Below are 54,961 nucleotides of genomic sequence, written 5' to 3'. Positions count from 1 at the left end.
TCTTGGCGCTAAACAGGTGCATCGTGCCGTCATCCAACTTCCAGCACATCACGCCGGTACATACGCCGTCATCATCCATGATCAGGTCGATGGCGAAGTATTCAATATAGAATTCCGCGTTATGCTTCAGCGATTGGCCGTAAAGCGTGTGCAAAATCGCGTGACCCGTCCGGTCAGCCGCGGCACACGTCCGCTGCACAGGGGGGCCTTCGCCAAATTCAGTTGTGTGACCACCAAAGGGGCGTTGGTAAATCTTGCCCTCTTCGGTGCGCGAAAACGGCACACCGTAATGCTCCAGCTCGTAGACCGCTTTGGGGGCCTCACGCACCAGATATTCCATCGCGTCCATGTCGCCCAGCCAGTCGGATCCCTTGACGGTATCGTACATATGCCACTGCCAATTGTCCGGCCCCATATTCGACAGCGATGCGGCAATGCCGCCCTGCGCTGCAACAGTATGGGAACGTGTCGGGAAAACCTTGGTGACGCAGGCAGTGCGCAGGCCCTGCTCGGCCATACCCAATGTAGCCCGCAAGCCAGCGCCACCAGCACCAACTACAACAACGTCATATTCGTGAGTTTCGTATTCGTAAGCAGCCATGTCTAAGGGGCCTTCCGATTAAAGAGCAATGCGGGCAATGGCGAAAAGGCCAACCCCGGCGATGGCGTAGGAGAAGCAAACCGACAAGATGACCGCGATTTCGCGTGCTGTGCCTTTGACGTAATCCTCAAGCAATGCCTGCACACCCGCCTTGAAGTGCATCATGCTGGCCAAGATGGTCAGGGCTGCAACAATGGCTGGGAACGGGCGCTCAAAATAAGCGATCACCTCTGCATAAGGCGCGCCCAAGATGCGCCCGAAGGTGAAAATGAACAGCGGCAGCAAAATCGCCATAGCAACGGCGGACACCATGATGGACCAGTGATGCTCTGTCCCTGCCCGGGCCGAACCCAAGCCAGCAGCGCGTTTACGATCGGTTAAATATGACATGTCAGCCCCCTCACAAAATGATGGCTGTAACGATCGTCAGCACAAAGCTGCCAATCACCACGCCATACGCCAGCTTCTTAGCGGCATCCAATTCAAAACCACGTCCGCTGGCCCAGTATAGGTGACGCAAGCCCGCCAGAAAGTGATACCAAACAGCCCAAAGCGAGCCGAGCAGGATCAAATCCCCAAACCAACTGGTCAGGAACCCGTTGGCTGTGTTGAAGTAATCTTCGCCGTAACTGGCGGCAAGAAACCACCAAACGATCAGCACAGAGGCCACGATCAGCGCGTTTCCCGTGATCCGTGTCAGGATCGACGTAATCGACGTCCATTGCGGGCGATAGATAGAAATGTGAGGGGAAAGAGGTCTTTTTCCCCGATTGACGTCAGCCATGGCGCGTCCTTCGTTTTTGCTACGATACGTTTGCTACGTTATTTGCCCGGTATTATTAGACAATTAACGCAGTGAGTCACGCCCCCCAAATACCGAATATTGCGGCGTTTTGCAGCAGAATCGGTGATTTTTTACCTTTGTGATCACACTTTTCCAGACTGTGATCACAAATAAACCCAAGCGTTTAACTTGGTTATTGTACCTCAAGACACAGCAACATCTCGGCACCTATCTCTTCAATATAAGGCGCCATTTCCGCGTCTAAGCCATCGCGATAGGCCACCGGAGCCTCTGGCGGCTTTGAAAGTTGTTCCAAGAAACTTATCCGCTCGAATGTCGGTGGATGGCTCACATCGACGCAATGACCCTCTGCCTTGCAGCTTGCCTCCAGCGCGGCGCGCTGCTTTGGCGCAGCCTCAATCAATTGCCGGCAAAGCTGCTCGAAATATGCGGTTCCGCTTGGAATGCGTGCCGGGGCCATCTCGCGGGCGGCTTTCTCAAGCAAGGGCGCATAGCACAGCTTTCGCAAGGTGCTTTGCCCCGCTTTGATACCCCCCGCCCGCGCGGCGATCCCATCGGCCAGATATTCCGCTCGCTGACTATCAAGAAAGCTTAGCCGGCTCAGCAGCAGCCATACCCACTCTATCCCTGTGGCTATCACCGCCATGATGCCGCCGCCAATCGCGTCCTCAATCCCGTGTTCACGGATATAATAGCCCTCGTGGTCAACAACATGGCTGTTCCCAAACAGAAAATACCACCGCTCGAGCGATTGCAGCCCCGTATGCAACACGCCCCTACGCGCTTGATCCCCGTTCACCTGATGCGACACCTCATGTGCAATAACCGCAACGCGCTCTTGTGGGCTTAGCACCAACCATAACGCCACACCCATTCCCAACACCCGCTCTCCTGCCGCATCAATTGAATACGCGTTCAGTTCAGACTTGAGCTGTACCTTGGTGATTGGCTTCCCACCTAACCGCTGTGTAATCTCATCGCATAAGGCAAACATCTCGGGCATATCTTCGCGGCCCTTAAAGGCCCCCTCAAGACGCCAGCGCCTTGGTCGCACATAAATGCCCATGCCCAGCGACATCGCCCCAAGCACTATATATAGCAGGTTTGGAAAATCGGCGGCCATGATAGCAATGCCCGCCGCCATAAGCACAAAAGGCAGCGCGACAATCACCCCCGCAAGGCCCTGTGCAATTCGCGTGCTAAACGATACCTCGCCAACCCGGCCAGCATGCATATCACGTAGCGCAGCCTCGCGTATTTTAGCGCCAACACGCTGATGCGCGCGACCGGTCCACCGTTTGATGCGTCCTGAAAGCATTATTATACTGGCATCAACGCCCAGTAATCCAAGTCCAGCAATACGCCGGGAAGGTATTTCCCATCCTCACCTTTCAGCGAGAAGGGCGCGGCTTCCGCCTTTTGTGCCACCAGCCTGAGCCGGATCGCACCAATGCCCGGCGCATCGGTTTGCGCCACGTCCAACACCTCGGACCACGCTTTGATTGTATCGCCTGCGCTGCACGGGTTCGCATGTGCGCCCGCGTTCAAGCCAGCTATGATTTGCGCATTGGCCAAGCCGTTAAACGACAGCGCACGCGCCAGCGAGATCACATGCCCGCCATAGATCAGCCGCCCACCCTCGCGCGCGGTGGCATCAAAATGCACCTTGGCCGTGTTTTGCCACATGCGGGTGGCCAACATATGCTCGGCCTCTTCAATCGTGACCGCGTCCACATGGTCAATCCGCTCGCCCACTTGGTAATCACCCAACCGGTGCGGCTCGCCTGCTTGGGCAAAGTTATACCCCTCAAAGCTCAGCCCCTCTGGCACCACCAGATCACTGGCCGCCACTGTATTTGACAACTCAGGCACCACCGTCTCAGGCGCAGGCGCGCTCGCATCGCGCTTGCGCACCATGACCCAACGCACATAGCTCAACACATCTTCATCCAAGTGATTGGTGCCCGTCGTGCGCACCCAAACCACGCCAGTTTTACCGCTGGAGTTCTGTTTCACCCCAATCACTTCCGAGCGCGCGCTGATCGTGTCGCCCACATGCACAGGCTTCAAGAACCGCCCCTCGGCATAGCCCAGATTGGCCACCGCATTCAGCGAAATATCGGGCACCGTCTTGCCAAACACCGTATGGAACGCAATCAAATCGTCCAGCGGGGCCTCATGCAGCCCACAATCACGCGCGAACTCATCGGATGAATAGAACGCGTGGCGCGCAGGGTATAGCGCGTGATACATCGCCCGCTCGCCCCCCGATAACGTGCGTGGCACGGCGTGCTCGATCACTTCGCCAACGCGGTAATCCTCAAAAAAACGTCCCGAATTTGTCTTGCTCATTATTGCGCCCCCAGCTTCATCTCGGGGCTGTATTCGCCCTCTATTTCTTTCGTCACAGCCTGCCCGCAACGCATCACGCCATTAGACGCATCAAACGCATAAGTCGGGCTGCCATGCAGCTCCCACCCCTTAGACAATGCCAGCGATACCTTATGGCAAAACGCGGATGTATCATCCTCTGTTAGCAATCGGTAAATCTTCATCACACGCCTCCAAACGGGCTAACACCCAGTACCAAATGGATACCAGCCACCACGCTAAACAGCACCAATGTAATGACAACCAACACGATTTCTTTCTTAAATGGCGCACGCTCCGGGCGGATCCATGGGCCTTGATCACGGTTGATCAAAAAGATCGAGCCTTGCGCCCAGATCAGCAACCCACCGAACAAAACAACCGAGGCCAAATCCCCGTTTGCCAACAAATGCGCCACCGCCCAGATGCTAAACCCTGCCAACTGAGGATGGCGAATTTTCGTGCCAAGCCACACCTTAGCCCCCTTCGCGGCCGAGGCCCCATAGAAGTAGAACACCAATAACATCAGCAGGTTATTGATGTGTCCGAAAAAGTTAGGTGGCGACCAAACCTCAACAAAGTCCGACTGTCGATATCCCCAAACCATCAAAATTAGCGACATAACAATCAAGACAGCAATAACGCCCTTAGACGCCTCGCCCATGCGTTGCGTCATTGCCGCGCGCAGGTTTGGCACAAGGCGTTTCAACCAATGCACAAAGGTCCACTCAAAGACCCCGATAAGTAGTAATGTCATACACCCTCCAACAAGTTGATGGCGTCCGCTTTGGCTAAAAGTCGCGTCGCTGTCTCAACATGCAGGTTTTCTACGATTTTGCCATCCACAACTGCAACGCCTTGGCCTTCAGCCTTGGCGGCGTTGTAGGCTTTGATCTGGCGGCGCGCCAAATCCAGCTCTTCTTGCGAGGGGCCAAACACCGCATTCGTCACCGCCACTTGCGCCGGGTGGATCAGGGTTTTTCCGTCAAATCCCATGTCGCGGCCTTCAACGCATTCCGCGCGCAACCCGTCCTCGTCTTTGAACGCGTTATATACGCCATCGACACAGACCAGCCCCTCGGCGCGCGCCGCCAGAAGGCACATTTGCAAACTTGTCACCATCGCCGCACGCCCACGCGAGTTCAGGTCTTTGGCCAAGTCATTCGTTCCCATCACAAAGCCCGCCATCTTCGGGGCCGCCGCTATGGCCGCCGCGTTCAAGATGCCGCGCGGGGTTTCCATCATGGCCCAGATTGTGGTCTTGCCCTTTAGGCGCGCAGCCAAGGCCGCGACCACCGCCGCGTCTTCTACCTTGGGCAGTAAAATCGCATCGGGGGCCACATCAATGAAGGCCTCCAAATCTGCCGCACCCCATTCTGTGTCGCCAGAATTTACCCGAACAATGCATTTGCGCGAACCGTAATCCGTACTCTTCAATGTCTCAGCCAGCAATTCGCGTGCCGCAGCCTTCTCGTCGGGGGCAACAGCATCCTCAAGATCAAAGATGATGGCGTCCACAGCCAAGGTTTTCGCTTTCTCCAGCGCACGGGTCTTGGACCCGGGGATATAGAGCACGGAACGGTAAGGCTGCGCGACGTTTTGCATCGAATTCAACTCCTGTTTTGTTATTTTATTACTCACCACACAGGCGCACGAGCCGCAACCGCTCTTTTGCCGCATCGCAGAAAATGAGCGCCGCACGGTGCCTTACCGGGCCTACGCACGGCTTACTTCTTAAAGTTATCTCAAGTTATCGGTAAAAAGGTTCGCCTAACCATGAGCTGCGGGCGCTGCCTTAACACAATCTTTGCCGCTTGGATCAATCCTAAGGGCGTTGCTTCGGATGATCGACTGAGCACGCAAAACATGCGTGACCTGACCAGAATGGCCAATGTTCGAGCCAACTTTAGGCAATAGCCCGGCCGCGCCCAAAAACCGCGCAGCCATTTGCAAAGGAACGTGGAAATGACAAAACATCTCTTTGGTCTCTCGCTTGGCTTCGCAGCGTTGATTTTTGCGGCTGATATGGCCGCGGCTCAGGCCCGCAACATGTGTGCAGAACGTGGCGTGGTGATGAAAAAACTCACTGCCCAATATGGCGAAACCCGCCGATCTATGGGGTTGGCCGCCAACAATGGCATCGTTGAACTACATGCCTCTGGCGACACTGGCTCTTGGACCATAACGGTCACCCATCCCAATGGCATGACCTGCCTTGTGGCGGCGGGGACCTCATTTGAGACGGTAGAAGAAGAACTGCCAGCCTCACTTGGCGCGCCGACTTAAAACTTAAGTCAGCCCGTCAAAAATCAGCTTCACCCCAGCGCCAGTGAGCAGCGTATAGGTGATCTGAAAGAATATGCGTTCCGGCAAAGCCCGGTGCGCATAGACCCCCACGGCGACACCGATCAACCCGAATGGCACCATGTATAAGTCGGCTTTGAACGTGTCCCAAGTAAACACCCCCAGAAATGCATAAGGCACCGCCTTCATCGCGTTGATCGCCCAAAAGGTGATCACGGTTGTCGCCTGATAGGCCGTTTTGCTCAGGCCTTGCGACAGCAAATGCATCGCCGCAGGTGGCCCACCCGCGTGGCTCACGAAGCTGGTGAACCCCGCAACGATCCCCGCAATAAATCCGCCCTTAAAACTTTCCCCGCGCTCTTTTACCGCCAGCAATCCGCCCGCGCGCGCCAATTGAAACGCCACAAATCCCAGCGAGATCGCCCCGATCAGCACTCGCAGCACGTCTGGGTCCGTGGCCTTATACAAAACCGCCCCCAAGATCACTCCCGGCACGCCGCCTGCAATCAAGGCCTTGGCATTGGGCCAGTCCCATTTACGCCAAAACGGCTTCAACGTGGCCAAATCTTCGACCATCAACAGCGGCAACATGATCCCCAATGCCGTGGCTGGCGGCAAGAACAGCGCGAGAATCGCTGTCGCCACAAAGGCCGCTCCTCCCCCGAATCCACCCTTCGCCACGCCGGATATAAATGCCGCCGGAAGCGCGAGTGCAAAAAATGTCGCATCAAACTCCATATCCGGCAAACTCCAAGAAAAACCGCTTAAGTTCAATAGCTAACCGAAACTCTACACCTAGCGGCAACCTCACAAATACCATTTCTGCAATGCAGCACACTTGCGCGAGGCCCCCGCAAGCGCTACCCCTCAGCCCCAACATTAACCGCACCAAGGACCATTCACATGGCCAGACCCAAAATTGCCCTTATCGGCGCCGGACAAATCGGCGGCACACTTGCTCACCTCGTAGCGCTTAAAGAATTAGGCGATGTCGTCTTGTTCGATATCGCCGACGGCACGCCACAAGGCAAAGCACTCGACATCGCAGAAGCAGGCCCCGCGGGCCCGTTTGACGCCACCATGAAAGGCACCACCGATTACGCCGACATCGCGGGCGCTGACGTGTGCATCGTAACTGCTGGTGTTCCCCGCAAGCCGGGCATGAGCCGTGATGACCTGCTGGGCATCAACCTCAAGGTTATGAAATCCGTGGGCGAGGGCATCGCCGCCCATGCACCAGACGCATTTGTGATCTGCATCACCAACCCGCTTGATGCGATGGTTTGGGCACTGCGCGAATTCTCCGGCATGCCTCACAACAAAGTTTGCGGCATGGCTGGCGTGCTAGATAGCGCGCGCTTCCGTCACTTCCTCGCGTCCGAGTTCGATGTCTCCATGAAGGACGTCACCGCGTTCGTTCTGGGTGGCCACGGCGACACCATGGTGCCTCTGACACGCTACTCCACCGTTGCAGGCATCCCATTGCCTGATCTGGTAGATATGGGCTGGACCACGCAAGAAAAACTGGACGCAATCGTTCAGCGCACCCGTGATGGCGGTGCCGAGATTGTTGGCCTGCTGGGCAATGGCTCCGCGTTCTACGCGCCTGCTACTTCCGCGATCGAGATGGCCGAAGCCTACCTGAAAGACCAAAAACGCGTGCTGCCATGCGCAGCCTATGTTGAAGGCGCCTACGGCCTCGACGGCTTTTATGTCGGCGTGCCAACCGTGATCGGTGCAGGCGGCATCGAGCGCGTGGTCAAAATCAAGCTGGCCAAAGACGAGCAAGCGATGTTCGATAAATCCGTCGACGCCGTGAAAGGCCTCGTCGCAGCCTGTAAAGAGATCGACGGCTCGCTGGCGTAAAGCCAACAAGCCGCACAAGACCGAAGGCCCGCCCATAACCGAGCGGGCCTTTTTGCGTTTCCCTAAGTAGGCTATTGAATTTAGGTTTCTAAAATCAATGTCCGCTCTGGGCCATTGTTGCAAAATGCTGCACCATCTACAAACGTCCGCTTCGCTCAATAGTATAGGTCAGCTTTGTGCAGCACGATATTGAACCCCTCATCAGGAGAAGGAGCAATAAAGTGCTTGGATATTTGCCGAAACTGTTCCTCCGTTGCAGTAAACGGATGATCGCCTTGCGCGTTGCGTGCGTGCAGTCTTGCGATGCAGACCTCATCGGGAACATCCAACATATGTAGTTTGTGAGACGCGTTTGTCTGATCCAAGATGCCCCGCATCCAGTTGCGTGCTTCAATCGTGTTCGCTTGAAAATCCAAAACAACCGAAATCCCCGCATTTAGCAATGACGCAATGTGAGGCCCTATTACCCTCCGAAGTTTCGAAGTGCATCGCACATAGTCTGACATCGAAGACATCTCTTCAGAATAGAGTGCGCTCAGCCAATCGTCTTCTGCAATCACAATTGTTCCATCTAAGCTGCCTAGTTGAGCAGTCAGTGTAGATTTTCCTGAGGCAATTTTTCCGCACAACAAGTGCAGGGTCGGCGATGTATTAGACATAAGAATAACCTTGTTCGGTGTTTAGCGCACAACTGACGTTCAGATAGGAATTACCCAGCCCAGTTTGTTAGGCTGGGACCGTAATTCGACTTCTGCGTTGAATGCCGAACTTCTGAACATAGGTTTTCATGTGCTTCAAATGACACGCGGTAGGTCCAAAGTCTATGCTGGAGCAGACATTCATCGCCAACGATCCTATGGCAGCTAAGTCCCCATGACAGACACCCCACCAAGTTTCGCAATCTACCCTAGCCCCTCAAAAAAACTCCGCCCTTTCCGCTCTCAACCACGCGTCAAATCCCGCTGCCGACAGGTCCAATTTCTCATGCGGCAGCAGCGCCGCCAGCCCGCGCATCGCATCAAACGGTATCTCCAGTAGTAAATCTTCCTCTCGAAGCGCTTCAGCCATAACACCCAGCACCTTGATCCGATCGTGCAAGGCGTTCGCGGCCACCAGACCGCCACCGCCCGCCTCAATCGCATCAATCTGTGCCTGCATCTGGTCCGTGATCGGCTGGCCCACTTGCGTGGCCCGAAACAGCGCCTTGCGCAGGCGTTTATAAACCCAATGCAGCCGCGTCATCCCGTCGAAATGCAAAACCACCGAGGAGCGAGACCGCTTCATCCCCGGAAAAGTCCAGGGGCGCTCCGTGTCATGATGCGGGCGATGGATACCCAGCACATAGTCGTATCCAGTGGGCGAGCACGCCTTGCCCTCGCTATGCCCCGTCAGCCCGAACCGTGTCAGCCCGTCACCATCAAGCGTCATCGCGGAAAAGTCGCCCTCTAGTCGCTTGGTCGAGGCCCGGAAATTTTGACTAAACATGTTGCTATCTGCTTCACCCTCCAGCCAAACCCGCTCGAGGTTGGGAATATTCAGATAATGCCCCGGCCGCATCCGCTGTAACCGCGCCAACTCGGCACCCAATGGCTCCACCTGATGGATGAATTCATCCGCATCCAAATGCACCAGAAAATCCACATCCGTATTCTGATAGGCCAACGTCGCGTTCAGCGTTTGGCGACGTTGATGCGTCTTCGGCACCTTAATATCCAACGTCGCGCGCCAATAGGCCTCGTCCGCAACGACCACATGCACCTGCTTCAAAGGTGCCAAAAGGGCGCGGGTCCGCGGGTTGTCGCGGTCCAAATAAATATGCACCGCCGAGGCCCCCGACCACAGATGATGCGCCGCATAGGCGGCAACAAGTTCCGGTGGCTCGTCCATGGTGCCAACCACGCCCCAACTAGGTACAGGCATAAAACTCACCATTTTCTGCAAAATCATTCATAATATATAAGTCCCTGTGCGCGCCAATGCCGTCAATGACTATTACGATTCGCCTCTTTTTCAATTTTTGTGATCACACTTTTTCAGAGTGTGATCACAAATGTCGCTTTTATCGGCCTCCGCGCATATTCGACGTTTGCGTAAGGTCATTCTCATGTAATTGTCGCTAAGAACCCCCTGACTCAAGGAGAGAGTTTTGAACATCCATGAATATCAGGCGAAGGCCCTTCTTCGCTCCTATGGCGCCCCGGTCTCGGATGGCCGTATCGTCCTCGCCGCCGAGAACGCAAAAACTGCTGCCGGCGAACTTGACGGCCCGCTTTGGGTCGTCAAAGCCCAAATCCACGCTGGTGGACGCGGCAAAGGCTCCTTTAAAGAAGCCGATGCAGGCGAAGCTGGCGGTGTGCGTCTTTGCAAATCCGTTGAAGAAGCCGCCAATGAAGCCAAGAAAATGCTCGGCCGCACCTTGGTCACGCATCAATCCGGCCCGGCTGGTAAACAAGTCAACCGCATCTATATTGAAGACGGCTCCGGCATCGAGACTGAATTGTACCTCGCTTTGCTGGTCGATCGTCAAACCAGCCGCGTGTCATTCGTTTGCTCGACCGAGGGCGGCATGGACATCGAAGAGGTTGCAGCATCAACCCCTGAGAAAATCCTGACATTCTCCGTTGATCCGGCCACTGGCTACCAAGCCTTCCACGGTCGCCGCATCGCGTTTGAGCTGGGCCTGAAAGGCGTGCAGATCAAACAATGCGTTGCACTGATGGGCACGCTGTACAAAATCTTCACCGACAAAGACATGGAGATGCTGGAAATCAACCCGCTGATCGTGTCCGACAAGGGTGATCTGAAATGCCTCGACGCCAAAATGGGCTTTGACGGCAACGCAATGTATCGCCACCCCGACATCGCAGAATTGCGCGACGAGTCGGAAGAAGATCCTAAAGAGCTGGCAGCGTCTAAATATGACCTGAACTACATCGCTCTGGATGGTGAAATCGGCTGCATGGTAAACGGTGCTGGCTTGGCGATGGCCACTATGGACATCATCAAACTTTATGGCGCAGAGCCTGCTAACTTCCTTGATGTTGGTGGCGGCGCGACTAAAGAAAAAGTCACCGAGGCGTTCAAGATCATCACCTCTGACCCACAGGTCAAAGGCATCTTGGTGAACATCTTTGGCGGCATCATGCGCTGCGATGTCATCGCCGAGGGCGTAGTTGCCGCGGTGAAAGAAGTGGGCCTTAAAGTTCCGCTGGTTGTGCGCCTTGAAGGGACCAATGTTGAAGAGGGCAAAGCCATCATCAACAATTCCGACGTGGACATCATCGCCGCCGACGACCTGAAAGACGGTGCCGAGAAAATCGTGAAAGCGGTTAAAGGGTAAGGCGATGACGGAACAGCAGATCCGTTGGATAATTCTTGGCTTGGTCGGTGATCGTGGTCACGTGTCCTTTGTGGAACTCTTAAACGAGTTGCCGGAGGAGCGAGGCGAATTCACGATGCATCTGCCGGGCTACGAGAGCATTGTGCTTTGGACTGGCATGTCGGAAATGCTCGCTCGCTTAGTGTCTGAAATGATCGCGGAAAAGCAAGTGCATCCTCATCCGGCCTCTCACCTAACATACATGATAGATGGTGCTGTCCCTCAAATGGACGTGGCGAAATCACTCCGCCAGTACAAGGAGCCTCGCTGGTTCCCCGTCACATTGCACCACAGCCCGTACAAGGAAAATAAATAATGGCCATTCTAATTGACGAAAACACCAAAGTGATCTGCCAGGGCTTTACCGGCTCTCAGGGCACATTCCACTCCGAGCAAGCAATTGCATACGGCACCAAAATGGTTGGCGGCGTGACACCGGGCAAAGGTGGTCAATCCCACCTGAACTTGCCTGTGTTCAACAGCTGCCACGAGGCGGTAGAGCGCACAGGCGCCAATGCCACCGTGATCTACGTGCCGCCCCCCTTCGCGGCGGACAGTATCTTGGAAGCCATCGACGCCGAGATCCCGTTCATCTGCTGCATCACCGAGGGCATTCCAGTTCTCGACATGATGAAGGTGACACGCGCGCTGGAAGGTTCCTCTTCGCGCCTGATCGGTCCTAACTGCCCGGGTGTTATCACGCCTGACGCATGCAAAATCGGCATCATGCCGGGCCACATCCACAAACGTGGCTCTGTTGGTGTTGTCTCGCGCTCCGGCACGCTGACTTATGAAGCCGTGAAACAAACCACGGATTCAGGCCTTGGCCAATCCACGGCTGTTGGCATCGGTGGCGATCCGATCAAAGGCACCGAGCATATCGATATTCTAGAGATGTTCCTCGCGGATCCTGAAACTCAGTCGATCATCATGATCGGTGAGATCGGTGGCTCTGCCGAAGAAGAAGCCGCACAGTTCCTTGCAGACGAGAAAAAAGCTGGCCGCTGGAAACCAACAGCTGGCTTCATCGCTGGTCGCACGGCCCCTCCCGGCCGCCGCATGGGCCACGCTGGTGCCATCGTTGCCGGTGGCAAAGGCGACGCAGAAAGCAAGATCGAGGCCATGAAAGCCGCAGGCATCGTGGTCGCTGAAAGCCCCGCAGGTCTGGGCGAGGCGGTTCTAGCGGCTATCGCAAAGTGATGCGTGGGGCGCTGCTGATAGGGGCCTGCATGTGGGCCGGGCAAGCTTTCGCCAGCGATGGTGAACTTGCTGTGGCCCTCACTGCCTGCGCTGGTGTTGATCGTGGTTATGACGCCGCGACCACAGACTTGCGCAACGCAGGCTGGGTTCCAGCAGATGAGGCGGCGCAAATTCGCCTCGCTTCTGCAATGCCTATCAGCAGCGTCCTGTACGACCACCTAGATGGCGATGCGCAAACCTTGCGCGCCGCCCATTCGGAAGGTGCGGCATCCTTTCTAGATACGATCCGCAAAAGCATTGAAAAAACCGAACCACCCTTCGACCAGATGATCCTATCCGTTCTTCAAAGCCCCTCAGGGCATGTCGCCGAGCTACACTGGAACGAGATAAAGCTAGACGACTACTCGAAGACCTATTTTTCCTGCCGTATTGCTCCCACTGCAGGTACCGATTTGGGCGGGCTGGCACAAAGCATCGAAGCTACATTTACCGACCCTTACCTAGAGAGACAGGACAAGTCCGGTGCCAACGGAACAAGGTCCAACTGGAACGACTACGACAATGAGCACATCTATCTGGATGCCATCCATGCAGGTGTGGTCGAGGACAGTCAATTGATCCTCATTAATACCATCGTTAGCCCCGAAAGTTGATGCCATGAGCGCCTCTTCGATCATCGGCAGACTCCCAACCTTTCGCCAACCGCGCGCCATGGTCACTTCGGTGTTTCTATCGGCGTTTGCCGCACTTCCAACCTCCGCCCTAACGCTGACCGAAATGTCCGCTTCCATCGAAGCATGCCACCTGCCCAACGCGAATGTTGACGACACCGTCACCGCTTTGGCGCAACAAGGCTGGATATTGGTGCCCGAGGGCGATCTTGCCCCAGAGGTAATCGAGCTGCTGATCTGGCCCCAAGTGGCCTTCTACGCCACGGGCGATACTGGCGGCGAGCAGATCAAATCCATCGTTGATCTACAACGCAAGACCGTCGCAGGGTTTGCGCGCAAGAAAGACATCCCCCAAAGCCAAACCCGTATCCTGCATCGCCAAATCGGCGCAAATCACGAGGCCGCTTTGGTGTTCTGGCTCCAGCCGGACCCGTCCACGACCAACATCATTTGCCGCTTCGCTTTGTCCTCGACCTCGCTGATCGGCCACACCGCCGGCGATTTCGCCGTGCCGCAAGTATTCGACAGCAGCGACGCCACCGCGACCCGCAGCTTCGCAGCCACCACCATGAACGCCGCCAGCCTGTCCGCCAAGATCGGCGCGCCCGTTACTGTGAGCGGCATCATCCAGACACAAACCAACTTCGCGGCGGGGGGCAACTGATGAAATTTGAAGGCGCCATCAAAACCTGCTTTCGCAAATACATCACCTTTTCTGGCCGCGCCTCAAAGGCCGAGTTTTGGTATTTCATCCTATTCCTGTTCCTAGGATCATTGGCCTGCATTATCCTGAACGGGCTATACTTCGGGCCAGAGGTGATGCAAAAAATTGCGATCCCGACCGAAAGCAATCCTGTCGTCGACACCACGCCTAAAACGCTTCTGAAATTTAACGGCGGGTGGCTTTCAGATATCTTCGGTATCGCAACCATTCTCCCATGGTTTGCCGTTACTTGGCGCAGACTTCACGACAGCGATAAAGCAGGCTGGCGCGCGCTGCTGCCCATTCCGTTCTTTCTACTTACTATAGGGCTAATGAACATTTTCTCGGAGCTTGTGCCCCTTGATATTTCTCATTTCCCCTCGTCCATCACCGAAACCCTGACAGAAACGCCAATGATCCAAACCCCAACCAATCTTGCGATGTATTTCGGGGGAATTCCCTTCATCTTTGGCGCAATCATCCTTGTCATTTTTTGGCTCACTCGCCCCTCCACTCCCGGCCCCAACACCTACGGTCCCAACCCCAACGAGGTCCCCACATGACGGAACATTCCACCAACGACCAGTTCCACGCATCCTCCTTCATGCAAGGCCATAATGCCGAGTATCTGGAGCAGCTTTATGCGCGCTACGCCAATGATCCCAATGCGGTGGACCAAGGCTGGCGGGACTTTTTTGAGGCCCTTGGCGACGCAAATACTGACGTCACAGCCGAGGCCGCTGGCCCATCATGGGGGCGCGCTGACTGGCCGCCACAGCCCAATGATGATCTAACCCAAGCGCTGGACGGCCAATGGGCCGAGCCTTCAAAAGCCGCCGACAAAATCAAATCCAAGGCGTCCGAGAAGGGCGTCGCCGTCTCGGAGGGTCAAATCAAGCAGGCCGTGCTCGACAGCATCCGCGCCATCATGATCATCCGCGCCTACCGCATCCGTGGCCACCTTGCCGCCGATCTTGATCCGCTTGGTATGCGCGAGATCAACGCGCACCCGGAACTGGACCCAAAGAACTACGGCTTCTCCGAGACTGACCTTGATCGCCCGATCTTCATCGACAACGTTCTGGGGCTGGAAACGGCCACCATGCGCGAGATCGTCTCGATCCTGCGTCGCACCTATTGTGGCACCTTCGCGCTGCAATATATGCACATCTCGAACCCCCAAGAAGCGGGTTGGCTGAAAGAGCGTATCGAGGGCTGGAACAAAGAAATCACCTTCACGCATCAAGGTCGCAAAGCGATCCTCAAAAAGCTGGTCGAGGCCGAAGGGTTTGAGAAATTCCTGCACGTCAAATACATGGGCACCAAGCGCTTCGGCCTTGATGGCGGCGAAAGCCTTGTGCCCGCGATGGAGCAAATCATTAAGCGCGGTGGCAGCTTGGGTGTGCGCGATATCGTCATCGGCATGCCGCACCGTGGCCGCCTATCGGTGCTTGCCAATGTGATGAGCAAACCGTTCAAAGCCATCTTTAACGAATTCCAAGGTGGCAGCTCCAAACCCGAAGATGTTGATGGCTCTGGCGATGTGAAATACCATCTTGGTGCCTCAAGTGACCGCGAATTTGACGGCAACACCGTGCACTTATCCCTGACCGCCAACCCCTCCCACCTAGAGGCGGTGAACCCGGTTGTTTTGGGCAAGGCACGCGCCAAGCAAGACCAACAAAACGATGTGGACCGCATTTCTTGCATGCCGATCTTGTTGCACGGCGATGCAGCATTTGCAGGCCAAGGCGTTGTGGCCGAGGGGTTCGGGTTGTCTGGCCTGAAAGGTCACAAGACCGGCGGCACGATGCATATCGTGGTGAATAACCAAATCGGTTTCACCACCGCACCGCATTTCTCGCGCTCCTCTCCCTACCCGACCGACATTGCACTGATGGTCGAGGCCCCGATTTTCCACGTTAACGGCGATGATCCCGAGGCCGTGGTGCACGCCGCCAAAATCGCAACCGAGTTCCGCCAAAAGTTCCACAAAGACGTGGTAATCGACATCATTTGCTACCGCCGCTTTGGTCATAACGAGGGCGACGAGCCCATGTTCACCAATCCGCTAATGTACAAGCAGATCAAAAAGCAGAAGACTACACTGACGCTTTATACAGAGCGCCTTGTGCGTGACGGCTTGATCCCCGAGGGCGAGATCGAGGATATGAAAGCCGCGTTCCAATCCTACCTGAATGAAGAATTCGAGGCGGGAAAAACGTATAAGCCACACAAGGCTGATTGGCTTGACGGCAAGTGGTCCCACCTGGATCGCCGCGACGCCGAAGACTACCAGCGCGGGCAAACGTTCATCTCTACAGAGACCTTCAAAGAGGTTGGTCGCGCGCTCTCGACCGCGCCAACCGACTTCCCGCTGCACAAAACCATCGGCCGCTTGCTGGAAACCAAAGCCAAAATGTTCGAGACCGGCGAAGGCTTTGATTGGGCCACCGGCGAGGCCTTGGCGTTCGGCTCCCTACTGACCGAGGGCTATCCCGTCCGCCTGTCGGGCCAAGATTGCACGCGCGGCACATTCAGCCACCGCCATTCCGGCCTGATCAACCAAGACAACGAGGACCGCTACTACCCTCTTAACAACATCCGCGAGGGCCAGTCCCAATACGAGGTCATCGACTCGATGCTGTCGGAATATGCAGTGCTTGGGTTTGAATATGGCTACTCGCTAGCGGAACCAAACGCGCTGACCCTATGGGAAGCCCAGTTCGGTGACTTCGCCAATGGCGCGCAGATCATGTTTGACCAATTCATCTCATCGGGTGAAAGCAAATGGTTGCGCATGTCGGGCCTCGTTTGCCTGTTGCCACACGGCTATGAGGGCCAAGGCCCCGAGCACTCATCCGCGCGCCTAGAGCGGTTCTTAACCATGTGTGGCGGCGATAACTGGATCGTGGCTAACTGCACGACCCCCGCCAACTACTTCCACATTTTACGTCGCCAATTGCACCGTGATTTCCGCAAACCGCTGATTATCATGACGCCGAAATCCTTGCTGCGCCACAAAAAGGCCGTCTCCAAGGCCGACGAATTCACCGAGGGCTCAAGCTTCCACCGCGTGTTGTGGGATGATGCTCAGCAAGGCAATTCTGATACCAAGCTGAAATCTGACGATAAGGTCAAACGCGTCGTTATGTGCTCGGGCAAAGTCTACTATGACCTGCTGGAAGAACGCGACGCGCGCGGCATCGACGATGTCTATCTGATGCGTTTCGAGCAATTCTACCCCTTCCCGGCCATCTCGGCAGTGAAGGAGCTAGAGCGCTTCAAGAACGCTGAAATGGTCTGGTGTCAGGAAGAGCCTAAAAACCAAGGTGCGTGGTCCTTCATGGAGCCAAACATCGAGTGGGTCCTGACCCGCATCAAAGCCACACATACGCGCCCGATTTATGCCGGTCGCAACGCCGCCGCCTCGCCCGCAACAGGGTCGGGTAGCCAGCACAAAACACAACAAGCCGCGCTCGTGAATGACGCGCTGACAGTCAAAGGAAATTAATATGTCTGAGATCCGCGTCCCAACCCTTGGCGAAAGCGTCACTGAAGCCACCGTCGCCACATGGTTCAAAAAGCCCGGCGATGCCGTTGCCGTTGATGAAATGCTGTGCGAGCTGGAAACCGACAAAGTAACTGTCGAGGTCCCCTCGCCCGTCGCTGGTGTCCTTTCCGAGATCATCGCAGCCGAGGGCGAAACCGTCGGCGTTGACGCCCTGCTGGCCCAAGTCAGCGAAGGCGGCACCGCCCCCGCACCACAACCCGAAGCAGCAGCCCCCGCACCTGTTGCAGCAACTGGCGGCGACACTGTTGACGTCATGGTCCCAACACTGGGCGAAAGCGTCACCGAGGCAACCGTCTCGACATGGTTCAAAGCCGTCGGCGACACAGTCGCGCAAGACGAGATGCTGTGCGAGTTGGAAACCGATAAGGTCTCCGTCGAGGTTCCAGCACCTTCCGCTGGCACCATCATCGAAATCCTCGCGCCCGAAGGCGCCACCGTAGCAGCCGCTGCCAAATTGGCCGTTATCTCCTCGTCAGGTGGTGCGGCTGCGCCCGCTTCGCCTGTGGCGTCACCAGCCAGCGCCCCGGCGCCTGTTGCCACCAAAGACATTGAAAATGCCCCATCAGCGAATAAACTAATGGCGGAAAAAGGCATCGACCCCGCGTCGGTCCAAGGGTCTGGCCGTGATGGTCGTGTTATGAAGGAAGACGTGTTGAAAGCCGCAATCGCCCCAGCAGCCACCGCCGCCCCTGCCCCTGCAGCGGCCGTTCGTGCCCCAGTCTCAACCGATGATGCCTCACGCGAAGAACGGGTAAAAATGACCCGCCTGCGCCAAACCATCGCGCGTCGCCTGAAAGAAAGCCAAAACACCGCCGCCATGCTGACCACCTATAACGAGGTGGATATGGGTGCGGTCATGGACCTGCGCAACGAGTACAAAGACCTGTTCCTCAAGAAACACGGCGTCAAACTTGGCTTCATGTCGTTCTTCACCAAGGCCTGCGTTCACGCCCTGCACGAGGTCCCAGAAGTTAACGCCGAGATCGACGGCACCGATGTGGTTTACAAAAACTACGTCCATATGGGCATCGCCGCTGGCACACCGACTGGCCTTGTGGTCCCCGTCATCCGCGACGCCGACGCCATGTCGTTTGCCGATATCGAGAAAGCCATCTCTGAGAAAGGCGCACGTGCGCGCGACGGCAAACTGACCATGGCCGAGATGCAAGGCGGCAGCTTCACCATCTCCAACGGCGGTGTTTACGGCTCGCTGATGTCCTCGCCAATCTTGAACCCACCACAATCCGGCATCCTTGGCATGCACAAAATCCAAGACCGCCCGATGGCGATCAACGGAGAAGTCGTAATCCGTCCGATGATGTATCTGGCCCTTAGCTATGACCACCGCGTCGTGGACGGCAAAGGCGCAGTTACCTTCTTAGTGCGCGTCAAAGAGGCGCTGGAAGATCCACGCCGCTTGCTGATGGATTTGTAAACACATGTTGTTGTCCCACCATAGGGCAGCGTTCGGACCTGAACAATGGAAATTTGGTTAGCACTATTTACAGCAGCAGGACTTGGGTCGGTTCTAACGGCTGTCTCCCAACATTTCTTAAGCAGAAAGGCCGACGAAATCTCTGCCCTTCGCTCTGATCGAAAAGAAGCCTACATTGGGTTGTTAATATCTTGGAAAAATCAAGATCAAGAGGGCACTACAGACTCGAACAGGTATGAGGTAGGCCATTGGATTCTTAGATGCCAACTCGTCGGATCTCCATCCCTTTGCATCTCCTTAGACAATTGGAGTTCTGCGATTCCTGGCTCTGAACAAAGAAAAACCGCTACGGAAAACATCAAAGCAGCGATGAGAAATGACCTCGGATCAAAGGCCGAATAATACCATGACCACTGAACTCACCACCCTCGCCCTCGCGGCCCTGCTACAGGCAGCCCAGTTCTGCCTCTACTGGGTTATTGCACAAGCCCAAGTCGGCTCCCCTTCACTCTATTTTTCGCTGGCGCCATAGCCATGGCCATCCCGAACCGCACCACTATTACCTGCCCAAATTGCGGCACGTCGCAGGATGTGATTATCGGTGATAGCTCTGTCGGGCCACATGGGCGGGTCAGCGATACGCCCATCTATACGCTGCTGGGCCATGATGAATGGGATCAAACTCGGCGCGACGGTGACACATATATCTCTTGCACCAATTGCGGCAATTCCGATTTCACCACCCTCGCAGAACTTGCATCGAAACGGACCTGATAAATCATGACTTTTGAACTCACCATCCTCACCCTCGCGGCCATATTGCAAGCAATTCAGTTCGCCCTCTACTCAACATCCGCGTCAACACAAGTTGGCCCCAAAGCCTCAATGGGCCCCCGCGATCAAAAGATCGAACTCACCGGCAAAGCTGGCCGCCTGCAACGCGCGTTAAGTAACCACTTCGAGGGGCTGATCCTCTTCACCATCGCCGTGATCGTTGTCACATTGGGCGAGCAATCCACCACTGTGACCCAAACCTGCGCCATCCTTTATTTGGTCGCCCGCGTGCTCTACATTCCGGCCTATGTCTGGGCTCTTGCGCCTTGGCGCTCGGTGATCTGGTTCGTAGGTTTTGGAGCCACACTCACAATGCTATTTGCCGCGCTCATATGATGGCGCATCACAACACACACCCTTTTTGCACCCCAGCAAATAGGCCCGACGGAAAACCGACACATGTCTGACGCAAGTCTGACGCCCAAATTTGCCAATAAGGTAAGGAGAGACCCCCATGTCCAGCTATGACGTTATCATCATCGGTGCCGGCCCCGGCGGCTATGTTTGTGCAATTCGTTGCGCTCAATTAGGCCTAAAAGTAGCCTGCGTTGAAGGTCGTGAAACCTTGGGCGGCACCTGCCTGAATGTGGGCTGCATCCCCTCCAAGGCCTTGCTGCACGCCAGCCACCAATTGCACGAAGCAGAGCACAATTTCGCCAAGATGGGCCTGAAGGGCAAAGCGCCATCCGTCGATTGGAAACAGATGCTTGCCTATAAAGATGATGTCATCTCGGGCAACACCTCTGGCATTGAATTTTTGTTTAAAAAGAACAAGGTAGACTGGATCAAAGGCTGGGCGTCCATCCCTGCTGCGGGTCAGGTTAAGGTCGGAAATGACATCCACGAGGCCAAAAATATCGTGATCGCATCCGGCTCCGAGGTCTCCTCCCTGCCCGGTGTAGAGATCGATGAGAAGATCGTCGTCTCGTCTACTGGCGCGCTGGAATTGGGCAAAATTCCTAAGAAAATGGTCGTGATCGGTGCGGGCGTTATCGGGTTGGAATTAGGCTCGGTCTATAAGCGTCTTGGCGCGGATGTGAAGGTGATTGAATTCCTCGACACCATCACGCCCGGCATGGATAAAGAAGTTCAGCGCACGTTCCAAAGACTGCTGAAAAAACAAGGGCTTGAGTTCCAATTGGGCGCCGCAGTTCAAGGCGTTGAGGTCAAAAATAGCAAGGCCAAAGTGACCTATAAGTTGCGCAAAGATGACAGTGAACATGTCGTTGATGCAGATGTTGTATTGGTCGCCACTGGCCGCAAACCGTTCGTTGATGGCCTTGGTTTGGCAGAACTTGGCGTCGAGATGGAACCACGCGGCCAGATCAAAACTGATGGCCATTGGGCCACCTCTGTCAAAGGCATTTACGCCATTGGTGATGCGATCACTGGACCAATGCTGGCGCACAAAGCCGAAGATGAGGGCATGGGCGTTGCCGAGACCCTCGCAGGCCAAAAAGGTCATGTAAATTATGGGGTTATCCCCGGTGTGGTCTACACTCACCCCGAAGTTGCCAGCGTTGGCGCCACCGAGGAAGAGTTAAAAGAAGCCGGCCGCAACTACAAAGTTGGCAAGTTTTCCTTCATGGGTAACGGTCGTGCAAAGGCCAATTTTGCAGGCGACGGATTTGTCAAAATACTGGCCGACAAAGACACAGACCGCATCCTTGGCGCACATATCATTGGCCCCATGGCAGGTGATCTGATCCACGAGATTTGCGTCGCGATGGAATTTGGCGCCGCCGCCGAAGATCTGGCACGCACCTGTCATGCACACCCAACTTATTCAGAAGCCGTGCGCGAAGCAGCACTGGCTTGTGGCGATGGTCCAATCCATAGCTAATAGTCTGATAAATAATAATTTTCGAGGCGGGATTACTCGCCTCGAAAAGCCCTTATTGCGCCAACATCCGTAGCCCTTGGGTCACATCCGCGCGCACGGCCAGCCGCAATCCCGGCTCATCCCCCGCCTTTAATGCCGCCACAATCAGCCTGTGATGGCGTGGCAATTCGGTACGGTGCAGCTTGTCATAAAGGCTGCGCATCGTTGGTCCCATCTGCAACCAAACAGTTTCCGCCATAGCCAACATCGCCGGGGCCTGCGCACGTAAATATAGCGTGCGGTGAAATTCCAGATTGGTGCGTATATAGGCCACAGCATCTTGGCGCAAAATTGCTTGCCCCGTCGCGTTGGTGATTGTCTGCAACCGCTCGATCAGCGCCATATGTGCGCGCGGCAATGCTCGCGCAGCCAACTCTGGCTCCAACAATGCCCGCAACGAGGCCAACTCCTCAATGCGGTCATTGGACAATTCCGGCGTCGAAATCCGGCCCGATGAGGACAGCGTAAACGCCCCCTCTGCCACCAAGCGCCGCATTGCCTCGCGCGCTGGCGTCATGGAAACCCCGAACTCTTTGCCAATGCCGCGCAACGTGCGCGCGGACCCCGGTGGAATTTCTCCATGCATGACCTGAGACCGCAACTGGCGATATATCCGCTCATTAGCTGCGCCAACGGCCCCAGCCCCTAGTGGCTCTGAATTTGGAGAATTTAATAGCATCCGTGGAGTGTGATCACATGCTGGCCAGCGGTCAACCCGTCAAAGCTCCAGCTCCGCCACCAAGGCCGCAAATGAGGCTCCATGCATGTCACGATCAGCCCGTGTGCCTTGCACTTGCGGGCGCGGCAGGCTCAGTTTCAGCACATTCAACTGTGCCATCTCATAGCGATCTACCTCGGGCGCATTTGCATGAAACAAATCCGCCACGCGATCCGTCGTGACCGAGGCGCAAACCCGCGCGAACACCTCTGGTGTGCCGCAGAAAATATCAACAGTTAACCAAAATGGTCCAGCGTTTTTCGAGCGCACTTTAACGGCAACATCCCCCAACCTGCTCATGCGCCCAACTCCTCTACTTGTAGGTCGAACGCCTCCATCGGGTCATCGAGTTCCAACACATGGTTAAGGCAAAACTCAAAGACTGCGCCGCGGCTCACTTCCGGCGGCGAGAATGGGAACGCGAAGGTCGGCATTTCTTCTTCCTCAGTCAATGGGTGGTGCAACAGGTAGGGGTTCAGCACCTTCGCCACCTCGCGCGACAGCGCTTCTGTGGGGGCCGTGACCATGCCTAAAACGCCCACTTCCGTGCCGCTTTTCGCACCCACATCCAACGCGCCCAACGTCGCATCCAAGCCGATCAATCGCAGCTCTATCACAAAGCCGTCGCCCACCCGTGCGCGTGCTTTCTCGCTCGCCTTAACCACAATGTCATCGCACCACGCGCGGATATGTTCGACATAGCGCGGGTCGCGTACTGTCACCAAAGATACCGTTTGGAACCCTACCGACCGCGCGCCTTCCAACTTCACGGTATAGCGGTCCGACACGATCCATTCGCTGCCCGTCACCCGCACGCGGGCCGCGTCCAATGCTTCGTATTGCGCCGCGCTGACATCTAGATGCCCGCCCGGCTCGTACAAAATATCGGGGTTCGAGTTCTCATACAGCATGTGTGCCGAAACCGTGTGCGGGGTCGCCCGGGCCTCGGCACCCATCGGGGTGATGGTGAACCCCTCTTCGTCAAATTCGATTAAAATTGTTCCGGAATTAGGCGCGGTTGTGGCCAAGGCCCCGCATTCACCGATTTTGGCCCCGTGCCACGTACCGCCGGCATGACATCCGCGCGCCAATGGCAGGGCCGAAATGATAGCCGTATCAGTGGTGCGCCCCGCGATCACAATGTCCGCCCCTATGTCCAGCGCGGCTTGGATTTGCTCCGCCCCCGCCAGTGCTACGATGTTGGTGCAAGAGGCCAATAAATCAGCCGATATCTCAGGCGCGGGGTGCAGGGGGGTGACTTTTCCCTGCGCCAATCCCTCAATTATTACATCGGATTTCTGGCCGCTTTTCAACACGGCCAGTTTCACTTTCATGCCCGCCTCGGCGGCTATTTCACGGGTGATTTCCACCAGCCAATCAACCGCCGCATCTGCCCCGCACGTCCCCGCCGTGCCGATAACCAAAGGCACGCCTGCCTGCGCGCGTGCCTCCATCAACTCACGCCATTCCGCCTTGGTAGAGCCGCGCGCATATTTCGACGTGCCCGTGCCCAGATAATGTGGCCCACTGTCCGTGGATCCGCCGTCAATCGCAATGATATCAGGCTGTTGCGCTATTCCGCGTGCCAAAGCCGCACGGTCATATCCCAGACCCAAAGCCCCCGAAGGGATCAAAACCTTTACCATTAATCAGTGACCGCCTGTGGCTTTTTCAAGATTTTCCGCAAGAACATCGGGGCGACAAACCCCGCGATTGCAGCGACCCATAACCCAATCGCAATCGGGCTGGAAAACAAGTAGCTGACCTCGCCGTCAGATAAGGTCATGGCGCGGCGCAATGCGTCCTCCATGTTACCGCCCAGCAAGATGCCAAGGATCACTGGCACCGTTGGTACGTCCAGTTTGCGCAGTACGTATCCCAAGGCCCCGAAACCCACCATCAGCAACAAATCGAAGTAGCTGCCGGACAGCGAATAGATGCCCACGAATGAGACCATGGTGACGCCCGGCAATAGAATCCAGGCCGGAACCATCAAGATTTTGACGAAGATTTTGACCATCGGCACGTTCATCAAAAGCAACACAAAGTTGGCGATCAACAGCGATGCGATCAGCCCCCAAACCACCTCGGGCCGCTCGGTAAATAGGGTCGGCCCCGGCGTGATATTAAGCGTCATCAGCAATGCCAACAGCACCGCCGTGGTCCCCGACCCCGGCACGCCCAGCGTCAGCATTGGCACCAGCGCGCCACCTGCGGCCGCGTTATTTCCGGCCTCCGGAGCTGCGATACCTTTGGGAACGCCTGTGCCGAAACCGCCCTTTTCACCCGCGATGGCTTTCTCTGTCATATAGGCAAGGAACGAGCCGAGAGAGGCCCCTGCGCCGGGCAAAATACCCGCAATAAAGCCCACACCAGAGGAGCGTAGCATCGTCCATTTTGTATCCCAGATATCGCCCCAAGGGATGCGGACTTTATCTAACTTAACCCCGATGGAGGAGCCTTTGCCGTGGCTCTCAATAAAGAAGAATACCTCGGCGATAGCAAAGAGGCCAACGATAGCGACTAGGAAGTCGATGCCGTCATACAGGTGTAAATGGCCGCCAGTCAGACGTGGCAAACCGGAAGATGAATCCACGCCGATCATGGCGATGCCCAATCCGATGCAAGCCGCCAGCGCCGCCTTGGCTTGGTTGTTGGAGGCCATGCCGCCAAGCGTACAGAACGCCAGCAGATACAGCGCGAAATACTCCGCCGGACCGAATAAAAACGCCACGCGCGCCAAGGACGGTGCCAGCAACATCAAGCCGATAGTGGCCAGCAATGCGCCCACGAATGACGCCACGCCAGACAGCACCAACGCGTCCCCCGCACGGCCCGCTTTAGCCATTGGATAGCCGTCGAGGGTGGTCATCAGGGCGGGCTCATCTCCGGGGATGTTGAGCAGGATCGAACTGATCCGCCCGCCATACATCGCGCCGTAGTAAACAGACGTCATCAGCACCAAAGCCGATGTCGCATCAAGGCCCAGCGTGAAGGTAATTGGAATAAGGATCGCCACGCCGTTCGATGGCCCAAGGCCCGGCAACGCGCCGATGATCGTGCCTAGAAAACAACCGCAAACGGCTAGCATTAAAGTATAAGGCGACAGCGCGATGCTGAAGCCCAAAGCAAGGTTTGATAGAATATCCATGAGTTAGAACCACCCCTTAGGGACCGCGAACAGGCCAAGGCCCAACGCGTATCTAAACAAAACAAACAAGCCGATCGACAGCCCAAGCCCCGCCATCGCGGCCATCTTCGGGCGCGGCGAAATCTGGTAGCTCAACAGCCCGGCAGTGATCGCAGTCGGGATCAAAAAGCCCAACGGCTTCAGCGCATAGGCGTAAAACACCAAGATCAGCACTGCAAAACCAAGCGACGCAAAGGTCTTTTTCGCTGGCCACTCTGGGTCGGGATCAGGCTTAAACATGAGCACAAGGGACGATATCGCGGCCACGCCGCCAATCATCATCGGGAACAACTTCGGCAGCACCTCGCCGGAGAAGAAGTTCGTCTGGATCTGAGTGGCGGCCGCGAGATACGCGACCGCCGTCATCAGCATGACCAGACCAAAAATCCGGTCAGATGCCATTACTGGATAACTCCCAGCTCTTTGGACATGGTGGCGATATCTGCAACCAAACCATCAACATACGACTGGAAATCGCCGCCAACTTTGGTGAACGGAGCAAGGCCATTATCGACCATCGCTTTCTTCCACTCGTCGCTGTCAGCCACCGCTTGCAGCTTTTCAGCCCAGCCGTTGAACGCCTCGTCAGAGATGTCCTTTGGCACGTAGAGACCACGCCAGTTCACGGCAACAACATCAAAGCCCTGCTCTTTGGCAGTTGGGATGTCGTCAAAGCCCGGCACGCGCTCATCAGTGAGAACCGCGATCACACGAATGTCGCCGTTCTTCAGGAAGCCCACGACTTCGGACATGTCGCCGGTCATCGCTTGGGTGAAGCCACCCACGGTTTGCGTGATGGCATCTGCGCCGCCGTCAACACCGATGTATTTCACCTTAGTGATGTCGGTGAAGCCCGCTTTTTGCAAAACCATCAGTGGTTTCATGTGGTCGAACCCGCCCACGGCAGAGCCGCCCGCGAATGCAACAGAGCCGGGGTCGGCTTTGATTGCATCAACCAGATCACCAAGCGTCTTGAATTCACTGTCAGCAGCCACAGCAATGATGCCCGGATCAGCGCCGATTGCCCCGACAAAGCGCACTTGGTCAGCGGTCATGCCCGCATAGGCATTTTGCGCCAAACGCGTGGTGGTCGCAGATGATGCTGCGATGATCAGATCAGCGTCGTCAGCGCGCTCGGCCACAACGTGGTTATACGCCAAGCCGCCGCCAGCACCGGCCATATTGGTGACCTGAATTGGTTTATCAACGGCTTTGATATCATACATGATCTTGCCGATTTGACGGCAAGTGAAGTCCCAACCGCCGCCGGGGTTGGCGGGGGCGATGCACTCAGCAGCAGAGATAGCAGTGGTGGCCGTAAGGCCCAAAACGGCACTCGTCATGAGCGCCTTAAAAAGACGGTTCGTCATAGTTTCCTCCCATTTGACATGGCGGGATTCCCCGCACATGTTCATAGCCAAACGCCCAAACCTGACACCAACCTGTCACGCCCCCAAAAAAGGCCCGCGCCCATGCGCTACTTGCTGATTGAAGATAATCTAAAACTTGCTGGTGCCATCGTGGAGCGGTTGCAACTGGACGGCCACGCTGTGGATCATGCCGACCGGCTGGACGCTGCAAGTGCCTGCATGGATGTGGCTGATTACGACTTGATATTGCTTGATATTATGCTCCCCGATGGGGACGGTCGCGAGTTCTTGCAAAGCCAACGTCGGGCCGAAAAACGCACACCTGTTATTGTCATCACCGCCCGCTCGGCGGTGTCAGATCGCATCTCTTTGCTGGATTTGGGGGCCGATGATTATATTACCAAACCTTTCGATTTTGCCGAGCTTGAGGCCCGTTGCCGCGCTGTTTTGCGCCGCCAAGGTGGGGCTGCTGACAATCAAAAGACCTTTGAGGGCACCACTTTGAACCTCACCACCGGAGAATTACAGCACGGCGACGTGACAACCGTGCTGCGCAACCGGGAATTACGTTTGCTAGAGGTATTCTTTGCTGCCCCCGGTCAGGTTTTCTCAAAATCTCACCTCATGGATCGGCTGTTTTCCTTCTCTGACGAGGCCTCGGAGAATGCTATTGAGGTCTATGTCGCCCGGCTGCGCAAGCGGCTTGAAGGCTCTGGCGCGCGCATTGAGACGGTGCGCGGCCTTGGCTACCGCATGATGGCCGCATGAGGCCCGCCAGCAGCATTCGCAAGCGGCTGTTTTTCCAACTGGCCGCCGTTGCCGCCGTGCTGTCACTGGCGTTCGTTTTGGTCGTCCGCGGTGTGGCCTCGCAAGCCGCCGAAGGCACGCAAGATGACATTTTGGCCGCCTCTGCTACGGCCATTGCGGACAGTCTGCGCTCAGAGCACGGCGCGGTCACTTTGGAGTTGCCCTACTCCGCCCTATCCATGCTTGGCACCATCAATGACGACCGGGTTTTCTACCGCGTGGCGATCAAGGGAAAGACCCTCACAGGCTACGCCGACCTGCCGATATCCAACATGCCCACCCGCACCGACACACCAAGTTTTACCACCGAGATCTATCGTGGGGACGAGGTGCGCGTCGCCTCGGTCCTGCGCCATATTGCCAACAATGATCGCGGTTCTCAGGTCGTTGTCACCGTCGCGCAAACCCGTCTGGGGTTGGTCGCAATTTCGCAACGCATCACCTCCACGGCCACGGGCGTCGGGCTGTTGTTTTTCCTGCTGGCCACAACGCTAAGCCTGCTTGCTGCTAACTCTGCGCTGCGCCCGATCAGCCGCCTGACTGGCGCAGTCACCCGTCGCGGCCCGTCTGATTTGCGCCCGGTGACCGCCGAAGCCCCTGCCGAGCTGACCCCTTTGGTAGATGCACTGAACTCGTTCATGGAGCGGCTACGAACATCGCTATCGCGCACTGAGGATTTGATCACCGAAGCCGCGCACCGGGTGCGCACACCGCTGGCTACAGTGCGCGCGCAGGCCGAAGTCACCCACCGCAAACTAAACAGACCAGAACATAAACAAGCTATCCGCGATATGATCCGCGCGATTGATGAAAGCTCGCGCTCGGCGGGGCAAATTCTCGATCACGCCATGGTCACTTTCCGCGCCGACAGTCTGATCCGGGATCCGCTTGATCTGGCCGCGCTGATTGCGGAAACCTGTGACCGGCTTGCTCCGACCGCCGAGCTAAAAGACATCGCACTTATCCGCGCCCTACCAGAAGGCACAGTGCCGTTCCAAGGCGACGGTATTATGCTGCAAGCTGCCCTGCATAATATCCTCGACAACGCGATAAAATATTCCCCCGAGGACAGCGACATAACCGTGCGGATCGACACGAATGCAGCCTTGCATCTGTCAATTACCGATCAGGGGCGCGGCTTTGGCGACATGGATCTGGAGACCCTGACGTCACGCTATTCGCGTGGGTCTAATGTTGAAGATGTCGTTGGCTCCGGTTTGGGGCTGACCATCGCCGACGAGGTCGCGCGCGCCCATGGCGGCCACCTGGAATTGTCCCATAGCAGTGAAGGAGCCGGCGCATGCGTCTCGTTAATATTGCCCTACGGTTGATGGTGGCCTGCCTGCTGTGGGGCCATGGCGCGCTGGCTTTCGAAGTCGAGGACCGCCGCCTTTACCAAGCCACACCCGAGCGCTCGGTGCTGCGTGTCATCTCCACCGCAGACCGCGCGGTGTTTGAGCCGATCATCATGGCCTTTCAAGACGCCAACCCCGGCATCTCGGTCGATTACACTATCACCGGCACCTCCGATTTGATGCAGGCTATTTACACCGAGGGAGCCGTGTTCGACCTTGCCATTTCTTCGGCCATGGACTTGCAAACTAAGCTGGCCAATGACGGGTTCGCGCAAAGCTATGCCCCCGCCAATGCCGCCTCCCTGCCCGACTGGGCAATTTGGCGCAATCAACTATTTGCCTTCACCCAAGAGCCCGCTGTCATGGTGGTCTCGGATCGGTTCTTTCCCTCCGGCAAAGCCCCACAGAACCGCGATGCTCTAATCACTTTGCTACGCGAGAACCCCGAGCGGTTTCGCGGAAAGATCGGCACCTATGATGTGCGGCGGTCCGGATTCGGCTACCTCATGGCCACTCAGGACAGCCGCTCCTCCGAGACCTTCTGGCGCCTGATGGAGGTCATGGGGCGCCTCGACGCCCAATTATACTGCTGCTCAGGTGATATGATTGCGGATGTGGCTTCGGGAAAATTAGCATTAGCCTACAACGTGTTGGGCAGCTACGCCGCCTCGAAACTTGCCACCACACAGGGGTTCCACATTGTCGAGATGACCGACTTTGTAAATGTGATGCTGCGCACGGTTTTGATCCCTTCTGCGGCTGAAAACACCGCCGACGCACAAACCATGGTCGATTTCTTGACCGCTCTGCGCACTCATCCGAAACTGGCGGCAGCATCGGGATTACCCCCCGTCGACGCCGCCGCCTTGCAAGATAATCCATCTTTGCGGCCAATTCGGTTTGGCCCCGGGTTGCTGGTGTTTCTCGATAAAATTAAACGGCACACCTTCTTGCGCAGTTGGGAAAGTTCAATTCTTCAAGAGTGAAGCACATTCAATGGGTTGCACCACATTATTCCCATAAAACGACCTCACCTAGGATAATAAGGGAACACTTGGAGAGCCGTGTTATCGCAAAGTTGGTGCCCGGAAGGCTATGGCCGCCTTCAACGCACGGATCGCAAGGTCACGTTTCATGCGGTTGCGCGTTCTGATGACCAGTATGCCGTTCTGGCACATCAAGCGGCCCACGCGACGTTGACCAATATCTAGGCCGATCTCTTTCAATTCCTCAGCCATGGCGGCCTACCATAGCTGCCACGGCTAAGACGCGACTGTTCCTTGATGTGCGCCAGTGTGACCTTATCAGATCGTTGTCGTGTCGCATGACATTCATTGGGGCACCGGAGGGCTCGGGCTGCTTTTGCGAGCGACTAACTCCAACACAAATGATTTTTGTGATGCTGGTGCATTTATTGAACGGGGATCGAAGTCTGGAGTCGGGATCAAATTGGGTTAGAAGCAATCCGACAGTGAATGCATAAACACCACCGCACTGAATTTGCTTGATCTCGCACATTCCGGTTCTGTCTAGCGGCCTAGTCAGATGAGTTGAGTTCCCGTCAGTCGTAGCAAAATTTCTGCAAACATATGGATCGTCAGTGAGCTTTCACTTCGCCTATGCTAGGTCATTTATCAGAAACTAGCGAACAGGCACCCTATGCCACTCGAAAGGCCAAAAACCGAAACAAGTTCGCGAAGTCGCCCTCTTACCTGACATAAGTTGGGTTTCACGCTGGGCGGCACATGTCGAAGAGGTTGGCTGGGATGGTAGGATTCGAACCTACGATCTACTGTACCAAAAACAGGTGCCCTACCGCTAGGCCACATCCCAATACCGAGTGCTGATCTAATGCGACCTGATCCATGCTGCAACCCTAAAATCACGTCTTGTTTGTAAATTTGGACGGGTTTAAGCCCATCCTTATGGATGCTCAGATCATAATTATCGGCGCAGGCGCTGCGGGCATGATGTGTGCAATCGAATCCGCGCGGCGCGGGCGCTCGGTTTTAGTTCTCGATCACGCGAAAGCGGCTGGCGAGAAAATCCGCATTTCTGGTGGCGGGCGCTGCAATTTTACCAACCTTGATATTCAGCCGGATCGGTTTTTGTCGCAAAATCAGCGCTTCGCCTTGTCTGCCCTCAAGCGTTATACCCAGTGGGACTTCATTGGCATGGTCGATGCGGCTGGAATTCCTTGGCATGAGAAAACCCTAGGCCAGCTTTTTTGCGACCGGTCCGCGAAGGATATTATTGCAATGCTGCTGGGGCATATGTCGGACGCTGGCGTTAAGATGAAGCTAGGGCTGTCAGTTCATGAGGTGAGTAAACGTGGCGACCAGTTTCGGGTTGCGACCTCGGATGGGCTCTTGCACTGCGAGAGTCTTGTGATCGCATGTGGCGGCAAATCCATACCCAAAATGGGGGCAACAGGGTTCGGGTATCATGTTGCAGAGCAGTTTGGCCTACCGCTGGTTGAAACGCGCCCCGCATTGGTCCCGCTGACCTTTGCCGAACAAGAATTGGCGCGAACGAAACCTCTAGCTGGCACCTCTGTGCAAGCGCGAGTCAGTTGTGGCAAAGCCAGCTTTGATGAGGGGTTGCTGTTCACCCACCGCGGGCTGTCAGGACCATCGGTGCTACAGATTTCATCCTACTGGCGTGAGGGTGACACGTTGGAGGTCAATCTGGCTGCGACGCAAGATGTGAATGCCGCATTGAAGGCCCTTCGGGCCGATGTTGGCCGGATTTCTATCAAAAATGCACTGGCGCGGATCATACCGGAAAAGCTGGCAGCCTTGATCGTGGCCGAGACCGCTATGAAGGGGACCTTAGCAGATCAAAACAACGCTGCATTGCAAGTCTTAGCTGATAGGGTCCACCACTGGCAGATTAAACCTGTGGGGTCAGAAGGCTACCGCACCGCTGAAGTCACGTTGGGCGGCGTCGACACGGATGCGTTGGATGCCAAAACCATGCAGGCGTGCCAAACGCCTGGCCTGTATTTCATCGGTGAGGTTGTTGATGTGACCGGCTGGCTTGGTGGCTACAACTTTCAGTGGGCGTGGTCATCTGGATGGGCTGCGGGGCAGGTTTGTTAAGCTTGCGCCTTAAGGTCCATAATGAAGACTAGACCCGACAAGGGTCATTTTTAGCCAAAACATCAAATGCCATTAAGCTTTGGATCAGCGCTGGCATTTGGTGCAACGGGATCATGTTCGGGCCGTCAGAAGGGGCCGTATCAGGGTCCTCATGGGTCTCAATAAACACCCCTGCAATGCCAAGTGAAACGGCTGCGCGCGCCATAACGGGGGCAAATTCACGCTGCCCGCCTGTTGAGCCACCCTGCCCACCGGGTTGTTGCACTGAATGGGTCGCATCCATAATCACCGGATAGCCAGTTTTTGCCATAGTCGGCAACGAACGAAAATCAGCAACCAGCGCGTTATACCCAAAGGAGGCCCCGCGCTCGGTCAGGAGTATGTTTTCATTGCCCGTGCTTTCCACTTTGGAGATTACATTGGGCATATCCCAAGGTGCCAAAAACTGACCCTTTTTGATATTAACCACCGCACCAGTTTTACCCGCGGCAATCAAAAGATCAGTTTGGCGACACAAAAAGGCGGGGATTTGCATGACATCGACGGCCTCGGACACCGCTTGGCACTGTTCGGGCGCATGCACATCAGTAAGCGTAGGGCAGCCAATTTGCGCACGCACCTCGGACATAACGCGCAGGCCTTCTTCAATGCCCAAGCCGCGTTTTCCGCCCAGAGAGGTGCGGTTGGCCTTGTCATAACTGGCTTTAAACACATAGCCCGCACCCGCCTCAGTACAGGCTTTTGCCATAGCCTCGGCGATCATCAAAGCATGATCGAGACTTTCAAGCTGGCAAGGGCCGGCAATCAAGGTCAGGGGCAAATCATTGCTGCACTCAAGGGCGCCGATACGGATGGTTTTCATGGGTTTTATACCTGTTCGCGAAGGATTGAAGCAGTCAGAGAGACCATCAAATATATGCCTGCAAAGATCAAGAACGCCAAAAGAGTATTCTCAAAAGAGCGTGGATACGTGGGCTCATCTGGGGCCACAGGGCTAACGCCTACCGACAGATAACGCACCTGACGAGTGGCCTCAAGGCGGGCGGTCTCGAATTGCGCCTCAGCAGCGGCAAGGAATTCCTGACGCATAGCGAGATCACCACGCGCGACCAAAAGTTCACCCGAGATGCGCGCCAAAGATCCTGTGTTGGCATTGCTCTTAGTTAGTAGTGCACGGTATTCAGCAATCAGCTTTTGCAGCTCTGTAATCTTGTTTTTTGCCGCATTTACTTTGGCCTTATTCGGACGCGGGTTAGCAAGAAATTGCTGCAGCGAAATCCGCTCCGTTAGCAGCTGGCTTTCAAGCTGCGTAATTTGACCAAAAATTGCCTGCACTTCACTTTCAGGACTGAGAACACCGAGGCGTTCTTGAAGCTCCACAATGCGATTTTGAGCTGCGCGCATTTTGGTTTCGGCATCTTTACGGCTTTGCTGCGCACCCGACATCTGATCTCCGCGCAACCGCGACGTCAACTGATCGACACGTTCTTCGGCATATCCAATCAACTGGCGAGAGAACCGCTCAGATGTAGCAGGGGAAGCCGCACTGACTTCCAGCTTGATGACACCCTCGGTCGGATCATAGCCAATTTTTACGTAATTTTGGAACAACGAGTACGCGGCTTCATTTGAACTATCTGCCTCAATCCGTTGAAGTGCATCAACATCTGGATCTGAAAAATGGGCCTTGAAGCCCGCGTCTTCGTCAAGACGAATCATCGCCTCGCGCGATTGCAAGTAACCCTGCACAGTGATGCTATCTTGCGATGTCGCAAGCCCGGTGCCGGAAAACAGCCCACCCAATGACCCGGCTGATGAAGCCTCGGACGTTTGAATGACGAACTCGGATTTGGTGGCGTACATTGGCGTGGCTACCGCATAGTAATAGTATCCCGCCACAAAGGTTGGCAGTAAAACGAACACCATCATCCGAATTGCAAGCAACGTCGCACGGCGGCGGCGGCGCTTGGCAATGTCGCGCTGGATAGCCATGATTTCAGTAGCACGGTTGTCCTCGGTGACCACTTCCGTGGACGGCAGCGAAGGCTGGACAGCAACCGTCGACGGGAGTTGCGTCTTAACAGGCGCGCCACTATCCACCATATCCGCGCCGCCCTTTTCGGGCACAACCAGCTCCAGCATATTGGAGCGCTTGAATGGGTCTATCCCCTTTTCGCGCAGCAAACGCACAGCATCATAATCTGACACCGGAGCAAGGCCCTGCTTTTGCGCCACCCGCCGTGCCATACGCAACTGACGGCCAGTTAGGCCCTCGCGGCGAATACCATCAATAACTTCGGCAGGGCTTTGTGGCTTGCTCGCTGCCGCGGCTTCTGGCTGCGCTGCATTCGGCGCCCCGTCGCCCTCTTGCACAAAGGATTGCTCCCCAAACCCATCATCAGCAGGCGTTCCAAACATCATTTGCTCTGGCTGCAAAATCCCGGAAATTGCCGCCTTAACCCCATCGGGTTCCGCAGCTTTTGCGGTTGCCGCAGGCGGAGCAGAAGCCGCAGGGCGCTCAGCAGGCGTCGCGCTTTCGCTGCGCCGTATGCGATACTTTTTAGCTTTGGGTTTCGTAGTCATACAGATGCTTCGCTTCTTCTAAAGTATCGAACATCACGAACTTGCCCTTGCTCAGGACAGCCGCGGAGCGACAGAATTTTTCCAGCGTTTCCGCCTGATGGGACACCACAATCACCGTGGCCTTTTTTAATCGGTCTTTCAGGATGGAGCCCGCCTTGCGGTTAAACTCGACATCTGTCGTCGCAGGCATCCCCTCGTCGATGAGGTAGATGTCAAATTCCAACGCCAACATAAGCGCGAAGGTGAACCGCGCCTTCATGCCTTGGGAATACGTCCCCACCGGCATGTCGAAGTATTCCTCCAGCCCGCACAGGTAGCGGCAGAACGCCTCGATATAGTCGGGGTCCAGCGAGTAGAGCCGCGCAATGTAGCGGCAATTTTCACGGGCCGTGTGCTTAGGCACCACGCCGCCCATGAAGCCCAGCGGGAAAGAGATACGCGAGGTCCGCACGATCTCGCCCTCATCCGGCTTCTCTAGACCTGCCATCATGTTAATAATTGTTGTCTTGCCCGCCCCATTAGGCGCGAGGATGCCAATGGAATTGCCCAACTCCACGCGAAACGAGGCGCGATCAAGGATCACCTTGCGCTGCGTGCCAGTCCAAAAGGACTTACTGACGTCTCTGAACTCAATCATCGCGGGGATTTCCCCTTGCCTCGGTTAGCCCGCATATTGGCTGCGGGTCGTTGGATACATTCTAGGCACCCTTTAAGGCCGCATTATGTCGGACAGGCACCCCACATATCAACGCTATTTCGGTAAATAAGCCATGAATCAGGCAAGACAGCGCAGTTTATTGCGCTGTCTTGCGAAACAATCACAGTTTCAAAGGGTGAAATCAGCCGTTTTGTTTCTCAACACGACACAATTTACCAACAACGATCGAAATACCCGCCGCCGCAAAGGAGAACAACGCGCCCATCTTGGCCGCGTCTTGCACAGGCCCCGCGTCAAACGCGACGGATGCCACAAACAGTGAGACAGTAAACCCAATTGCAGCCACACACCCGATGACCACCAAGTCAACGATCCGCATACCCTGCGGCAACCCTAACCCCAAGGGGCGGGCTGCGATCCAGCCAAAGATAAGAATACCCAAAGGTTTGCCGATTATCAGCCCGGCCAAAACCAGCCAGGTCGCAGAGCCAATAGAGTTGAACTCCACCCCGGCATTTAGCAACCCGAAGAAGAACAACACGATCTCAACCGGGTGTTTCAGCGCATGTTCAAACTGATTGAGAAGGTCGGTGAGATACTGCTCGGCCTCGGAGAAGAAGCCAAAGGCGCGATCCGCATGTGGAATTGTCGGCACAATCGGCAGCAAACCTAACGCAGGATGCAACCCGCTTTCCGCAAAGCCATACCAGCTCAGGCAAGCCGCAATCAGGTAAGGTACAAAGTGCAGTTTCTTGCGCACGAAGCTTGATACCGGGCGGTTTTGTTTGCCCTGATCAAGTTTGCGCGGCAGCCAGTTGGCTAGGAAATAAACCCCAATCGCAGCAGCAGCAGAGAGCAGCAACCACTCTGGCGCCAATTCGCTTGAGGGGTAGAAAATGGCCAAAATCACCAAGCCAGCCGCATCATCTGCGATGGCCAGCAACAACAAGAAACGCACTGCCGGGTGGCCAGCGCCGAACACCATGCGGCCTACAAGATAGCTAAACGCAATGTCCGTTGCGGTTGGGATAGCCCAGCCGTTGGCCACTGCATTATAGGTCTCGGACCCCATGAAATAGGCCAAGCCAAGGTAGACAGCAATCGGGCCAAACATGCCGCCCGCCGTTGCGAACAAGGGCGTTGCCGCCTTTTTGCCGCGCAGGGAGCCGTTCTTCAAGATCACCGCTTCCCAGACTTCCTTGGCCGCAATCGCGAAGAAGAACGCCATCAGCAAATCATTGACGAGGTAGTGCAGGCTCAGCACTTTGGTGACGTCACCGACCTCATATTTTTCATAGCCATGGCCATAGGACTGCGCCCAATGGGAGTAATCCAGCCCGATCAGGTCGTTGAACCACAAAGGGTGCTCAACAAAGTGGTGATACCCATGCGGGTCGGTGTTCGCCCAGAACAGCGCGATAATCGCGCCAATTATTAGCAGAAGCGAGTAGTTAGTGACGAAATTCCAGACGCGATACATACCGGTTCCCTGATCTTGATCTTTCCGTTGGGAGTAAAGGATTCCACGCCGGGGGGCAATCAAATCACGCGATCAGGTTCCAAATTAGGCCCGCCGAGACGCTGCCAATGAAGGCGAAGCCAAGATAGGCCACAAATATCCGTGGCTTGACCAGTGCCCAAACCGCAATCGCCGCCGGAATACAACTGACGCCGCCCGCCAGCATGAACGACATCGCCGCCCCGTTGCTCATCCCTTGCGTGAGCAGGGCATCAACCAAAGGCACCGCCGCATAGCCATTCAGGTAGGCAGGTCCGCCGACCAAAGCCCCTAGCACCACAGGCCCGACGCCCGTGCCGCCCAGAACCGATGCCACCAACTCGGCGGGCACATAGGCCTTCATCAAGCTCTCTAGTAGGTAGGCAAGAAACAGCCACTTGGCGAGGAATAGCGCATTTTCCCAGACGGCCGACCTGAACGCCTCAATGCGAGCGGGATCACTCCAAAACGTCCACACCGGCTTGCCTTTAAATGGTGAGCCGCACCCGCACCCCCCGGCAGCCGCCTCACGCAACGGGTTGGCGAACATTGCCGTGCGCGCCATGACCATGACGCTAAATCCCCCGAACAATCCCAGCCCGATGGCAGCAACAGTTTTTGCAACGGCAAAGTCAAAGCCCAACGTGCCCGAGGTGATGAGAAACATCGCGGGGTCCATCAACGGGGAAGCCAGCCAGAACGCCATGACCGCCGACAGAGGCGTACCAGCGGCCAGCAAGGCGGCAATGAAGGGAATAACCTCGCACGAGCAAAACGGGGCAATACCGCCCAGCGCGGCGGCAAGGAATATCATGCGCGTCTCGCGGCCTTTGAATGCCTCGGCCACCACGGCCTCCGCCCCCGTTGCGCGCAAGTAGCCGATCGCAAGCACCGCGAAGCCAATAAAAATAGCCGTATGCCCGAACGAGGTGAAGGTCTCTGCAAGGGTCGGGCCGAACTGGCTTGGGTCCAAGATACCCACAAGAGCCAGCACCGCGAGCGAGAACAGCCAGACTTTGGACAGCCTGGCCCAAATAGTCGGATTAACAGGTTGCGAAAGATCAGCCATGCTCATGGCCCCCTTCAAGGTCCGCGCAGCATTCTGCCAGCAAGAAATCATTGAGCCGCTTGAAGGTGGCGTAATCGGCCATGGCACAAATGGTCGATCGCCCTTGGCGCGTTTGCTGGATCAACCCCGCCTGCGCCAGAATTTTCAAATGATGCGTCAGGTTCGCCCCGCTCAGACAGGTGGCGGTCCCAAGCGCGCCGATGCTCATGCCTTGCTCCCCCGCGCGCGTTAAAGTGCGCAGCAAAGACAGGCGTTGCTCGGAGCCAAGGGCGGCATAGGCGCTAGCGGCTTCCACAAGGGACAGGGCGGGATCAGTAAATGCTTTCATAGTTCTATATTTATAGAAACATAAAACAATAGCAATCTCTTTCTACGCAGCTATGATTGCGCCATGCCGATCACCACCCTTCAACGCGACATTGCCGCCTGCTCAATTTGCACCGACCAATTTGCTAAAACCCGCACCGCCCATGCGCCCCGCCCGACCATCTGGTTCGAGCCACCCGCCCGTATTCTCATTGCCGGCCAAGCCCCCGGCGCCCGTGTGCACGAAAGTGGCAAGCCATTTACCGATCCTTCCGGCGACCGGCTACGTGACTGGATGGGCATAGGCAAAGCAGCGTTCTACGACCGCGCGACCATCGCAATTCTGCCCATGGCTTTTTGCTTTCCGGGGTATAACGCCACAGGCTCGGACCTTCCTCCGCCCTCCATTTGCGCGAAGACATGGCACGATCAGGTTCTCGCCTTGCTGCCCAACATTCGCCTGACTTTACTTGTCGGTGGCTATGCCCAAAAACACCACCTCGGCCCGAAAACCGGTAGCGTCACCCAAACCGTCGAGCACTGGCGCGACTATGCGTCCTCCATTATTCCCTTGCCGCACCCGTCATGGCGCAATACCGGATGGATCAAACAAAACCCGTGGTTTCAGGCCGAGCTGCTGCCCGTCTTGAAAACTCGCGTGAGGGAGGTACTCGCCCAATGACAACCCCGCTGGATCAGGCCCACGCCGCAATGGAAGCCTCCCCGGACGATGACGCGCTGCGCCTGCGGTTCTACGAGCGCATGGGCGACATAGAGTTGTTCTTGTTGCTGGAAGGTGAGCCGAAAGGTGACCAAATCACACCTCAAGAGTTCGAAGTCGAGGGCACCTCATATATTCTGGCGTTTGACCGTGAAGACCGCCTATCCGAGTTTGCACAAGGCCCCGACGCATACGTGGCCCCTTACGTGGCACTGTCCGGGCGTACATTGGCACAGATGGTGGCAGGCCAAAGCCTTGGCCTTGGGTTGAACCTCGGGGTTGCTCCATCCTCCATCTTGATCCCCCCCTCGGCCATGGATTGGTTGCATGAAACCCTGTCCCACACGCCAGACGAGACCAGCGACACACCGACACAGATTGCATCCCCCAAAGGTCTGCCCGACAGCCTTATAGCCGCCATCGACACGAAACTAGCCACCGCAGCAGGTCTTGCCCAATGCGCCTATCTAGCCAGCGTGACCTATGCCAGCGGGCAGCGTTCGCACATATTGGCGTTTATCGGCGCAGACCCCGCCGCCGAGAGCGCACTGGCCCAAGCCGCGAATGAAGCCTTGGTTTTTTCTAACATCGAAGCGGGTGCATTAGATGTGGCCTTCTTTGACGCCGCCCACCCGATTGTTGGTGCATTAAACGCCCACGCGCTGCGCTTCGACCTGCCGCAGCCGATTCAACCCGTTGAACTAACAGAGCGCCCTGCGCCGGGCAGCGACCCGGCCAAGCCGCCAAAACTGCTATAAAATCTAGTATCCGGCAGCACGGTCAACAACATGAATGAACGGCTGCCCCGCCTCACCATTTACGATGTTCTGGGCAATCACCTGCGAGGCTGTTACCGCCTTGGTCTCGGCCGCGATATGTGGTGTCACAGTCACCTTGGGATGCGTCCAAAACGGGTGCTCTTGCGGCAGCGGCTCCACCCGGAACACATCCAAAGTGGCATGCCCCAACTGCCCGCTATCCAATGCTGCCAACAAGGCGTCATCATCAATCAACGGGCCGCGTCCCGGGTTCACAATGGCCGCCCCGCGCGCCAACAACGCCATACGCTCGGCGTTCAAAACATTCTCGGTCGCGGCTGTATCTGGCAACAACAGAACGACCATATCCGCGTCACGCAGGGCCTCGGATATCCCAGCATCGCCATGGTGGCAAATCACGTTCGGGATGTCCTTAGAGCTGCGCGCCCAGCCATGCACCTTGAAGTTCAGCGCCGCCATAGCTTGCGCACACGCCGCCCCCAACGCCCCCAGCCCCAGCACACAAACCTTACGGTCACGCGCCAAGGGGGCAGTCTGCTCTGGGCGCCAAATGCCATCTTGGTGGTGAATGAAATAGTCCATTCCTAAATGCTGGCGCAACACATGGCCCGTGACCCATTCGACCATGCTCTCCGTCAACCCGTGGTCCACCATCCGGCACAACGGCACCTTAAGCGTTGGATTATCAACCATAGTTTCGACACCGGCCCAAAGGCTCAGAACCGCCTTGAGGCGGGTAAAGGGGATGAAATCAGTCACTGGCCCGTTGGGGGCATAGACAATGTAGTCGACATCCTCAGGCGGAAAATCAGTACTGAGGGCACCGTCAATCCCAGCCTCCGACAATGCAGCCTTCAAGGGCCTCTCATATTCCGCCCAACGCGTAGGCTTGGCGGAGAATAGCACGTTCACCATGAAAATTACCTCGGTCTGTGGACATGCGCGCTTTGCATCAGTCCAAATGCCAGCATCAAAACAATCATCGCGGAGCCGCCGTAGCTAACCATAGGCAACGGCACCCCGACCACAGGGGCCAGCCCCATGACCATGGACATGTTCACCGCGAAGAACAAAAAGAAGGTCAACCCGACACCCAAGATCAACAAAGAAGAAAACCGGTCTTTGTTGCCCAGCGCCGAGGTCACACAAAAGACCAGCACAAGAATATAGAGGCCGAGCAGAGATATGCCGCCAATAAAGCCAAATTCTTCTGCCAAGGTCGTGAAGATAAAGTCAGTGTGTTTCTCGGGCAGGAAATTCAAGCGAGACTGGGTGCCTTGCATATAGCCCCTGCCCGTCCAGCCGCCCGACCCCAGTGCAATCTTGGATTGGGTGATGTGATAGCCCGCCCCCAAAGGGTCGGACGCCGGGTCAATAAACGTATCAATCCGGCGGTATTGGTAGTCCTTGAGCAACTGCCAACCGGTGCCGCGGCTCTCGAACACCGCCGCGACCAGCCCACCTGCGGCCCCGATCACCGCCGCGAAATAGGCCCAGTGGACGCCCGCCAGAAACATGACCCCGCCGCCACCGAAAATCAGCAAAAGCGCCGTGCCTAAATCCGGCTGGCGCAGTGTCAGAAGGACCGGCACCGCGATAATCAGAACCGGAGCCAAGACCCAAAGCGGGCGCGACGTCTTTTTAATATCAAGCCAGTCGTAATAGGTCGCCAGAAACATAATCAGCGTTATCTTGGTCAACTCGGAAGGTTGCAGGCGCATAAACCCTAGGTCAATCCAACGCTGCGCGCCCATGCCAACTGTGCCAAAGAACTCAACACCCAGCAAAAGCAGCACCGAAACCGCATAGGCAACCCCGGCGATGTTGCGCAAGAACCAGACCGGAATCATGGCCACACTAAGCATCAAGACAAGCCCCACACCAAAGCGTTTCATCTGCGGTTCAGCCCACGGCAACATCGAGCCGCCAGCGACCGAATAAAGCATCAAAAAGCCGATACTCGCGATAGCTGTCAGCAAGATCACCACTGGCCAATTCACATGCAACAATTTGGACAAGCCCGACGGCACCGATTTGACGTTATATTCGAGATAACTCATGTCTTAGGCTCCGGGGGCTTCGGCTCTGACAAGTCCCAGATTTGCAATTTGTTAAGTGATGAGCGGATGCGCCCACGCTGAGAACTGGGATAGGCCGACAGTGGAGGCATACCACCAGACTGCGCTGCCAAAATAATATCACGCGCAATAGGTGCCGCCGCAACCGAGCCACCCCCTCCATGCTCGACCACCACCGCCACCGCATACTTCGGGTTATCATAGGGCGCGAAACCAACATAGAGCGCGTGGTCACGGCGCTCCCACGGCAAGTCAGAATTTCGGGTCACACCACGCGCACGCTCCGCCTTGGAGATATTGCGCACCTGACTGGTTCCGGTCTTGCCTGCCATCCGCATGGATTTATCGACAATGCGCGTCCCAGCCCCGGTGCCGCCGCCCTCATTTGCGACCGCGAACATGCCACCACGTACCTGTCGCATGATCTCGTCACTCAGCCCCAACGGCTCACCCGTACCGGACGGCGTTTCAACCCCGTCAATGGTTTTCACCAGCCTCGGCTCCACCGCACGCCCCGTCGCGATACGCGCAGTCATCACGGCCAATTGCAACGGCGAGGCCAGCACGAAGCCCTGCCCGATCGCTGCATTCAAGCTGTCGCCGATCACCCAGTCTTTATCGCGATTTTTCTTTTTCCACGCTTTGGTCGGCATCAATCCACTTGCCACCGCAGACATCGGAACCGCATGTCGCTGCCCCAGCCCTAAACGACGTGCCATCGCCGATATTCTCTTAATTCCGACCCGCTGGGCCAACTCATAATAGTAGACGTCACACGACTGTTTGAGCGAATTGCGCAAGTTCATCCGCCCATGCCCGCCGCGCTTCCAGCAGTGGAATCTCCGGCTTGCTAGCTCGGTATACCCTTTGCATGTGATCGTATCGTCCGGCGTTATCTCCCCGGCCTCCAACGCCGCCAATGCGGTCACCATTTTAAAGGTAGAGCCGGGAGGATAGGTGCCTTGGACCGCCTTATTAGCCAGTGGGCGGTATTCATTTTCGGTCAACCCAGCATAGTCTTTCACCGAAATTCCACGCACGAACAGGTTCGGATCAAACGCAGGTGCCGAGCCTATCGACACCAAATCACCGGTCTCCACGTCTATAACAACGGCCGCCGCACTTTCACCCGCAAGCCGTGCCTGCACGAAGTTTTGCAACCGCGTGTCGATAGTCAGCTGAATATTGGCACCCTTCTGGCTCTCGTCACGGCCCAACTCGCGCATGACACGGCCAATGGCGTTCACCTCGACGCGCTTGTTGCCTGCCTTACCACGCAACTTACGCTCTAGCTTATTCTCTGCCCCGGTTTTGCCAATCTGAAACTTCGGAATTTGCAACAACGGGTCTTTGTCGTCGATCCGGCTAAGGTCATAATCGCTCACCGGCCCGACATAGCCCACAATATGCGCATAATCCGCGCCCCTTGGGTAGGTACGGCTCAACCCGACCTCTGGCGTAATCCCCGGCAATGCCGGCGCGTTCACGGCCACTTGCGATAGGTCTTCCCATGACAGGCGGTCCGCAATGGTTACTGGCACCAACCGCGAGCGTTTACGAAGCTGCTCACGCGCGCGCTCCATGTCCTCTTCACTCATTGGGATAAGCTGGGCTAAATCACGCAACACTTGGTCTGGGTCATCAACCTCATCGCGCACCATGGTGATGCGGTAGTTTTGCTCATTACCGGCCAGCAACAAGCCGTTGCGGTCAAACATTTGCCCGCGCGCCGGTGGCAGCAGCCGGATATTGATCCGGTTCTCTTCCGCCAACAGGCGGAACTGGTCCGCTTGGTCAACCTGAAGGTGGCGCATCCGCGCGCCCAGCACCACCGCCATCGCAGTCATGCCACCGCCCAAAATCAGGCCGCGCCGCCCAATAACCGTAGCGCTTTCCTCAGTATCCTTGGGTGAGCGCCTCATCCGATCACCCCCGTGCTGTCCAGCTCGCTGGCCCTTGCTCGCCTGACGCGCAGCACAAAATGTGCCAGCGCGACAACAAAAGGATAAGCAACCGCTGTCGTCAAAATATGCAGGAAAGTAACGCCAATACCCGGGTGCGAAATCGCAAAAACAAGATGGAAAAGCCCGTTCACCACAGTCGCGGCGGCAAAAGCACCCGTCACAAAGGCGACCTCCAATGGCACAGGAAGCTCGTTGGTCGCATTGGTTTGCGCGCGCAAAAATTCGTAGGCCACCAATGAGATTGCAGTCCACAATCCCAGCGGGCGCAAAAATAAGATATCAGATAGCAAGTGGATAAACACGATCAGCACGACCGGCGCCCATCGGGGGCGGCGCATCAAGAACGCAGCCGTCAGACAAAACACAAGGTCCGGCCCCGGCACGCTCTCCGGCACAGTGCTGAGCGGCAAAAGAGAGCCGAAAATCACCAAACTGCAGACCAGAAAAAACAGACATCTGTACCAGAAGCGGCGCCATGTTATCGGGTCAACCATCGTTGCCACCTGACGCTTCAGTCGCACTACCAGCCCCGCCGGACACCTCATCCGCAGAAATAAGCGCCCCTGTGGTGTTTATTTGCCCCGAGTGAGGCGTGCGCAACACTCGTAAAAATTCCAGCCGCCCGTAATCTGCCGAGAGCTTAACACGTAAGCGCCGATCCGGTCCCTTCACAATCTGGCCAATCAGGATGTCGCTCGGGAACACCTTGCCATCGCCCGAGGTCACCACCCTGTCACCGGGGCGCACATCCTCAATATTCTCCACGATATCAATCGGCGGCGCGAGGGTGTTATCGCCCACAAGCAGCGCCTTTTGCCCCGATGGCTGAATGCTAACCGGCACTCGGCTATTGGTGTCCGTCAACAAGATCACCCGCGATGTCTTGTCGCCAACCCCCGCGATACGGCCAACCAAACCTAGCCCATCCATCGTCGCCCAGCCATCGCGAACACCATCCCGCGCGCCAACATTCAACAAGACAGACCGCCGGAACGGAGAGCCATTATCCGTCAGCACCACCCCCGTCACATATGTCAGCTGCGCATTCAGCCGCACCTTATTGAGGTCCAACAGTCGGGCGTTTTCTTGCTCCAGTTGAATAGCGGCTTCACGCCATGACTTCATGCTTTGCAACTCACGGCGCAGCTCTTGGTTTTGCTCATAAATGCGGGCGTAACTCTGAAAATCATCAACCATCCGGCTCACCCGCGTGACCGGAACAAGCGCCCAGTCAAAGGATGGCACGATTTTATCGACCATGGCGGAGCGAAACCGCTCCACCCGAGGGTTATCAATACGCCACAGCCCGAAAATGGCCAGTAAAACCACGACCAAAACCCCGATCAGAACGCGTCTGACGGGGCGGCCATATTCTTCTTGTCCGCGTCGGTCTATCGCCATGAGTTTATCCGAGCTGCGCAGGCACCATCACGGCACCGATGATAGGCTTAACTATCGTAATCAATGACGTGGCGCAGTTGTTTTTCATATTCAAGCGCCTTACCAGTGCCAAGCGCCACACAATTCAAGCTTTCATCCGCCACGGAAATGGCCAAACCTGTCTGCTCACGCAGTGCCAGATCCAACTCGCCCAACAGCGCGCCGCCACCAGTTAGCATCACGCCACGATCCACAATATCCGCTGCCAAATCAGGTGGCGTCGCTTCCAGTGCCGTCATCACCGCTTCGCAGATTTGTTGCACTGGCTCGGCCAAGGCTTCCGCCACCTGTGCTTGGTTGATCTCGGTTTCTTTCGGCACGCCGTTCAACAAATCACGCCCGCGAATTTGCATCGACGACCCACGCCCATCATCAGGCATCCGCGCGGTCCCGATAGAGGTTTTAATCCGCTCGGCCGTGCTTTCACCGACCAAAATGTTTTGATGACGGCGCAAATATGAAATCAACGCCTCATCCATGCGATCCCCGCCCACACGCACCGAGCGCGCATAAACGATGTCACCCAAACTCATCACGGCAACTTCCGTAGTCCCGCCGCCAATATCAACGACCATGGAACCCGTTGGATCAGTAATCGGCATACCCGCCCCAATCGCGGCCGCAATCGGCTCGGCAATTAGGCCAGCTTTACGTGCACCAGCCCCCAACACGGATTGGCGAATGGCACGTTTCTCCACGGGTGTCGCGCCATGCGGCACACAGACAATAATCTTCGGCTTAGTAAACGTAGAGCGGCGATGCACCTTACGAATAAAGTGCTTAATCATTTCTTCAGCCGTATCAAAATCAGCAATCACACCCTCACGCATAGGGCGAATTGCCTCAATCGAGCCGGGCGTACGCCCCAGCATCAACTTGGCGTCCTCACCAACAGCCAACACTTCACGGCGCCCGCCTTTGGTGTGGTAGGCCACCACAGAAGGCTCGTTCAACACGATGCCCTTACCTTTGATATACACAAGCGTGTTCGCTGTCCCAAGGTCGATAGCCATGTCAGATGAAAATAGACCTGAAAATAGACCCGAAAAAATGCCAGCCATGCGTATTGTGTCCTGCTCAGTCATAAGGCCCCACCGACTCAGCGGCCTGCGGGGAAGATCACCGACTTATAGGGAAGCCGCGCGCTGGTTGAAAGGCGTCTGCATCAACATATCAGCACTATTCCGCCCCCTCTCAACCCGTTAGAAGCACGCTATGCTGTCTTACCAACATATTTTCCACGCCGGAAACCCCGCCGATGTCCATAAACACGCGCTGCTATGCGCGATGCTGGCCTATATGACGCGTAAAGACAAACCGCTCAGCTATCTAGAATCGCATGCTGGGCGCGCGCTCTATGATCTGTCCAGCACCGAGGCGCTCAAAACCGGGGAGGCCGTGGCTGGCATCTCCCGATTGATTGAAGGTTTCGCATCTGATCACCCCTACCTATTAGCGCTCACAAAGCTGCGCGAGCAACACGGCGACACCGCCTACGCAGGCTCGCCCCTGTTGGCCGCCCTATTGTTGCGCCCAAATGACAAGCTGCATCTGGCCGAGTTGCACCCGCAGGAATACACAGCCCTGCGCGATACAATGCGGCCCTATAATGCCAAATGCCACAAACAAGACGGCTTCGAGATGGCCCACGCCATTTGCCCGCCAGAACCGCGCCGTGGCGTACTGCTCATTGACCCCAGCTACGAGATCAAAACAGACTACGACACAATCCCCGGTCACATCACCAAACTGCACCGCAAATGGAACGTCGGCGTCATCGCGCTTTGGTATCCGATTTTGGTGTCAAAAGCACATATCCCGATGATCAACGCCCTCAAAACACAAAACTTACCCGGGGTTCTTCACCATGAAGTCACTTTCCCACCGGCGCGCGAGGGCCACGGCATGACGGGGTCCGGCATGTTTATCGTGAACGCGCCTTATGGGCTGGATGCCGAGGCGAAATCGCTCACAACACTGTTCAAACACTAACAAACTATAGGCTCACGCCCGCCACGCACTCCAAAATGGAGCGCGCCGCAGGCGCTCAATGAGGTCAGACCACTTAGCTGACGTCTTTGTAGGACACTTCCGCCTTATCGCCGCCCGAGCGTTCACGTCGCAACACAAGACGGTTCAGCGCTGAAATATAGGCCTTAGCCGAAGCTACAACCGTATCCGTATCCGCCGATTGGCCCGTAGCAATCTTGCCGTCTTCTTCCATCCGCACCGAGACAGTCGCTTGCGCATCCGTGCCTTCTGTCACCGCGGCAACTTGGTACAGCTGCAACCGTGCCTCATGAGAAAACAGCGCTTTGACCGCGTTGAATGCCGCGTCCACTGGCCCATCACCCGTGGCCTCAACCGAGCTTTCAACCCCATCAATCTCCAGCGTCATCTCAGCAGTTTGCGGCCCCTCGGTGCCACAGACAACGCGCAGGGAAACCAGTTTGATCGTCTCCACATCATCGCCCGCTGCAGCATCGCGCATCAGCGCAATCAGGTCATCATCATAGATTTCCTTCTTGCGGTCCGCCAACGCCTTGAAGCGCACGAACACATCCTTGAGTTGGTTGTCCCCCAGCTCAAACCCCAGATCGCACAGTTTGGCACGCAGCGCCGCACGGCCGGAATGCTTGCCCAGAACCAAATTCGTCTCGGTCAGCCCCACATCTTCGGGGCGCATGATCTCGAACGTCTCGGCATTTTTCAGCATGCCATCTTGGTGGATGCCACTTTCATGCGCGAAAGCATTTTTGCCAACAATCGCTTTGTTAAACTGCACCGCAAACCCTGATACAGCCGCAACCCGGCGCGAGATGTTTATCAACTTGGTGGTGTCTATGCCCGTTTGGAATGGCATGATGTCATTGCGCACTCTCAAAGCCATCACCACCTCTTCCAGTGCAGTATTGCCTGCACGTTCACCCAAGCCGTTGATCGTGCATTCAATCTGACGCGCGCCAGCCTCGACCGCGGCCAGCGAGTTCGCCGTCGCCATGCCCAAATCATTATGACAGTGGGTCGCAAAAATGATCTCGTCAGCGCCCGGCACACGTTCCAGCAACATCGCAATCAGCGCCGCACTTTCGCGTGGCGCAGTATATCCCACGGTGTCGGGAATGTTGATCGTGGTAGCACCAGCCTTGATGGCGATCTCGACGGTACGGCACAGATAATCCTCTTCCGTGCGCGTCGCATCCATCGGTGACCACTGCACATTGTCGCACAAATTGCGCGCATGAGTGACGGTCTCGTGGATCCTATCGGCCATCTCGTCCATATTGAGGTTCGGGATGGCGCGGTGCAGCGGCGAGGTGCCAATAAACGTGTGAATGCGCGGCTGCGCGGCATGTTTCACCGCCTCCCAGCAGCGATCAATATCGCGCAGATTGGCGCGGGCCAGCCCACAAATCACTGAGTTTTGTGACCGTTCCGAGATCGCCTTTACCGCCTCAAAATCGCCTTCCGAGGCAATCGGGAAACCCGCTTCAATGATATCAACACCCATCTCATCCAGAAGGCCCGCGATCTCCAGTTTCTCGGCATGGCTCATCGTGGCACCGGGCGATTGCTCGCCATCGCGCAAGGTGGTGTCGAAAATTACTACTTTATCTTGTTCACTCATGATCTCAGTCTCTCAAATTCGGGGTTTTGCGGCGGCGGTGGCACTATCGCCAGTGTTGGGCAGACCTTGGGGCTCAATTAGCAGCACTTTGGCCTCGGTAACAGCGCGGGGTCTATGCACAACGCCTTTAGGCACAACGCATAACTCGCCCGGCCCCATAACAACACTGTCGCCGCCCTCTATATCAAGGGTCACTTCGCCCTCGATCACCAAAAAGAAGTCGTCGCTGTCGTCATGTTTGTGAAACGGGAACTCACCCTGAAACTTCACCACCATAATGTCATTGCCATTATAGTCGGCCACTACCTGTGGATCCCAATGGGACGAAAACAGGCTTAGCTTTTCCTTAAGATTGACCTTTTGCATGGGGTCACTCCTTAGCTTTTGTTATTTTGGAAGATGTCCGGTGCTGGCACTACTGAGCGGCACGCACCGGGAAGGCACGCTCAGCGCAGGATAAGAAGTAGGATATCAGCTATGGTGCTCATGGGTGTGAGCATAGGGAGCGTGGCGGAAAAGAAAAGCAGCAATTTCAGGTGTGGGAAATGAATATAAAGATCCCCCCTACCTTCAGCGAATCTGGGCATTTCTTTGTTAACAAAGCGCAAAATATCAGGCGATTCGAGGTCAAATTGACGCTATCTAGTCAATTAAATGTCTATAACATACTGATTTATAACAATATAAATATATGAACTGAAGATGAACATCAGGTTCGCGCTTCATTCAACACCGATAGGCCATAACCAACAGCATGGAACAACGGGCAACGCGACACGATGTAAGCCCCAAACCCTGAAATGAAACAAAGGACAACGCCATGACCGGATCATTTACCGAGATTGCCCGCCGCCGCCGCATCATAGCCCTCCAAGGGATGCAGGCGAGGCGCGATGGCGTTGCCCCCAAAACCGTGACCCTCTGCACGGCCAAGACCACGCGTTTCCCTCCAATCGAGCGGGTACTCACAGCCCTCACAAATCAGGACCCTCTGCGCCTTATGGCGGCCTGAACCAGAATACGACCCCTCCACAGTAACACAAAAAGGCCGCCTCCTCTGGGCGGTCTTTTTCTATTGTAGCCCCCCCTTCAATCGTGACGCCCTTCAATCACCGGGCGCAAGACCTCAAATGCCTCGTAAAGATGATCCATCAGCGCCCGCACCCTCGGGTTTTTGCGCAAATCATCATGGGTCAAAATCCAGATTTGCATGTCCGGGATAGGGGCCACATCATCAAGCCGCCTTAAGCCGGGGTCCGTATCGCCAAAATAGCAGGGCAGCAGGCCGATCCCCTTTCCCATCTGGATCAACCGCGCGCTCGCGGCCATCGTATCTGCCCGCGCCACGACCCGCGCCGGGACCACCGGCTGGCGCGCAGGCTCGTAGCCAAATGATATCCAGCGATCCCTTTTGGGCCGAGACGCCAGATACTCCGGTGCGCCGTAGAGGGCCAGTGGGCTATCCGCAAGCTTCCTGCCAAACGCGCCCGCCGGCGGGGATCGGGTAATCCGAACCACAACATCCGCCTCGCGCCATGCAAGTTTGCTCAGGTTATCCGTCGCCAAAATGTCGAGATCTATCATCGGGTAGCGCGTCATGAACTGGTCAATCGGCTTATAAAGCAGCGCAAGATACAGGCTTTCGGACAAGGACAGCTTCACGCCCCCCGCCAACCCGCTATCGGCAGAAAACGCAACGCGGTCGATCTCGGCCACATTATTTTCCACCTGTTCAGCCAAGGGCAAAATCTGGCGCCCCAATTCCGTGAGGCACTGCCCTTCCTTGCGCCGCTCGAACACCGGGTTGGCCAGCGCCGCCTGTAGAGACTGCACATGGCGAGAGACTGTCGCGTGGGTTTTCCCGATTTTCTTGGCGGCCCCACGAACCGACCCCGCGCGCGCAACGGCTAGAAATATCCGCAAATCGTCCCAATTTAAGGTGGTCAATTTATTATCCATCATGTTCCATATTTGGATAATATTTAACCCAACCCAAAGCCATTATCAACTCAAGGATCAAACCATGATTTGGAGTTTTAGACATGACCTATGAAGTCACCTTACTAGAAGCAGACATCCGCAACCCGATGGATGGCAATATGATCTTGGGCCTCAACCACGAGGGCGAACTGAAAGCGAAACTGGAATATACTTGGGACGCCAAGACCTTCACTGCCACATTCCACGGACACGCGCCCAGCTTGCCGCATCCCGCGCACCCAACAGCCCTTCTGCACCGCCCGATAGCCGCGCTCTACGCCCATAAAACCGATGCGCATCGCGTGATCACCGATGTGTTCCAAGATCAACAAATCACCGTTGATTTCAGCAATTAGGAGCGATTTCCATGTCTTTAAAACACCCCCTCCGCCCAGCAGTTGTCAGCATAGCAATGCTCGCGGCGACAATCAGCACGGCATCAGCCCAAGCGCAGCCTGTTGGCATCCTCAGCCTCTATAATGCGCAGGACCCACAAAGCCTTAGCATCGACGACACCAAGCTGGCTGCCCTTGACTGCACCCTCCAACGCGCTGGCATCATTGGGGCGGCGCAGGGCGATATTGGCCTTGATCAACCGAACCAGTTTGTCTTGCTAAGCTGCCAGCGCTCCCTGCTGGCCACCCCTATGACGCGCCAGAAATTGACGGCGATAAACACATCGGGCGCGCCATTGGCCACTCTTGAGGGTGATATGGTGAACTTCCCCGATGCCAAGCGAAACAGTGCTATCACGGCCCGTCAGTACATCTTGAAAATCAGTCACTATAATAACGCAGATGTTGATGCGCGCGACGCCGAGTTAGCATCCTTAACACAAGAAGCCGAGACCATGGCAGACACCTATGTCACCGAGGCCTTTGTCGGCGTGACCCACGCCATCGGGCTGCCAACCCCCGACGAGGTTGTAGTGCTTTTCTACGACGATCCAGACACGGGTGACAGGTTTCGAAAGAGCAACTCTGGCTTCCTAGGCAAGGTCGGTGTGTTCAATGAGACCCATTTGATCGACACCATCTACTATGTGGGGCAGGCCACACAGTAAGAAACACAAGGCGGGAGGATCATATGCCCCTCTCGCCGCCCTATCATTTACGCTCCCTGCACGAAAAACTCCGAAATAGTCCCAGCATTCACCCTGCGTTCATGTTCGTTCAGCTATGAGTTGTTTCATGAACAAAGGTATCCTCCTCCTTGGCCTCATGGCCGCCGGTCTTGCCAACCCGTCTCTTGCGTCCTCTGCGCGTGAGATGGGGCAATCTGAATTGCGTCAGATTGCCAGCATGGGCAACACCGTCAGCCTCAAGGCCACTCTAAGTTCAGTTTCCAAATCCCTCCAAGCCTCTGTCGTTGACGCCCAAGCCATCCACGCGGGCGACATTTACTACCGCATCGTGTTGAAAAACCTCCAAGGACAACTCGTTAGCGTCGTTATTGATGCTCAAACCGGGGGGCGGATCTCTGCCGCCTCCAAAATTGGCCGCGAGGTGCTGGCCGCGCAGTAACAACAGCGCGCAACACTCTCGCCACATGGCTGCCATAAGGTGGCCCAATTCCCCCGATACCCCCGCTTGCATGAGAATATTGCTTGCAGAAGATGATGTGACCCTTGCGGGTCAGGTGAAAACCCTACTCACCGCCGAGGGCCGCGTTGTAGACGTTGCTCATGATGGCGAAGAGGCGGGGTTTCTTGGCTCGACTGAACCTTATGACATGATCATCCTCGATTTGGGTCTACCGATCCGCGACGGCATCTCGATCCTGAAGGAATGGCGCACCGAGGGGATCGACACACCCGTGCTGATCCTGACCGCCCGCGATGGCTGGACGGATCGTGTCGACGGGCTGGATGCTGGCGCGGACGATTACATGACCAAACCGTTTCATATGCCAGAACTGGCCGCCCGCGTTCGCGCGATGTTGCGGCGCAAATCGGGGCGCACCAACCCGATGTTTGAGAAAGACAACGTGGCCTTTGACACTCGCAACGCCAAAGTCACTTTGGGCGGGGTGCCTGTCGATTTAACCAGCCAAGAGGTCGCGGTGCTATCCTACCTGATCCACAATGCAGGCCGGCTGATTTCGCGCACCGAGTTGAGCGAGCACATCTATGAATATGACGGCGACCGCGACAGTAATACCATCGCGGTGTTCATCACGCGGCTGCGTAAAAAACTAGGGACAGGCTTTATCCAAACCATCCGCGGGCGCGGCTACATGGTGGACGCGGCCTGATGCTTAGCTTGCGTCGCACAGCAATGATTGGTGGTGTTTTATCCGCCATGGCGTCCATCCTTGTGGGCGCTTTTGTGCTGCTGACCTCGGTTGAAAACTCGGTACTGGAGCATTTTGACCGCACATTGACCGACAGGCACACGCAACTCATTTTGGCACTGAACGCATCGTCGCAAGACCCCACCAAGCTGTCCGAGCGGATATACGACCCCGCCTATAGCACGCCATTTTCCGGGCGCTATTGGCAGATCACCGCCCCTGACGGCACAGTTCACACCTCCGGCTCTATGTTTGACGCCGCATTGAAGGAGCCATTTGGCACGCCCAACAGTGTCACCTTGCGCTCGATTACTGGCCCTGAAGGCGAGCCAATTCGCAGCGCCTATCAGAACATCACCCTTGAAGATGGCTCCGTGTGGGGCGTTACCGTGGCCGAAAGTCTTGCCGCTATGGCCGCCGAGCGCCATCAAACCCGCCGCTCGCTTTTGCTGGCCTTTGCCCTTGTCGGCATGCTGGGTATGGCGGGCGCCATCGTGCAAACCACCACCATTTTGCGCCCCCTTGATAAGCTGCGCCGCGACGTGGCCCAACGCTGGCAGCAAGATGAAAACCTAACAGCCATGGATTACCCCGAAGAAGTCGCGCCGCTGGTCGATGACATCAACACCCTGCTAGAGCGCAACCGCGAGATCATCACCCGCGCCCGCCGCCAAGCCGCCGATCTGGCGCACGCCCTCAAAACACCCACCGCTATTTTGCGCAACGAATTGGCGCTGCTGGATGCACAGGGCCATGACATGCACACCTCGCTGGACGCATTGGACCGGGTTGATGCACAACTTGGCCGCTCTCTGGCGCGTATGCGCGCCGCCAATAGCGGAGCCGACGCAAATGTGCGCACCGATCTGACGCATTCCGTCGGGCGTTTTAGCCGGTTGTTTGGCTCCATGGCTGAGCACGATGGCAAAGCTATGCACACAGAATGCGCCTCGGATCTGTGCATCCGCATGGATCAACAAGACATTGAAGAAGTCATCGGAAACCTGCTTGATAATGCCCTCAAATGGTGCGCCTCCGAGATCGCCATAAGCGCACGAGAATACGATGGAGGCGTTGAAATCTTGATCGAAGACGATGGCCCGGGCATCCCTGAGGGCCGCGAGCGCGAGGCGTTAAAATCAGGCGGCAGGCTTGATAGTTCCAAACCCGGAACCGGGTTAGGCTTGGCGATCGCGATTGATTTACTACAAGCCTACGGCGCGGAGCTTAGCCTTGAAAAATCAAATAAACTTAAAGGCTTGGCCGTTCGCCTGAGCATCCCGAACCAAATGCAGACTGCGCTGCACCAAAAATCAGCCGCCTAGTTTCCCGCCGCCTAGTTTCCCGTTGACGTATCGCTCTCAGCGGCAGGTTCGGTCGGGTCGCTTGCGGTATCGGCGGGCGTATCGCGATTAATTAACAAGCCGCCTTCCCACATACCGCTGGCGATATCACCAGACGCATAGGTCAACACCCCTTTGCCTTCACGTTTGCCGCCTTCAAAACTGCCCTCATACACATCGCCAGTATTGTAGGTCGCCACGCCCAGCCCTTGCATTTGCCCATCCGCCCAATTGCCAATGTATTTAAACCCATCCGTGGTGCTCAGCGTCCCAGCGCCTGCTCGCTTGCCTTGCGCGAAACCACCCTCGTAAATCATCCCGCTCGGGAAAGTCGTCTTACCTTCCCCATGTTTTTGCCCAGCCTGCCACTGACCCTCGTAAACTTTGCCATCCGGGAAGGTCATTTTGCCCTGCCCTTCATTGCGCGCATCGTGAAACTCGCCTTCATAAGTCACCC

The 54,961-nt window shown here is 56.2% G+C and carries 59 protein-coding genes, 1 tRNA gene and 1 pseudogene (2 of these 61 only partly in view); 26 read left to right on the top strand and 35 right to left on the bottom strand.

What is annotated here, in order from left to right:
• The 8 genes from sdhA to AC3Y7R_RS11510 all read right to left on the bottom strand — a co-directional run.
• Nucleotides 1-601 carry the beginning of a succinate dehydrogenase flavoprotein subunit gene (sdhA, locus tag AC3Y7R_RS11545; RefSeq protein ID WP_490042199.1) on the bottom strand. 1,205 nt of this gene lie to the left of the window's left edge, so 601 of the gene's 1,806 nt are visible here — the first part of the coding sequence; its start codon is at nucleotides 599-601; its stop codon lies beyond the left edge, outside the window.
• A gap of 18 nt (nucleotides 602-619) precedes the next feature.
• Nucleotides 620-991: a succinate dehydrogenase, hydrophobic membrane anchor protein gene (gene sdhD, locus AC3Y7R_RS11540; RefSeq protein WP_490042198.1), complete on the bottom strand. Its 372-nt coding sequence runs from the start codon at nucleotides 989-991 to the stop codon at nucleotides 620-622.
• Between the two features lie 10 nt (nucleotides 992-1,001).
• The gene (gene sdhC, locus AC3Y7R_RS11535) at nucleotides 1,002-1,385 is read right to left on the bottom strand and encodes a succinate dehydrogenase, cytochrome b556 subunit (RefSeq protein WP_490042197.1); all 384 of its coding nucleotides are present in this window, start codon (nucleotides 1,383-1,385) and stop codon (nucleotides 1,002-1,004) included.
• A 193-nt stretch (nucleotides 1,386-1,578) separates the two neighbouring features.
• Nucleotides 1,579-2,724, bottom strand: coding sequence for a M48 family metallopeptidase (locus AC3Y7R_RS11530; RefSeq protein ID WP_490042196.1), 1,146 nt, complete (start codon nucleotides 2,722-2,724; stop codon nucleotides 1,579-1,581).
• A 2-nt stretch (nucleotides 2,725-2,726) separates the two neighbouring features.
• On the bottom strand, nucleotides 2,727-3,758 hold the full coding sequence (locus AC3Y7R_RS11525; RefSeq protein WP_490042195.1) for a MaoC family dehydratase: 1,032 nt from the start codon (nucleotides 3,756-3,758) through the stop codon (nucleotides 2,727-2,729).
• Nucleotides 3,758-3,961 carry a DUF1737 domain-containing protein gene (locus tag AC3Y7R_RS11520; RefSeq protein ID WP_490042194.1) on the bottom strand — a complete coding sequence of 68 codons (204 nt, stop codon included), beginning with the start codon at nucleotides 3,959-3,961 and terminating at the stop codon, nucleotides 3,758-3,760. The genes AC3Y7R_RS11525 and AC3Y7R_RS11520 overlap by 1 nt, the downstream gene beginning before the upstream one ends.
• Nucleotides 3,961-4,533 carry an NnrU family protein gene (locus AC3Y7R_RS11515; protein WP_490042193.1) on the bottom strand — a complete coding sequence of 191 codons (573 nt, stop codon included), beginning with the start codon at nucleotides 4,531-4,533 and terminating at the stop codon, nucleotides 3,961-3,963. The genes AC3Y7R_RS11520 and AC3Y7R_RS11515 overlap by 1 nt, the downstream gene beginning before the upstream one ends.
• Nucleotides 4,530-5,381: an HpcH/HpaI aldolase/citrate lyase family protein gene (locus AC3Y7R_RS11510; RefSeq protein WP_490042192.1), complete on the bottom strand. Its 852-nt coding sequence runs from the start codon at nucleotides 5,379-5,381 to the stop codon at nucleotides 4,530-4,532. Before AC3Y7R_RS11510 ends, AC3Y7R_RS11515 begins: the two co-directional genes overlap by 4 nt.
• A gap of 360 nt (nucleotides 5,382-5,741) precedes the next feature.
• On the opposite strand from AC3Y7R_RS11510, the gene AC3Y7R_RS11505 reads away from it, so the two are divergent.
• Nucleotides 5,742-6,062 (top strand): hypothetical protein, encoded by a 321-nt coding sequence (locus tag AC3Y7R_RS11505; protein WP_490042191.1) that lies wholly within the window; start codon nucleotides 5,742-5,744, stop codon nucleotides 6,060-6,062.
• Between the two features lie 3 nt (nucleotides 6,063-6,065).
• Here AC3Y7R_RS11505 and AC3Y7R_RS11500 read toward each other — a convergent pair whose 3' ends face one another.
• The gene (locus tag AC3Y7R_RS11500; RefSeq protein ID WP_490042190.1) at nucleotides 6,066-6,818 is read right to left on the bottom strand and encodes a sulfite exporter TauE/SafE family protein; all 753 of its coding nucleotides are present in this window, start codon (nucleotides 6,816-6,818) and stop codon (nucleotides 6,066-6,068) included.
• A gap of 165 nt (nucleotides 6,819-6,983) precedes the next feature.
• On the opposite strand from AC3Y7R_RS11500, the gene mdh reads away from it, so the two are divergent.
• Nucleotides 6,984-7,946 (top strand): malate dehydrogenase, encoded by a 963-nt coding sequence (gene mdh / locus AC3Y7R_RS11495; protein ID WP_490042189.1) that lies wholly within the window; start codon nucleotides 6,984-6,986, stop codon nucleotides 7,944-7,946.
• A gap of 155 nt (nucleotides 7,947-8,101) precedes the next feature.
• Here the strand turns inward: mdh and AC3Y7R_RS11490 are convergent, their stop codons facing one another.
• Together AC3Y7R_RS11490 and AC3Y7R_RS11485 are read right to left on the bottom strand one after the other, a co-directional pair.
• Nucleotides 8,102-8,605, bottom strand: coding sequence for a P-loop nucleotide/nucleoside kinase family protein (locus AC3Y7R_RS11490; RefSeq protein WP_490042188.1), 504 nt, complete (start codon nucleotides 8,603-8,605; stop codon nucleotides 8,102-8,104).
• A gap of 256 nt (nucleotides 8,606-8,861) precedes the next feature.
• On the bottom strand, nucleotides 8,862-9,893 hold the full coding sequence (locus AC3Y7R_RS11485) for a glycosyltransferase family protein (RefSeq protein WP_490042187.1): 1,032 nt from the start codon (nucleotides 9,891-9,893) through the stop codon (nucleotides 8,862-8,864).
• A 199-nt stretch (nucleotides 9,894-10,092) separates the two neighbouring features.
• Here AC3Y7R_RS11485 and sucC point away from each other — a divergent pair, with 199 nt between their 5' ends.
• The 11 genes from sucC to lpdA all read left to right on the top strand — a co-directional run bounded on the left by sucC (nucleotide 10,093) and on the right by lpdA (nucleotide 21,585).
• Nucleotides 10,093-11,286 carry an ADP-forming succinate--CoA ligase subunit beta gene (gene sucC / locus AC3Y7R_RS11480; protein ID WP_490042186.1) on the top strand — a complete coding sequence of 398 codons (1,194 nt, stop codon included), beginning with the start codon at nucleotides 10,093-10,095 and terminating at the stop codon, nucleotides 11,284-11,286.
• Nucleotides 11,287-11,290: 4 nt separating this feature from the next.
• A complete protein-coding gene (locus AC3Y7R_RS11475) occupies nucleotides 11,291-11,641 on the top strand; it encodes a hypothetical protein (RefSeq protein WP_490042185.1) in 351 nt (116 codons plus the stop codon).
• Nucleotides 11,641-12,525, top strand: coding sequence for a succinate--CoA ligase subunit alpha (gene sucD / locus AC3Y7R_RS11470; protein ID WP_490042184.1), 885 nt, complete (start codon nucleotides 11,641-11,643; stop codon nucleotides 12,523-12,525). Before AC3Y7R_RS11475 ends, sucD begins: the two co-directional genes overlap by 1 nt.
• 29 nt (nucleotides 12,526-12,554) lie before the next feature.
• On the top strand, nucleotides 12,555-13,178 hold the full coding sequence (locus tag AC3Y7R_RS11465; RefSeq protein WP_490042183.1) for a hypothetical protein: 624 nt from the start codon (nucleotides 12,555-12,557) through the stop codon (nucleotides 13,176-13,178).
• 4 nt (nucleotides 13,179-13,182) lie between these two features.
• A complete protein-coding gene (locus AC3Y7R_RS11460) occupies nucleotides 13,183-13,860 on the top strand; it encodes a hypothetical protein (RefSeq protein ID WP_490042182.1) in 678 nt (225 codons plus the stop codon).
• Complete coding sequence (locus tag AC3Y7R_RS11455; RefSeq protein WP_490042181.1) at nucleotides 13,860-14,462, top strand: DUF805 domain-containing protein; 603 nt, start codon at nucleotides 13,860-13,862, stop codon at nucleotides 14,460-14,462. The genes AC3Y7R_RS11460 and AC3Y7R_RS11455 overlap by 1 nt, the downstream gene beginning before the upstream one ends.
• Nucleotides 14,459-17,413, top strand: a complete 2,955-nt coding sequence (locus AC3Y7R_RS11450) for a 2-oxoglutarate dehydrogenase E1 component (protein WP_490042180.1) — start codon at nucleotides 14,459-14,461, stop codon at nucleotides 17,411-17,413. The genes AC3Y7R_RS11455 and AC3Y7R_RS11450 overlap by 4 nt, the downstream gene beginning before the upstream one ends.
• Before the next feature lies 1 nt (nucleotide 17,414).
• Nucleotides 17,415-18,908: a 2-oxoglutarate dehydrogenase complex dihydrolipoyllysine-residue succinyltransferase gene (odhB, locus tag AC3Y7R_RS11445; protein WP_490042179.1), complete on the top strand. Its 1,494-nt coding sequence runs from the start codon at nucleotides 17,415-17,417 to the stop codon at nucleotides 18,906-18,908.
• A 534-nt stretch (nucleotides 18,909-19,442) separates the two neighbouring features.
• Complete coding sequence (locus tag AC3Y7R_RS11440) at nucleotides 19,443-19,682, top strand: hypothetical protein (RefSeq protein WP_490042178.1); 240 nt, start codon at nucleotides 19,443-19,445, stop codon at nucleotides 19,680-19,682.
• A gap of 6 nt (nucleotides 19,683-19,688) precedes the next feature.
• Nucleotides 19,689-20,078, top strand: a complete 390-nt coding sequence (locus AC3Y7R_RS11435; RefSeq protein WP_490042177.1) for an MAPEG family protein — start codon at nucleotides 19,689-19,691, stop codon at nucleotides 20,076-20,078.
• A gap of 118 nt (nucleotides 20,079-20,196) precedes the next feature.
• Nucleotides 20,197-21,585 carry a dihydrolipoyl dehydrogenase gene (gene lpdA / locus AC3Y7R_RS11430; protein WP_490042176.1) on the top strand — a complete coding sequence of 463 codons (1,389 nt, stop codon included), beginning with the start codon at nucleotides 20,197-20,199 and terminating at the stop codon, nucleotides 21,583-21,585.
• Between the two features lie 52 nt (nucleotides 21,586-21,637).
• Here the strand turns inward: lpdA and AC3Y7R_RS11425 are convergent, their stop codons facing one another.
• The 6 genes from AC3Y7R_RS11425 to AC3Y7R_RS11400 are packed head-to-tail and all read right to left on the bottom strand — an operon-like array spanning nucleotide 21,638 to nucleotide 26,902.
• Nucleotides 21,638-22,303, bottom strand: coding sequence for a GntR family transcriptional regulator (locus AC3Y7R_RS11425; RefSeq protein ID WP_490042175.1), 666 nt, complete (start codon nucleotides 22,301-22,303; stop codon nucleotides 21,638-21,640).
• A gap of 39 nt (nucleotides 22,304-22,342) precedes the next feature.
• Nucleotides 22,343-22,642: a DUF4387 family protein gene (locus tag AC3Y7R_RS11420; protein WP_490042174.1), complete on the bottom strand. Its 300-nt coding sequence runs from the start codon at nucleotides 22,640-22,642 to the stop codon at nucleotides 22,343-22,345.
• Nucleotides 22,639-23,988, bottom strand: a complete 1,350-nt coding sequence (locus AC3Y7R_RS11415) for an acyclic terpene utilization AtuA family protein (protein WP_490042173.1) — start codon at nucleotides 23,986-23,988, stop codon at nucleotides 22,639-22,641. The genes AC3Y7R_RS11420 and AC3Y7R_RS11415 overlap by 4 nt, the downstream gene beginning before the upstream one ends.
• A complete protein-coding gene (locus AC3Y7R_RS11410; RefSeq protein WP_490042172.1) occupies nucleotides 23,988-25,493 on the bottom strand; it encodes a tripartite tricarboxylate transporter permease in 1,506 nt (501 codons plus the stop codon). The genes AC3Y7R_RS11415 and AC3Y7R_RS11410 overlap by 1 nt, the downstream gene beginning before the upstream one ends.
• Nucleotides 25,494-25,496: 3 nt before the next feature.
• A complete protein-coding gene (locus AC3Y7R_RS11405) occupies nucleotides 25,497-25,934 on the bottom strand; it encodes a tripartite tricarboxylate transporter TctB family protein (RefSeq protein ID WP_490042171.1) in 438 nt (145 codons plus the stop codon).
• Nucleotides 25,934-26,902 (bottom strand): Bug family tripartite tricarboxylate transporter substrate binding protein, encoded by a 969-nt coding sequence (locus tag AC3Y7R_RS11400; RefSeq protein ID WP_490042170.1) that lies wholly within the window; start codon nucleotides 26,900-26,902, stop codon nucleotides 25,934-25,936. The genes AC3Y7R_RS11405 and AC3Y7R_RS11400 overlap by 1 nt, the downstream gene beginning before the upstream one ends.
• Nucleotides 26,903-27,004: 102 nt before the next feature.
• On the opposite strand from AC3Y7R_RS11400, the gene AC3Y7R_RS11395 reads away from it, so the two are divergent.
• The 3 genes from AC3Y7R_RS11395 to AC3Y7R_RS11385 are packed head-to-tail and all read left to right on the top strand — an operon-like array spanning nucleotide 27,005 to nucleotide 30,050.
• Entirely contained in the window at nucleotides 27,005-27,670 is a 666-nt protein-coding gene (locus tag AC3Y7R_RS11395) for a response regulator transcription factor (protein WP_490042169.1), read from the top strand.
• On the top strand, nucleotides 27,667-29,040 hold the full coding sequence (locus AC3Y7R_RS11390; protein ID WP_490042168.1) for a sensor histidine kinase: 1,374 nt from the start codon (nucleotides 27,667-27,669) through the stop codon (nucleotides 29,038-29,040). Before AC3Y7R_RS11395 ends, AC3Y7R_RS11390 begins: the two co-directional genes overlap by 4 nt.
• A complete protein-coding gene (locus AC3Y7R_RS11385; RefSeq protein ID WP_490042167.1) occupies nucleotides 29,010-30,050 on the top strand; it encodes an extracellular solute-binding protein in 1,041 nt (346 codons plus the stop codon). The genes AC3Y7R_RS11390 and AC3Y7R_RS11385 overlap by 31 nt, the downstream gene beginning before the upstream one ends.
• A gap of 93 nt (nucleotides 30,051-30,143) precedes the next feature.
• Here the strand turns inward: AC3Y7R_RS11385 and AC3Y7R_RS11380 are convergent.
• Both AC3Y7R_RS11380 and AC3Y7R_RS11375 read right to left on the bottom strand, forming a co-directional pair.
• Nucleotides 30,144-30,424: pseudogene (locus AC3Y7R_RS11380) on the bottom strand (IS3 family transposase); the annotation flags it as partial.
• Between the two features lie 398 nt (nucleotides 30,425-30,822).
• Nucleotides 30,823-30,897 (bottom strand) — tRNA-Gln (locus AC3Y7R_RS11375).
• Between the two features lie 92 nt (nucleotides 30,898-30,989).
• Here AC3Y7R_RS11375 and AC3Y7R_RS11370 point away from each other — a divergent pair.
• Nucleotides 30,990-32,165, top strand: a complete 1,176-nt coding sequence (locus AC3Y7R_RS11370; protein WP_490042166.1) for a BaiN/RdsA family NAD(P)/FAD-dependent oxidoreductase — start codon at nucleotides 30,990-30,992, stop codon at nucleotides 32,163-32,165.
• Nucleotides 32,166-32,193: 28 nt separating this feature from the next.
• Here the strand turns inward: AC3Y7R_RS11370 and kdsA are convergent, their stop codons facing one another.
• The 6 genes from kdsA to AC3Y7R_RS11340 form a co-directional block, all read right to left on the bottom strand.
• On the bottom strand, nucleotides 32,194-33,027 hold the full coding sequence (gene kdsA, locus AC3Y7R_RS11365) for a 3-deoxy-8-phosphooctulonate synthase (RefSeq protein ID WP_490042165.1): 834 nt from the start codon (nucleotides 33,025-33,027) through the stop codon (nucleotides 32,194-32,196).
• A gap of 5 nt (nucleotides 33,028-33,032) precedes the next feature.
• Nucleotides 33,033-34,748 (bottom strand): KpsE/RkpR family capsule polysaccharide export protein, encoded by a 1,716-nt coding sequence (locus tag AC3Y7R_RS11360; RefSeq protein ID WP_490042164.1) that lies wholly within the window; start codon nucleotides 34,746-34,748, stop codon nucleotides 33,033-33,035.
• Nucleotides 34,726-35,385 carry an ABC transporter ATP-binding protein gene (locus AC3Y7R_RS11355; protein ID WP_490042163.1) on the bottom strand — a complete coding sequence of 220 codons (660 nt, stop codon included), beginning with the start codon at nucleotides 35,383-35,385 and terminating at the stop codon, nucleotides 34,726-34,728. The genes AC3Y7R_RS11360 and AC3Y7R_RS11355 overlap by 23 nt, the downstream gene beginning before the upstream one ends.
• A 202-nt stretch (nucleotides 35,386-35,587) precedes the next feature.
• Nucleotides 35,588-36,886 carry a Na+/H+ antiporter NhaA gene (locus AC3Y7R_RS11350; RefSeq protein ID WP_490042162.1) on the bottom strand — a complete coding sequence of 433 codons (1,299 nt, stop codon included), beginning with the start codon at nucleotides 36,884-36,886 and terminating at the stop codon, nucleotides 35,588-35,590.
• Nucleotides 36,887-36,950: 64 nt separating this feature from the next.
• Nucleotides 36,951-37,973, bottom strand: coding sequence for a permease (locus tag AC3Y7R_RS11345; RefSeq protein WP_490042161.1), 1,023 nt, complete (start codon nucleotides 37,971-37,973; stop codon nucleotides 36,951-36,953).
• Entirely contained in the window at nucleotides 37,966-38,301 is a 336-nt protein-coding gene (locus AC3Y7R_RS11340) for an ArsR/SmtB family transcription factor (RefSeq protein ID WP_490042160.1), read from the bottom strand. The genes AC3Y7R_RS11345 and AC3Y7R_RS11340 overlap by 8 nt, the downstream gene beginning before the upstream one ends.
• A 63-nt stretch (nucleotides 38,302-38,364) precedes the next feature.
• Here AC3Y7R_RS11340 and AC3Y7R_RS11335 point away from each other — a divergent pair, with 63 nt between their 5' ends.
• Together AC3Y7R_RS11335 and AC3Y7R_RS11330 are read left to right on the top strand one after the other, a co-directional pair.
• The gene (locus tag AC3Y7R_RS11335; RefSeq protein WP_490042159.1) at nucleotides 38,365-38,961 is read left to right on the top strand and encodes a uracil-DNA glycosylase family protein; all 597 of its coding nucleotides are present in this window, start codon (nucleotides 38,365-38,367) and stop codon (nucleotides 38,959-38,961) included.
• Nucleotides 38,958-39,758: an SseB family protein gene (locus AC3Y7R_RS11330; protein WP_490042158.1), complete on the top strand. Its 801-nt coding sequence runs from the start codon at nucleotides 38,958-38,960 to the stop codon at nucleotides 39,756-39,758. Before AC3Y7R_RS11335 ends, AC3Y7R_RS11330 begins: the two co-directional genes overlap by 4 nt.
• A gap of 3 nt (nucleotides 39,759-39,761) precedes the next feature.
• On the opposite strand, the gene AC3Y7R_RS11325 is transcribed toward AC3Y7R_RS11330, so the two are convergent.
• From AC3Y7R_RS11325 to AC3Y7R_RS11300, 6 genes are read right to left on the bottom strand one after another with little or no spacing between them, the layout of a single operon-like run.
• On the bottom strand, nucleotides 39,762-40,694 hold the full coding sequence (locus tag AC3Y7R_RS11325) for a 2-hydroxyacid dehydrogenase (RefSeq protein WP_490042157.1): 933 nt from the start codon (nucleotides 40,692-40,694) through the stop codon (nucleotides 39,762-39,764).
• Nucleotides 40,695-40,699: 5 nt separating this feature from the next.
• Nucleotides 40,700-41,839, bottom strand: a complete 1,140-nt coding sequence (gene rodA, locus AC3Y7R_RS11320; RefSeq protein ID WP_490042156.1) for a rod shape-determining protein RodA — start codon at nucleotides 41,837-41,839, stop codon at nucleotides 40,700-40,702.
• Entirely contained in the window at nucleotides 41,836-43,779 is a 1,944-nt protein-coding gene (gene mrdA, locus AC3Y7R_RS11315; RefSeq protein WP_490042155.1) for a penicillin-binding protein 2, read from the bottom strand. The genes rodA and mrdA overlap by 4 nt, the downstream gene beginning before the upstream one ends.
• On the bottom strand, nucleotides 43,776-44,315 hold the full coding sequence (locus AC3Y7R_RS11310; protein WP_490042154.1) for a hypothetical protein: 540 nt from the start codon (nucleotides 44,313-44,315) through the stop codon (nucleotides 43,776-43,778). Before AC3Y7R_RS11310 ends, mrdA begins: the two co-directional genes overlap by 4 nt.
• A complete protein-coding gene (gene mreC, locus AC3Y7R_RS11305; RefSeq protein WP_490042153.1) occupies nucleotides 44,308-45,222 on the bottom strand; it encodes a rod shape-determining protein MreC in 915 nt (304 codons plus the stop codon). The genes AC3Y7R_RS11310 and mreC overlap by 8 nt, the downstream gene beginning before the upstream one ends.
• A gap of 47 nt (nucleotides 45,223-45,269) precedes the next feature.
• Entirely contained in the window at nucleotides 45,270-46,322 is a 1,053-nt protein-coding gene (locus tag AC3Y7R_RS11300; RefSeq protein WP_490042152.1) for a rod shape-determining protein, read from the bottom strand.
• Nucleotides 46,323-46,476: 154 nt separating this feature from the next.
• Here AC3Y7R_RS11300 and AC3Y7R_RS11295 point away from each other — a divergent pair, with 154 nt between their 5' ends.
• On the top strand, nucleotides 46,477-47,253 hold the full coding sequence (locus tag AC3Y7R_RS11295; RefSeq protein ID WP_490042151.1) for a 23S rRNA (adenine(2030)-N(6))-methyltransferase RlmJ: 777 nt from the start codon (nucleotides 46,477-46,479) through the stop codon (nucleotides 47,251-47,253).
• 73 nt (nucleotides 47,254-47,326) lie between these two features.
• On the opposite strand, the gene AC3Y7R_RS11290 is transcribed toward AC3Y7R_RS11295, so the two are convergent.
• A complete protein-coding gene (locus AC3Y7R_RS11290; RefSeq protein ID WP_490042150.1) occupies nucleotides 47,327-48,889 on the bottom strand; it encodes a 2-isopropylmalate synthase in 1,563 nt (520 codons plus the stop codon).
• Nucleotides 48,890-48,901: 12 nt separating this feature from the next.
• Entirely contained in the window at nucleotides 48,902-49,255 is a 354-nt protein-coding gene (locus AC3Y7R_RS11285; RefSeq protein ID WP_490042149.1) for a cupin domain-containing protein, read from the bottom strand.
• Nucleotides 49,256-49,709: 454 nt separating this feature from the next.
• Here AC3Y7R_RS11285 and AC3Y7R_RS11280 point away from each other — a divergent pair, with 454 nt between their 5' ends.
• Nucleotides 49,710-49,901: a hypothetical protein gene (locus tag AC3Y7R_RS11280; RefSeq protein ID WP_490042148.1), complete on the top strand. Its 192-nt coding sequence runs from the start codon at nucleotides 49,710-49,712 to the stop codon at nucleotides 49,899-49,901.
• A gap of 77 nt (nucleotides 49,902-49,978) precedes the next feature.
• Here the strand turns inward: AC3Y7R_RS11280 and AC3Y7R_RS11275 are convergent, their stop codons facing one another.
• Nucleotides 49,979-50,848: a LysR family transcriptional regulator gene (locus AC3Y7R_RS11275; protein WP_490042147.1), complete on the bottom strand. Its 870-nt coding sequence runs from the start codon at nucleotides 50,846-50,848 to the stop codon at nucleotides 49,979-49,981.
• Between the two features lie 83 nt (nucleotides 50,849-50,931).
• Here AC3Y7R_RS11275 and AC3Y7R_RS11270 point away from each other — a divergent pair, with 83 nt between their 5' ends.
• The 5 genes from AC3Y7R_RS11270 to AC3Y7R_RS11250 all read left to right on the top strand — a co-directional run bounded on the left by AC3Y7R_RS11270 (nucleotide 50,932) and on the right by AC3Y7R_RS11250 (nucleotide 54,486).
• A complete protein-coding gene (locus AC3Y7R_RS11270; RefSeq protein WP_490042146.1) occupies nucleotides 50,932-51,225 on the top strand; it encodes a hypothetical protein in 294 nt (97 codons plus the stop codon).
• An 11-nt stretch (nucleotides 51,226-51,236) separates the two neighbouring features.
• Nucleotides 51,237-51,932, top strand: a complete 696-nt coding sequence (locus AC3Y7R_RS11265) for a hypothetical protein (protein ID WP_490042145.1) — start codon at nucleotides 51,237-51,239, stop codon at nucleotides 51,930-51,932.
• 127 nt (nucleotides 51,933-52,059) lie between these two features.
• On the top strand, nucleotides 52,060-52,392 hold the full coding sequence (locus AC3Y7R_RS11260) for a hypothetical protein (RefSeq protein ID WP_490042144.1): 333 nt from the start codon (nucleotides 52,060-52,062) through the stop codon (nucleotides 52,390-52,392).
• 70 nt (nucleotides 52,393-52,462) lie between these two features.
• The gene (locus AC3Y7R_RS11255; protein WP_490042143.1) at nucleotides 52,463-53,122 is read left to right on the top strand and encodes a response regulator; all 660 of its coding nucleotides are present in this window, start codon (nucleotides 52,463-52,465) and stop codon (nucleotides 53,120-53,122) included.
• Nucleotides 53,122-54,486: an ATP-binding protein gene (locus AC3Y7R_RS11250; RefSeq protein ID WP_490042142.1), complete on the top strand. Its 1,365-nt coding sequence runs from the start codon at nucleotides 53,122-53,124 to the stop codon at nucleotides 54,484-54,486. Before AC3Y7R_RS11255 ends, AC3Y7R_RS11250 begins: the two co-directional genes overlap by 1 nt.
• 11 nt (nucleotides 54,487-54,497) lie before the next feature.
• Here AC3Y7R_RS11250 and AC3Y7R_RS11245 read toward each other — a convergent pair whose 3' ends face one another.
• Nucleotides 54,498-54,961, bottom strand: the 3' end of a protein-coding gene (locus AC3Y7R_RS11245; protein WP_490042289.1) for an MORN repeat-containing protein. It continues 988 nt past the right edge of the window; only the last 464 of its 1,452 coding nucleotides appear in the window; its start codon lies beyond the right edge, outside the window; its stop codon occupies nucleotides 54,498-54,500.

It is taken from the genome of Litoreibacter sp. (assembly GCF_058136045.1).
Note: the sequence above shows the minus strand (reverse complement) of the source record. Positions and strands in the feature narration are given on the sequence as shown.

Coding starts and splice junctions, on each gene's coding strand:
- lpdA (WP_490042176.1), top strand. CDS start 20,197: ATGTCCAGCTATGACGTTATCATCATCGGTGCCGGCCCCGGCGGCTAT.
- AC3Y7R_RS11450 (WP_490042180.1), top strand. CDS start 14,459: ATGACGGAACATTCCACCAACGACCAGTTCCACGCATCCTCCTTCATG.
- AC3Y7R_RS11520 (WP_490042194.1), bottom strand. CDS start 3,961: ATGAAGATTTACCGATTGCTAACAGAGGATGATACATCCGCGTTTTGC.
- AC3Y7R_RS11425 (WP_490042175.1), bottom strand. CDS start 22,303: ATGCTATTAAATTCTCCAAATTCAGAGCCACTAGGGGCTGGGGCCGTT.
- AC3Y7R_RS11465 (WP_490042183.1), top strand. CDS start 12,555: ATGTGGGCCGGGCAAGCTTTCGCCAGCGATGGTGAACTTGCTGTGGCC.
- AC3Y7R_RS11395 (WP_490042169.1), top strand. CDS start 27,005: ATGCGCTACTTGCTGATTGAAGATAATCTAAAACTTGCTGGTGCCATC.
- mdh (WP_490042189.1), top strand. CDS start 6,984: ATGGCCAGACCCAAAATTGCCCTTATCGGCGCCGGACAAATCGGCGGC.
- AC3Y7R_RS11325 (WP_490042157.1), bottom strand. CDS start 40,694: ATGGTGAACGTGCTATTCTCCGCCAAGCCTACGCGTTGGGCGGAATAT.
- AC3Y7R_RS11285 (WP_490042149.1), bottom strand. CDS start 49,255: ATGCAAAAGGTCAATCTTAAGGAAAAGCTAAGCCTGTTTTCGTCCCAT.
- AC3Y7R_RS11260 (WP_490042144.1), top strand. CDS start 52,060: ATGAACAAAGGTATCCTCCTCCTTGGCCTCATGGCCGCCGGTCTTGCC.
- AC3Y7R_RS11335 (WP_490042159.1), top strand. CDS start 38,365: ATGCCGATCACCACCCTTCAACGCGACATTGCCGCCTGCTCAATTTGC.
- sucD (WP_490042184.1), top strand. CDS start 11,641: ATGGCCATTCTAATTGACGAAAACACCAAAGTGATCTGCCAGGGCTTT.
- AC3Y7R_RS11355 (WP_490042163.1), bottom strand. CDS start 35,385: ATGATTGAGTTCAGAGACGTCAGTAAGTCCTTTTGGACTGGCACGCAG.
- AC3Y7R_RS11330 (WP_490042158.1), top strand. CDS start 38,958: ATGACAACCCCGCTGGATCAGGCCCACGCCGCAATGGAAGCCTCCCCG.
- AC3Y7R_RS11455 (WP_490042181.1), top strand. CDS start 13,860: ATGAAATTTGAAGGCGCCATCAAAACCTGCTTTCGCAAATACATCACC.
- AC3Y7R_RS11420 (WP_490042174.1), bottom strand. CDS start 22,642: ATGAGCAGGTTGGGGGATGTTGCCGTTAAAGTGCGCTCGAAAAACGCT.
- AC3Y7R_RS11410 (WP_490042172.1), bottom strand. CDS start 25,493: ATGGATATTCTATCAAACCTTGCTTTGGGCTTCAGCATCGCGCTGTCG.
- AC3Y7R_RS11460 (WP_490042182.1), top strand. CDS start 13,183: ATGAGCGCCTCTTCGATCATCGGCAGACTCCCAACCTTTCGCCAACCG.
- AC3Y7R_RS11485 (WP_490042187.1), bottom strand. CDS start 9,893: ATGATTTTGCAGAAAATGGTGAGTTTTATGCCTGTACCTAGTTGGGGC.
- AC3Y7R_RS11500 (WP_490042190.1), bottom strand. CDS start 6,818: ATGGAGTTTGATGCGACATTTTTTGCACTCGCGCTTCCGGCGGCATTT.
- AC3Y7R_RS11525 (WP_490042195.1), bottom strand. CDS start 3,758: ATGAGCAAGACAAATTCGGGACGTTTTTTTGAGGATTACCGCGTTGGC.
- AC3Y7R_RS11255 (WP_490042143.1), top strand. CDS start 52,463: ATGAGAATATTGCTTGCAGAAGATGATGTGACCCTTGCGGGTCAGGTG.
- AC3Y7R_RS11390 (WP_490042168.1), top strand. CDS start 27,667: ATGAGGCCCGCCAGCAGCATTCGCAAGCGGCTGTTTTTCCAACTGGCC.
- AC3Y7R_RS11385 (WP_490042167.1), top strand. CDS start 29,010: ATGCGTCTCGTTAATATTGCCCTACGGTTGATGGTGGCCTGCCTGCTG.
- AC3Y7R_RS11515 (WP_490042193.1), bottom strand. CDS start 4,533: ATGACATTACTACTTATCGGGGTCTTTGAGTGGACCTTTGTGCATTGG.
- odhB (WP_490042179.1), top strand. CDS start 17,415: ATGTCTGAGATCCGCGTCCCAACCCTTGGCGAAAGCGTCACTGAAGCC.
- AC3Y7R_RS11475 (WP_490042185.1), top strand. CDS start 11,291: ATGACGGAACAGCAGATCCGTTGGATAATTCTTGGCTTGGTCGGTGAT.
- rodA (WP_490042156.1), bottom strand. CDS start 41,839: ATGAGTTATCTCGAATATAACGTCAAATCGGTGCCGTCGGGCTTGTCC.
- AC3Y7R_RS11295 (WP_490042151.1), top strand. CDS start 46,477: ATGCTGTCTTACCAACATATTTTCCACGCCGGAAACCCCGCCGATGTC.
- AC3Y7R_RS11440 (WP_490042178.1), top strand. CDS start 19,443: ATGGCCATCCCGAACCGCACCACTATTACCTGCCCAAATTGCGGCACG.
- kdsA (WP_490042165.1), bottom strand. CDS start 33,027: ATGAAAACCATCCGTATCGGCGCCCTTGAGTGCAGCAATGATTTGCCC.
- AC3Y7R_RS11250 (WP_490042142.1), top strand. CDS start 53,122: ATGCTTAGCTTGCGTCGCACAGCAATGATTGGTGGTGTTTTATCCGCC.
- mrdA (WP_490042155.1), bottom strand. CDS start 43,779: ATGAGGCGCTCACCCAAGGATACTGAGGAAAGCGCTACGGTTATTGGG.
- AC3Y7R_RS11505 (WP_490042191.1), top strand. CDS start 5,742: ATGACAAAACATCTCTTTGGTCTCTCGCTTGGCTTCGCAGCGTTGATT.
- AC3Y7R_RS11265 (WP_490042145.1), top strand. CDS start 51,237: ATGTCTTTAAAACACCCCCTCCGCCCAGCAGTTGTCAGCATAGCAATG.
- mreC (WP_490042153.1), bottom strand. CDS start 45,222: ATGGCGATAGACCGACGCGGACAAGAAGAATATGGCCGCCCCGTCAGA.
- AC3Y7R_RS11345 (WP_490042161.1), bottom strand. CDS start 37,973: ATGGCTGATCTTTCGCAACCTGTTAATCCGACTATTTGGGCCAGGCTG.
- AC3Y7R_RS11530 (WP_490042196.1), bottom strand. CDS start 2,724: ATGCTTTCAGGACGCATCAAACGGTGGACCGGTCGCGCGCATCAGCGT.
- AC3Y7R_RS11275 (WP_490042147.1), bottom strand. CDS start 50,848: ATGGATAATAAATTGACCACCTTAAATTGGGACGATTTGCGGATATTT.
- AC3Y7R_RS11300 (WP_490042152.1), bottom strand. CDS start 46,322: ATGGCTGGCATTTTTTCGGGTCTATTTTCAGGTCTATTTTCATCTGAC.
- AC3Y7R_RS11280 (WP_490042148.1), top strand. CDS start 49,710: ATGACCGGATCATTTACCGAGATTGCCCGCCGCCGCCGCATCATAGCC.
- AC3Y7R_RS11415 (WP_490042173.1), bottom strand. CDS start 23,988: ATGGTAAAGGTTTTGATCCCTTCGGGGGCTTTGGGTCTGGGATATGAC.
- AC3Y7R_RS11435 (WP_490042177.1), top strand. CDS start 19,689: ATGACTTTTGAACTCACCATCCTCACCCTCGCGGCCATATTGCAAGCA.
- AC3Y7R_RS11270 (WP_490042146.1), top strand. CDS start 50,932: ATGACCTATGAAGTCACCTTACTAGAAGCAGACATCCGCAACCCGATG.
- sdhD (WP_490042198.1), bottom strand. CDS start 991: ATGTCATATTTAACCGATCGTAAACGCGCTGCTGGCTTGGGTTCGGCC.
- AC3Y7R_RS11370 (WP_490042166.1), top strand. CDS start 30,990: ATGGATGCTCAGATCATAATTATCGGCGCAGGCGCTGCGGGCATGATG.
- AC3Y7R_RS11290 (WP_490042150.1), bottom strand. CDS start 48,889: ATGAGTGAACAAGATAAAGTAGTAATTTTCGACACCACCTTGCGCGAT.
- AC3Y7R_RS11400 (WP_490042170.1), bottom strand. CDS start 26,902: ATGACGAACCGTCTTTTTAAGGCGCTCATGACGAGTGCCGTTTTGGGC.
- AC3Y7R_RS11360 (WP_490042164.1), bottom strand. CDS start 34,748: ATGACTACGAAACCCAAAGCTAAAAAGTATCGCATACGGCGCAGCGAA.
- AC3Y7R_RS11490 (WP_490042188.1), bottom strand. CDS start 8,605: ATGTCTAATACATCGCCGACCCTGCACTTGTTGTGCGGAAAAATTGCC.
- AC3Y7R_RS11350 (WP_490042162.1), bottom strand. CDS start 36,886: ATGTATCGCGTCTGGAATTTCGTCACTAACTACTCGCTTCTGCTAATA.
- AC3Y7R_RS11310 (WP_490042154.1), bottom strand. CDS start 44,315: ATGGTTGACCCGATAACATGGCGCCGCTTCTGGTACAGATGTCTGTTT.
- AC3Y7R_RS11340 (WP_490042160.1), bottom strand. CDS start 38,301: ATGAAAGCATTTACTGATCCCGCCCTGTCCCTTGTGGAAGCCGCTAGC.
- sdhC (WP_490042197.1), bottom strand. CDS start 1,385: ATGGCTGACGTCAATCGGGGAAAAAGACCTCTTTCCCCTCACATTTCT.
- AC3Y7R_RS11510 (WP_490042192.1), bottom strand. CDS start 5,381: ATGCAAAACGTCGCGCAGCCTTACCGTTCCGTGCTCTATATCCCCGGG.
- AC3Y7R_RS11405 (WP_490042171.1), bottom strand. CDS start 25,934: ATGGCATCTGACCGGATTTTTGGTCTGGTCATGCTGATGACGGCGGTC.